The sequence below is a fragment of the Pseudomonas sp. ANT_J28 genome (genome assembly GCF_008370005.1).
Lineage (GTDB): Bacteria > Pseudomonadota > Gammaproteobacteria > Pseudomonadales > Pseudomonadaceae > Aquipseudomonas > Aquipseudomonas frigoris.
Genome location: NZ_VOBM01000046.1, coordinates 1 through 52,736 on the forward strand (window position 1 = coordinate 1; position 52,736 = coordinate 52,736).

Sequence of the window (52,736 nt, forward strand, 5' to 3'; positions counted from 1 at the left end):
GGCAACATTGATGTCGACTGACACGCCGCCTTCGCGAGCAAGCCCGCTCCCACATTGGTTTAGAGGGATTTGCTGCCAATGCTTACGCCGAGGGTATGACTGGCACCCGGCGCCAGCGTCACCACATCATCCATCACATTCGCCGTTTCAATGCACAGCATGCGCTGCCAGCCATCATCGGCCATGTCACTGAACGCCGCAGCGCGATCAATCCACGGATTCCAGATCACCGCGGAGCGTGAACCGCTGCTGGTCAGCTCGATGCGCCGTTCCCAGGCCGGATCGACAATGCTCAGCTTCGCCGGGGTATTGAGATAGATACGATCGGTCTCGCCGACAAAACGCAGATCGCCGGTCTGAGTGACGGTTTTCCAGTCGTCCAGGGTTTCGATGTAACTCAAGCCATCCAGCCCTTCGACATACACTTCGCGTACATCGCTGACCGCGAAATAGCTGTGCAACGCCTGGCTGATGGTGACTTTGTCAGCGCCTTGGTTATGGCTGGTCAGGTTGATGTGCAGTTGCTCATCCAGACGAATGCTCAGCTTCAAATCCACTTGATGCGGCCAGGCTGGCAAGCCGCCTTCAGGGTAAGGCAGAACAAACTCCACCTTCAGGCTTTCGCCCTCGGTTTCAATGCCACCCAATTCCCAGTCCATTGCCCTTACCAGCCCGTGGGCGGTCGGCGCTTCGTTACTGACGCGCATGGCCTGAACGCTCTGCGGGTTGCGCGGCAGGTTGCCGAACCAGGGCCAGCACACCGGAACCCCGGCGCGGATGCTCTTGCCAGTCTTGAACACTGCCTCGTCGTTGAGCCAGATCAGCGGCGGTTGACCGGCCACTTGATAACTGAGGATGTGCGCGCCTTGCTGGGCAACCAGCAGTTCGGCCTGACCGTGGCGGATGCGCCAGCAGTTCAGTTCATCCAGTTTCACGGCTTCAACGTTGGGCGTGCTCATGGGGCAACTCTCGATCAGGAACAATGACTGCAATGGACCGCAGAAAGGTCGCAGTGTTTAACGAGCTCTAGGCGGAACCGAACGGGTGCGACCGCTGCCGTCGATGGCGACGAACACAAACACGGCTTCAGTCACTTTACGCCACTCGCTGGACAACGGATCGTCACTCCAGACTTCGACCATCATCTGAATCGAGCTGCGTCCGATTTCCAGTGCCTGGGTATAGAAGGAGAGCTGAGCGCCCACCGCTACCGGAACCAGAAATGCCATGCGGTCGATCGCCACCGTCGCCACGCGGCCACCCGCGACCTTGCTGGCCATTGCGGTGCCGGCCAAATCCATCTGCGACACCAGCCAACCGCCGAAAATATCGCCAAAGCCGTTAGTTTCGCGGGGAAGCGCGGTAATTTGCAGGGCCAGGTCGCCTTGCGGGATTGGATCTTCTTGTTCGAGCTCTATCATGCCGGGGGTGCCTCTGACCCGTGACTCTCATTGGTACTTCAGGTGAATAGCCGTCTCAAAGAAAAACGATTCAGCCCCGAACATACTACGTTCGTCACGTTTTTCGTAAGGCGCCTAAAGGGAAACTCTGCGAAATCGGCTGACGGCTGCCAACGACGTTTTCGCACAGCAACCCCTTACAAGCAGATGCAGAATTGCGAGTATATCGATCGGTAGACTCCGAGACGACCGTCCGGTTCTCATTTCGACCGTCAAATACGCACCTCTATGTGCTTTTTCGAACAATTTGCTATCGTGCCGGACCTGCCCAAGCCTCCGCCAGCGTTGTTGGGGTTGCAGATCCGACTATAAGAGAAGCCTTGCCATGACCACAGCGCCCTCGAGCATCGCGCAGTCCACTCAATCCGCACGTCCGCTGACCCGCAGCGATTACAAGACTTTGTCGTTGTCTGCCCTGGGCGGTGCGCTGGAGTTTTACGACTTCATCATCTTCGTGTTCTTCGCCACGGTGGTCGGCAAGCTGTTCTTCCCGGCTGACATGCCCGAGTGGCTGCGCTTGATGCAGACCTTCGGGATCTTTGCCGCCGGCTACCTGGCGCGGCCACTGGGTGGCATCGTCATGGCGCACTTCGGCGACCTGCTGGGACGCAAGAAGATGTTCACCCTGAGCATTTTCATGATGGCGGTGCCGACCCTGATCATGGGCCTGCTACCGACTTACGCGCAGATCGGCATGTGGGCGCCGATCCTGTTGCTGGTGATGCGGGTGATTCAAGGCGCTGCGATTGGCGGTGAAGTGCCGGGCGCGTGGGTATTCGTTTCCGAACACGTGCCGCAGCGGCACATCGGCTACGCCTGCGGCACCCTGACCAGCGGTCTGACGGCTGGCATCCTGCTGGGCTCGCTGGTCGCCACCGCGATCAACAGCATTTACACCCCGGTCGAAGTCTCGGATTACGCCTGGCGGATTCCGTTTCTGCTGGGTGGCGTGTTCGGCCTGTTCTCGGTTTACCTGCGCCGCTGGTTGCACGAGACGCCGGTATTCGCCGAGCTGCAACTGCGCAAGGCCCTGGCAGAAGAAGTGCCGCTGCGCGCCGTGTTGCGCGACCATCGCGGGGCGATCCTGATTTCCATGCTGCTGACCTGGCTGCTGTCCGCCGGCATCATCGTGGTCATCCTGATGACCCCGACCGTGCTGCAGACCGTCTACCACTTCTCGCCAACCACCGCATTGCAGGCCAACAGCCTGGCGATCGTGTTTCTGAGCCTGGGCTGCGTCGCCTCAGGTGCGCTGGCTGACCGCTTCGGCGCGGGTCGTGTCTTCGTGTTCGGCAGTGCTCTGCTGCTGATCAGTTCGTGGACCTTCTACCACAGCCTGTTCAACCACCCGGACTGGCTGTTCCCGATGTACGCCTTGACCGGCTTGCTGGTCGGCACCATCGGCGCAGTGCCGTATGTGATGGTCAAAGCTTTCCCGGCGGTGGTGCGCTTCAGCGGGCTGTCGTTCTCCTACAACCTGGCCTACGCCATCTTCGGCGGCCTGACCCCGATGGTCGTTACGCTGCTGCTGAAGGAAAGCCCGCTGGGGCCTGCCTATTACGTGGCGATCATTTGTGGTGTCGGGATTCTGGTGGGTGCGTACCTCTGGAAGAAAGGTCGCTAATCTCCCTTTGCATTGACTGCACTGACGCCTTCGCGAGCAAGCCCGCTCCCACAGTTGACCGCGTTCTCACTGAGGAACTCGGTTAAATGTGGGAGCGGGCTTGCTCGCGAAGAATGATGACGCGATTTCCCTGCAAAAGATCGAATGCTGGCCTTTCATCTAATTGTCATATTTCAGCCATAGAGTGTTCACACGGCCTGCTGATACTTGGCCCCGACTTAACACACCCTATCTGCTAGGAGTAAGGCATGAAACTGAAGCGTTTGATGGCGGCAATGACTTTTGTCGCTGCTGGCGTTGCGACTGCCAACGCGGTTGCCGCTGTTGACCCTGCTATCCCGAGCTACACCAAGACCACTGGTGTGTCGGGCAACCTGTCCAGCGTCGGCTCCGATACTCTGGCCAACCTCATGACCCTGTGGGCCGAGAACTACAAAAAAGAATACCCGAACGTCAACATCCAGATTCAGGCCGCTGGCTCCGCCACTGCGCCACCTGCTCTGACTGAAGGCACCTCTAACCTGGGCCCGATGAGCCGCAAGATGAAGGACACCGAACTGGCTGCCTTCGAGCAGAAGTACGGCTACAAGCCAACCGCAATCCCGGTTGCCGTGGATGCCCTGGCTGTCTTCGTCCACAAAGACAACCCGATCCAGCACCTGACCATGGAACAAGTCGACGCGATCTTCTCCTCGACTCGCCTGTGCGGCGCTAAAACCGAAGTCAAAACCTGGGGCGACCTGGGTGTGACCGGCGACCTGGCCAACAAGCCAGTTCAACTGTTCGGTCGTAACTCGGTATCCGGCACCTACGGCTACTTCAAAGAAGAAGCCCTGTGCAAAGGCGACTACAAGCCAAACGTCAACGAACAACCAGGCTCGGCTTCGGTCGTGCAGTCGATCAGCTCCTCGCTGAACGGCATCGGTTATTCGGGCATCGGCTACAAAACCGCTAGCGTGAAAACCGTTGCTCTGTCGAAGAAGGGCAGCACCGAGTTCATCGAAGACACCGAAGAAAACGCTCTGAACGGTAAGTACCCGCTGTCGCGTTTCCTCTACGTTTACGTCAACAAAGCCCCGAACAAGCCTCTGGCCCCGCTGGAAGCTGAGTTCGTGAAACTGGTTCTGTCCAAACAGGGCCAGGAAGTTGTGGTGAAAGACGGCTACATCCCACTGCCGGCCAAGGTTGCTGCAAAAGCACTGGCTGACCTGGGTCTGGCGGAAGGCGGCGCTGAAGTCGCAAAAAAGTAAAACCCTGAACCCGGGGTAATCCCCGGGTTCAATGTGGGAGCGGGCTTGCTCGCGAAAGCGGTGGATCATTCGACATTGACGTTGAAAGTGACGGCCCTTCGCGAGCAAGCCCGCTCCCACATACCCCCAAATTTTCGGTCCGCTGCCAGTTCTCACGGGCGGCGGATTTGTTGCGTCACTGCATTGTCATCTTTCTGTCATACAGGATCGCTAGGGTGTGCGAATGAATGATCTGGCCAATTCCACCATGACTACTAATCCCCCCAAGCGAATTGACTTCAATACGCCTGAGCTGCAACGCAAGCGCCGCATCCGTGCGCTCAAAGATCGCCTGACCCGTTGGTACGTCCTCGTGGGCGGCCTCGCCGTTCTCGGCGCGATCACGCTGATCTTTTTCTTCCTCGCTTACGTTGTCGCGCCCCTGTTTCAGGGCGCCGACCTGACCGCCAAGGACGCCATCACGCCCGCCTGGATGCAAGACGCCGGCAAGCCGTTGATGATCTCCCTGGAAGAACAGAACCAGGTCGCCATGCGGGTTTCCGACAAGGGCCAGGCGTTGTTCTTCGATATCGACAGTGGCGCTGAACTCAAGCGTGTCGATCTGTTGATTCCGGCCGGCACCACAGTGACCTCCATCGGCGAAGACCAACCAGGCCATCCATTGGTGGCGGTGGGCTTGTCCAACGGTCAGGCACTGGTGTTCCGTCACACTTACAAAGTCAGCTACCCGGACGGCAAGAAAACCATCTCGCCAGCCATCGAATACCCGTACGGCGAAACCCCGATCGTGCTGAACGAGGCGGGCGGTGCGCTGGAGCACGTCAGCCTCAACGCCACCGATACAACGCTGATGTTGGTCGGTTCTACCGGTTCGCAACTCAATGTTTTGTCGCTGACCAGCGAAGAAAACATGATGACCGGCGAAGTCACCAGTGAGCAGAAGCGAATCGATCTGCCGCAGATGACTGAGCCGGTGAAAAACATCTTCGTCGACCCGCGCCAGCAATGGCTGTACGTGATTAACGGTCGCGCCCAGGCCGACGTGTTCAGCTTGCGCGACAAGAGCCTCAACGGTCGCTACAAACTGCTGGATGACGGCGAAGCGCAAATCACCGCCAGTACCCAACTGGTGGGCGGTATCTCGCTGATCCTCGGCGATTCCAAGGGCGGTCTGGCCCAGTGGTTCATGGCCCGCGACCACGATGGCGAACTGCGTCTGAAGCAGATTCGTAACTTCCAGATGGGCACTGCGCCGATCGTTGAAATCTCCGCCGAGGAACGTCGCAAAGGCTTCATCGCCCTCGATGCGTCCGGCAAGCTCGGGGTGTTCCACAGCACTGCCCACCGCACCTTGCTGGTGGATCAGGTGGTCGATGGCCAAGGCATTTTCGGCCTGTCACCACGGGCCAACCGCGTGATCGTGGAAGCCGGCGGCAAAATTCAGCCGCTGCTGCTCGACAACCCGCACCCGGAAGTTTCCTGGAGCGCGTTGTGGAGCAAGGTCTGGTACGAGAACTACGACGAGCCTAAATACGTCTGGCAATCGACCGCCGCCAACACCGACTTCGAACCCAAGCTGAGCTTGTCCCCGCTGACCTTCGGTACCCTGAAAGCCGCGTTCTACGCGATGCTGCTGGCTGCACCTCTGGCCGTCGCTGCGGCGATCTACACCGCGTACTTCATGGCTCCAAGCCTGCGCCGCAAGGTCAAACCGGTAATCGAGCTGATGGAAGCGATGCCGACGGTGATCCTCGGTTTCTTCGCCGGCCTGTTCCTCGCACCGTATGTGGAAGGACATTTGCCGGGCATCTTCAGCCTGCTGATGCTCTTGCCGATCGGCATTCTGGTGGCCGGTTTCGTCTTCAGCCGCCTGCCTGAGTCCATCCGCCTGAAAGTGCCGGACGGTTGGGAAAGCGCGATTCTGATTCCGGTGATCCTGTTCGTGGGCTGGCTGTCGCTGTACATGAGCCCGTACATGGAAACCTGGTTCTTCGGCGGCGACATGCGCATGTGGATCTCCCACGACTTGGGCATCACCTACGATCAGCGCAACGCACTGGTGGTCGGTCTGGCCATGGGCTTTGCGGTGATCCCGAACATCTACTCCATCGCCGAAGACGCCGTGTTCAGCGTGCCTCGCGGTTTGACCCTCGGTTCTCTGGCCCTCGGTGCCACGCCGTGGCAGACCATGACCCGCGTGGTGATCCTCACCGCCAGCCCGGGCATCTTCTCGGCGCTGATGATCGGCATGGGCCGTGCGGTCGGTGAAACCATGATCGTGCTGATGGCAACCGGCAACACCCCGGTCATGGAAATGAACCTGTTCGAAGGCCTTCGCACCCTGGCGGCCAACGTTGCGGTGGAAATGCCCGAATCGGAAGTCGGCGGCAGCCACTACCGCGTGCTGTTCCTCTCGGCGCTGGTGCTGCTGTTGTTCACCTTCGTCATGAACACCCTCGCGGAACTGATTCGTCAGCGTCTGCGCAAGAAATACTCGTCGCTTTAAGAAAGGTAGAAGTCTGTGAAACAGAACTCCCTGAAAGGATGGTTCAAGAGCGGCGCCCCTGGCGTCTGGATCAGCGGTGGCGCGGTGTCCATCGCGGTCATCATGACCATTGGCTTGCTGGCAGTGATTGCCGTGCGCGGTCTGGGCCACTTCTGGCCGGCGGATTTGGTGCACGCCAGTTACGACGTGCCGGGCCAGGCCAACCACCTCGTCATCGGCGAAGTGGTGCAGAAAGAAGAAGTGCCGCGCGAGCGCCTGAAAAGCGCTGGCCTGCCGGTGCCCGATCAGGGCCCGGAATTCATGACCCGTGAGCTGATCAAGGTCGGCAACCGTGACCTGAATGGCAACGACTTCACCTGGATCGTCGGCGAGTGGCTGTCTAACCAGAAGACCCCGCCCGAGCTGATGACAATCGAGCGTCGTGAGTGGGGCAACTTTTACGGCTACCTGGTCAACGTTAAACAGGACGGCAAGGTCATCGCCGAAGGCGAAGCCGCATGGCCTGAGCTGCAGGCGCGTGTCGATCGCGTCAACAAACTCGCGGCGCAGCTCAAGAGCCTGGAAAAAATCGACATTGGCGCGATCAACGCGGGGCTGGAGCGCGTGCGTCTGCACGGTCGCAAGCTGGAACTGGCCGGCACGATGGACGCTACCGCGCAAGCGGACATGGAGTCCGAGCGCGCCGAACTGAACGCTCGTTATCAGGACATCGAAGCACGCCTGAACGACCTGCACGCCCAGTTCAACCGCGACAGCCTGACGGCCCGCGATGCCAACGGCAAAGAGATCGAAATCGGCATTGGCAAAGTAGTTCACGCCTACCAGCCGAACGGCATGAACACCTTCACCAAGATTGGCTTCTACTTCAGCAAGGTCTGGGAGTTCCTGAGTGACGACCCGCGTGAAGCAAACACCGAAGGCGGGATCTTCCCGGCGATTTTCGGCACCGTGATGATGACGTTGATCATGGCGATGATCGTGACGCCATTCGGCGTGCTGGCGGCGGTCTATCTGCGTGAATACGCGAAACAGAACACCATGACTCGCTTGATCCGCATCGCGGTGAACAACCTCGCGGGTGTTCCGGCGATCGTTTACGGCGTGTTCGGTCTGGGCTTCTTCGTCTATGTGCTGGGCGGTTCGGTCGACCGGTTGTTCTTCCCGGAAGCGCTGCCGGCACCGACCTTCGGTACACCGGGCCTGCTCTGGGCGTCCCTGACCCTGGCGCTGCTGGCGGTACCGGTGGTGATCGTGGCCACCGAAGAAGGCCTGGCGCGGATTCCTCGCACCGTGCGCGAAGGCTCGTTGGCCCTCGGCGCAACCAAGGCTGAAACCTTGTGGAAGATCGTACTGCCGATGGCCAGCCCGGCGATGATGACCGGCATGATCCTCGCCGTGGCTCGCGCCGCCGGTGAAGTGGCGCCGCTGATGCTGGTAGGTGTGGTGAAGCTGGCGCCGTCGCTGCCGGTGGATGGCAACTACCCGTACTTGCACCTGGACCAGAAGATCATGCACTTGGGCTTTCACATCTATGACGTCGGCTTCCAGAGCCCGAACGTCGAGGCCGCGCGGCCGCTGGTGTACGCCACGGCGCTGCTACTGGTGCTGGTGATCGCCACGCTCAACCTGTCGGCCGTCTATATCCGTAACCACCTGCGCGAAAAATACAAAGCGCTGGATAGTTGATTTCCATGTGGGAGCGGGCTTGCTCGCGAAAGCGGTGGGTCAGGCAACATTGATGCTGAATGTGCTGACCTCTTCGCGAGCAAGCCCGCTCCCACACTAGACCGCGTCCAACCGAACATTTATTGGGCATGCCGCGAAGCGGTGTTCCGAACCGAATTTGTTAGCACAGGGAGCCTCCCATGCAGCACGAAGCACATACCCACGGCATCAACATGTCTGCCCTGGGCCGCGACAAACAGAGCCTGAGCCTTGAGCAGGAAACCGTGGCCATTGAAGTGCCGGGCCTGAGCCTGTTCTACGGCGACAAACAAGCGCTGTACGACGTCAGCATGAACATCCCGAAACAGCGCGTGACCGCCTTCATCGGCCCGTCCGGCTGCGGCAAGTCCACACTGCTGCGTACGTTCAACCGCATGAACGACCTGGTGGACGGCTGCCGTGTTGAAGGCGAGATCAACCTCTACGGCAACAACATTTACCGTAAGGGCGAGGACGTGGCCGAGCTGCGTCGCCGGGTCGGCATGGTGTTCCAGAAGCCCAACCCGTTCCCGAAAACCATCTACGAGAACGTGGTCTACGGCCTGCGCATCCAGGGCATCAACAAGAAGCGCATCCTCGACGAAGCCGTCGAGTGGGCGTTGAAAGGCGCGGCACTGTGGGACGAAGTCAAAGACCGTCTGCACGAGTCGGCACTCGGCCTGTCCGGTGGTCAGCAACAACGTCTGGTGATCGCCCGCACCATCGCCGTGGAACCTGAAGTGCTGCTGCTCGACGAACCGTGCTCGGCACTCGACCCGATCTCCACGCTGAAAGTCGAAGAGCTGATCTACGAACTGAAATCCAAGTTCACCATCGTCATCGTGACCCACAACATGCAACAGGCCGCGCGGGTTTCCGACTACACGGCGTTCATGTACATGGGCAAACTGGTGGAATTCGGCGACACCGACACCCTGTTCACCAATCCGGCGAAGAAGCAGACCGAAGACTACATCACGGGTCGCTACGGCTAGGAAGCTGTTGTTGCTCACTGAACTGACGCTGCGGTCCACCGCACCTTACCGGACGCTCCAAGGACGCCAACATGATTAGTAAAGAAGGCCTTACCCATCACATCTCTGCGCAGTTCAACGCTGAGCTCGAGGAAGTGCGCAGCCACCTCTTGGCCATGGGCGGGCTGGTGGAAAAGCAGGTCAACGACGCGGTGACCGCGCTGATCGAGGCCGACACCGGTCTGGCCCAGCAGGTTCGCGAGATCGACGACCAGATCAACCAGATGGAACGCAACATCGACGAAGAATGCCTGCGCATTCTGGCCCGTCGACAGCCTGCGGCGTCTGACCTGCGTCTGATCATCAGCATCTCCAAGTCGGTGATCGACCTTGAGCGCATCGGTGATGAAGCGACCAAGATCGCCCGTCGTGCCATCCAGTTGTGCGAAGAAGGCGAAGCCCCGCGGGGTTACGTCGAGGTTCGCCACATCGGCGACCAGGTCCGCAACATGGTTCGCGATGCACTGGACGCCTTTGCCCGCTTCGACGCCGACCTGGCGTTGTCGGTGGCCCAGTACGACAAGATCATCGACCGTGAATACAAGACCGCCCTGCGTGAACTTGCCACCTACATGATGGAAGACCCGCGCTCTATCTCGCGGGTCTTGAGCATTATCTGGGTGCTGCGTTCGCTGGAACGGATCGGCGATCACGCACGCAATATCTCGGAGCTGGTGATTTACCTGGTGCGCGGCACCGACGTGCGGCACCTGGGCCTCAAGCGCATGAAAGAAGAAGTTGAAGGCACAAGTGGCGAAACCGCTAATGTTCCGGGCAAAGCTGACGATAAGTAAGATTGCCTGAGAAAAGCGCCCGGCCTTTTGGCCGGGCGTTTTTGTTTGTGGTCGATGAATTCGAAAGCAGCACCCGCGAACGAAAAGTCCCGGCGTGACTGAAGGTTTTTGGCAATGTGCCATCAGCAAAGCGGTATGCTTGCCGGGATTTTTTAAAGGGGTGATGGATGAGTAAGGTCAGTGTGTTGGTCGTGGACGACGCGTCGTTCATTCGTGACCTGGTGAAGAAGTGCTTGCGCAACTACTTCCCGGGGATCCGGATCGAAGACGCGGTCAACGGCAAGAAGGCTCAGGCCTTGCTGGCACGGGAAGCGTTCGACCTGGTCCTGTGCGACTGGGAAATGCCGGAAATGTCCGGCCTGGAGCTGCTGACCTGGTGCCGCGAGCAGGACAACCTCAAGACCATGCCGTTCGTGATGGTGACCAGCCGTGGCGATAAAGAGAACGTCGTCCAGGCGATCCAGGCCGGGGTTTCGGGCTACGTCAGCAAGCCGTTCACCAACGAGCAACTGCTGACCAAGGTCAAGCAGGCCCTGAACAAGGTCGGCAAGCTCGACACCTTGATGAACAGCGCTCCGACCAAAATGAACTCGGCGTTCGGCAACGATTCCCTGAGCGCATTGACCGGCGGCAAGGCTGCTTTGGTCGCGCCCGCAGCGGCGCCGGTCAACCCGTTCGCCAAACCTGTTGCCGCCGCGCCGGCCCCGGCGGCTGCTCCGTCTCGCGGTCTGCTCAACAGCCCGCCGATCAAGCCTCCAGCGTCCTCCACAGCGCCAACGGGCGGTCGTGGCCAGGGCCAATTGCGTTTGCCGAACGGTATTCAGCAATGTGTGATCAAGGCCTTGAGTCTCAAGGAAGCACTGCTGGTGGTGAAACGCACCGACACCCTGCCGCAAGTGCTCGACAGCGCCGTGCTCGACCTGGAGCAGGGCGATAACGCCGAAACCGCCCGTCTGAACGGCTACCTGCACGCCATCGTCGCCCACGAGCCGAAGCCCGACAGCGACTGGCTGCAACTGACCTTCCGCTTCGTCGACCAGGATGCGCAGAAGCTCGACTACATCTCGCGATTGATAGCACGTGGTACGGCGCAGAAGCATTTCGTACCCGGCGCTTAAGATCGGCATCGTCTGTTAGGCCGCCATCGCGAGCAAGCTCGCTCCCACATTGGAATGCGTTCCCTTGTGGGAGCGAGCTTGCTCGCGAAGGGGCCGTCAGACTCACCGCACATCCGCTGAACGGCCCATTTTGAAACATCTGCCGACTACCCGGGTCCATTGCAGCTGCTAGGCTCCTACCCAGGCCTTACTCGACAGAATCTTGCCCATGCTCGCGCGCCTGCTGTTTTTCTGCGGTCTTTTCATGGCCTCCACCTCAGCGATGGCCATGACGATCTACAAGTCCACCGACGCCAATGGCGTGGTCTCCTACAGCGACCGCCCCACGACAGGCTCCAAGGTGTTCGTTTTTCGTGATCGCATGGTCGAGAATCTTGAGCGCCAGGTGTACCTCGTCATCACGAAGAAGAAGGGCGTGGACAGCGTTTACGTGCGCAATGACTTATATGCGCCGGTAGAAATCGAGTTGAGCTTCGGCGGGCTGAAGAACGTCAGTGGTGCGCCGAGCCGACCGATTCGCCGGGTGATGCCGGCACGCAGCAGTATTCGTCTGGCGCTGCTCACGGCCACGCAGTCCGAAAGGCCGCTCGCGTATACCCCCAAATTTGAATACTCCCTGGGCGACCCCTCAGGGGCCGCCCAGGCCTATCGGTACCCGCTGCCGTGGCGCGGCGGACCGTTTCGGCTGAGTCAGGGCGCCAACGGTCAATACAGCCACTTCGGTCCCAAGAACCGTTACGCCATGGACATCGCCATGCCCGAAGGCACGCCGATCATCGCGGCGCGAGGCGGTGTAGTGGTGAAAACCGAGAATGCCCAGACCGGGCGCGGCACCGATCCGTCGGGTAATTTCGTGCGGGTGCTGCATGATGACGGGACGATGGGCGTGTACCTGCACCTCAAGCAAGGTTCGGTAAGCGTTCGCGAGGGGCAACGGGTGTCGGTGGGGAGTCCGCTGGCCTTGTCGGGCAATACCGGCAACAGCAGCGGGCCGCACCTGCATTTCGTGGTGCAGCGCAATACCGGGTTGGGGCTGGTGTCGATCCCGTACCAGTTCAATCAACCGGTAGGCAGCCTGCCGAACTTTGCGCTCGGCAAGCAGTGATGCGTTGCCTGTTCTGACGCCTTCGCGAGCAAGCCCGCTCCCACATTGGATCTGCGTCGAGCCATTTATATGTGATCGACACAAAACTAATGTGGGAGCGGGCTTGCTCGCGAAGGGATCGACGCGGTTTAGGCCAGGGGCGACTTAATCGAGCATCAACACCTTGGCCAGAATGATCTTCGGCCCTTTCATCTTCTTGATGATGATCCGCAAGCCTTCGACTTCCAGCACTTCTTCCTCTTCTGGCACCCGTTTCAGGGTTTCGTAGACCAGCCCGGCGAGGGTTTCGGCTTCGATGTGGTCCAGATCGATGCCCAGCAGGCGCTCGACCTTGAACAGCGGCGTGTCGCCGCGCACCAACAGCTTGCCCGGCTGGTACGCGAGGATCCCGCGCTCAGCCTTGCGGTGTTCGTCCTGAATGTCGCCGACCAGTACTTCCAACACGTCTTCCATGGTCAGGTAGCCGATGATGTTGCCATCGGCTTCTTCGACCAGGGCGAAGTGCGAGCCGCCTTTACGGAACTGCTCCAGCAACTGCGACAGCGGCATATGGCGCGAAACCCGCTCCAGCGGCCGGGTCAGTTCGGCGAGGTTGAACGACTCGGGAATGTGGTCCAGGGCCGCCAGTTCCAGCAGCAAATCCTTGATGTGCAGCAGGCCGACGAACTCCTGACTATCGCTGTCGTACACCGGATAACGGCTGAACTTGTGGCGACGGAACATCGCCAGGATTTCCTTCAGCGGCGCGTTGAACTCCAGGGTCACCAGGTCTTCCCGGGAATTGGCCCAGTCGACCACTTCCAGTTCGCCCATTTCCACCGCCGAGGCCAAAACGCGCATGCCTTGGTCACTCGGGTCCTGGCCACGGCTGGAGTGCAGGATCAGTTTCAGTTCTTCACGGCTGTAATGGTGCTCGTGATGAGGGCCGGGCTCACCTTGGCCGGCGATCCGCAGGATTGTGTTGGCGCTGGCGTTGAGCAGGTAAATGGCCGGGTACATCGCCCAGTAGAACAGGTACAGCGGCACGGCGGTCCAGAGCGACAGCAGCTCGGGTTTGCGGATGGCCCAGGATTTCGGGGCCAGTTCACCGACCACGATGTGCAAGTACGAGATGACGAAGAACGCGGCGAAGAACGACACGCCTTTGACCACTTCGGCCGACTGCACGCCAACAGCTTCAAGCAGCGGCTCGAGGATGTGCGCGAACGCCGGCTCACCGACCCAGCCGAGGCCGAGGGAGGCGAGGGTGATACCCAATTGGCAGGCCGACAGGTAAGCATCGAGCTGACTGTGAACGGTGCGCAGGATATGTCCGCGCCAGCCGTTTTTTTCAGCGATGGCTTCGACCCGAGTCGAGCGCAATTTGACCATGGCAAATTCGGCCGCAACGAAAAAGCCGTTGAGCAAAACCAGGATCAGAGCAAAAAGAATCATGCCGAAATCGGCGAAGAGTGTCGCGAGGGTCAAGCCAGGGGAAGGGTCCATGATGGAGTTTTGCGGGTTCCGTGTATTCAAAAAAGGGGGAAATGCGGTGCCTGAAGGGCAGGCACAAGTCAGCCAATGTAGCGGCTGACCATGTGATTGACTAGTGGCGAGTGCTGGCCGGTATCAGTCGGTGGCGCTAATGACCTGGGATTTGGTGACCTGAGCCGGCGCAAAATGGCAGGTAAACGTGCTGCCGTGGCCCGGCACGCTGCTGATTTCCATCCGCGCGCGGTGGCGCAGCAGCACGTGCTTGACGATCGCCAGCCCGAGCCCCGTGCCGCCGGTGTTGGAGCTGCGGCTGGAATCGACGCGGTAGAAGCGTTCGGTCAAGCGCGGCAGGTGTTTGCTGTCGATGCCGATGCCAGAGTCCTGCACGCTCAGGTGTGCGCCTTGTTCATCGCCCCACCAGCGAATGCGGATATTGCCCTCGGCCGGGGTGTATTTCACCGCGTTGAACACCAGATTGGAAAACGCGCTGCGCAACTCGGCTTCGCTGCCCTTGAGCAGAATCGTCGGGTCGGCTTCCAGGGTGATCTTCTGATTGCGCTGGGCGGACAGTTGCTGAGCGTCGCTCTTGATCGATTGCAGCAAACCGTCGATGGCCACCGGCTGATTGTCCGACGGGTAATCGGTGGCTTCCAGTTTGGCCAGCAGCAGTAAGTCGTTGAGCAACGTCTGCATGCGCCCACCTTGTTGCTGCATTTGCTGCAAGGCACGGGTCCAGCGTGGGTTCACGTCCTCGACGTTGTCGAGCAGGGTTTCCAGATAACCGCAGATCACCGTCAAGGGCGTGCGCAGTTCATGGGAGACGTTGGCGATGAAGTCTTTGCGCATCTGTTCCAGTTGATGGATACGTGTCACGTCGCGTACCAGCATCAAGTGTTCGTTGTTGCCGTAGCGGGTGATGTACAGCTGAATGCGCAGGCGATCGTTGATCGGTGAAGGGATTTCCAGCGGCTCGGCGTAGCTGTCCTGCTCGAAGTATTCCTTGAAGCGCGGATGGCGGACGAGGTTGGTGACCGGTTGGCCGCTGTCTTGCGGGGTCTTGAGGCCGAGCAGGGTTTCGGCGGCGCGGTTCCACCATTCGAGGTTGCCGTCGCTGTCGAGCATGATCACTGCGTCTTTCAGCGCGGCAGTCGACTCCTGGACCCGGTCGATCACCGCTTGCAGTCGCCCGCGTACGCGTTGATCGCGGCGTTGCAGGTGGTAGATGCTGTCGAACACTTCGCCCCACAGGCCATAGCCATCGGGCGGTGCCTCATCGGATTTGTGCAGGCGCAGCCATTCGTGCAGTCGCAGCAGTTGCTTGAGGGTCCAGGCCAGGTAAAGGCCCAGGCCCGCGGCGAGGCTCCAGCCGTAGTAGCCGGTAATCAGGCCGATCACCAGGCAACCGGTCACCAGCAAAAGCATGTGGCGGATCAGGGTGCCATGCCAGTTTTGGTTCACTTGAACGCGCGTCCTTGTCAGCTTGTCGGGCGGGAAAGGTCCGGATCAGGCCTTGGTGGAAAACCGGTAGCCGGTGCCGCGCACGGTTTGTACCAGATTTTCGTAGGCATCACCGAGGGCTTTGCGCAGGCGGCGGATGTGCACGTCGACGGTGCGCTCTTCGACATAGACGTTGCCGCCCCAGACCTGATCCAGCAACTGGCCGCGTGTGTAGGCGCGTTCCTGGTGGGTCATGAAGAATTGCAGCAGGCGGTATTCGGTCGGGCCCATCTCGGCGGGTTTGCCGTCGATGGTCACGCGGTGGCTGATCGGGTCCAGCAGCAGGCCGCCGACTTCGATCGGCGTTTCGCCATCGGTAGGGCCGGCACGGCGCAGCACGGCCTTCAGGCGCGCGACCAACTCACGTGGTGAAAAGGGTTTGGTGATGTAGTCGTCAGCGCCGACTTCCAGGCCCTGGATCTTGTTGTCCTCTTCACCCTTGGCGGTGAGCATGATGATCGGGATGTCCCCGGTCAGCTCATCGCGCTTGAGGCGTCGGGCCAGCTCGATGCCGGACGTGCCGGGCAGCATCCAGTCGAGCAGGATCAGGTCCGGCTTGCGGTCGACGATGATGGCGTGGGCCTGTTGCGAGTTCTCAGCCTCCATGCAGTCATAGCCGGCCATTTCCAACGCAACGGCGATCATTTCGCGAATGGGCGCTTCGTCGTCGACGATCAGAATGCTCCTGCCAACCATGCCTTTAATCCTCTTGTCATTTAACTGTCTTGCGCCGCATTAGATAACGGAATTATTGCAGTCGTGTGACAGTATTTTAGTCGCCCGGCGATTGTTGTGATCCTGAACTAAGCTCTAATTTCGAATCCTGACAACCATAAAAGGAAGGTTTCCATGAAGCAATACTCGCAATCCTTCAAAGCTTTGATGCTGACTGCGGTCATGGCGTTGCCATCGATGGCCTTCGCGGCTGAGCCAGCAATGATGAAAGACGGGATGATGGTCGATCATAAGGGTATGACGGTGTACACGTTCGACAAGGATGCTGGCGGCAAGTCAATGTGTAACGATGATTGTGCCAAGAACTGGCCGCCGATGATGGCTCCGGCGGGTGCCAAGGCCGAAGGCAAATGGAGCGTCATCAAGCGTGATGACGGCATGATGCAATACGCTTACGACGGCAAGCCGCTGTACACCTTTATGAAGGACGAAAAGCCTGGAGAAATGAAGGGTGACGGCATGAAAGACATGTGGCACGTGATGCGCGAGCATAAGTAAGTGATTCGCTGAAGCCGTAAAAAGATCGCAGCCTGCGGCAGCTCCTTGTAAACATTAGGAGCTGTTGCGGGCTGCGATCTTTGCGCTTCATAACCTCAGCGCAGCGCGTAATCCAGCACAATCCCCACAAAGATTGCCAACCCGGCCCAGTGGTTGTGCAAAAACGCCTTGAAGCAGCGCATCCGGTCCTTGCCGCGGGTGTACCAGAACTCCCATGCAAAACAGCCTGCCGCCGCCAGCAATCCGAGGTGGAACCAGCCACCGAGCTCGAATTTCGACCCTGCCAGCAGCAGGCAACCCAGCGCCAACCCTTGCAGGGTCAGGATGATCACCCGATCCGCCTCGCCAAACAGAATCGCCGTGGATTTCACGCCGATCTTCAAGTCGTCGTCGCGGTCGGTCATGGCGTAATAGGTGTCGTAGCCCACCGTCCACAGCAGGTTGGCGATCCACAGCAACCACGCTGCCGCCGGCAGTTCACCGGTTTCGGCGGTGAACGCCATCGGCATGCCCCAAGAGAACGCCGCGCCCAGCACCACTTGCGGGTAATAGGTGTAGCGCTTCATGAACGGGTAAGTGAAGGCCAGTGCCAAACCGCCGAACGACAACCAGACCGTGGCCGCATTGGTGCACAGCACCAACAGAAAACTCACGGCCATCAGCAGTGCGAAGAACACCAGTGCTTCTTTGGAACTGATTTTGCCGCTCACCAATGGCCGCTGTTCGGTGCGTTTCACGTGGCCGTCGACCTTGCGGTCTGCCCAATCGTTGATCACGCAGCCGCCGGCGCGGGTCAGTACCACACCGAGGACGAAAATTACGACGTTGGCCAATGACGGTGAACCTTTACCGGCGATCCAAAGCGCCCACAGCGTCGGCCACAGCAGCAGGTAAATGCCGATCGGTTTGTCCATGCGGGTCAGCTGAATGAAATCCCAGGCCCGTGGGTTCAAGCGATTCAGGGACTTGAGCAGGCTCTGATACATCAGCAATTCTCCGGATGGGCGCGGGTGGCGTTCCACAAGGTCGGCAAGAAAATTTCCGCCACCAGCACGCTCAAGGCGCCGCGGTCGAAACGCGAACGGCGGCCCCACAGTTCAGGTGCCCGGGACTCCATCGGCAGCCACTCCTGAGGATAGTGACAAACCTCAATAGCGCGGCGCTGGAACGCTTGATCGCAAAACAGCAATTCGCCCAGGGAGCGGCTGCCCAACTCGTCCATGTGCAGACCGTCGCCCTGCAACGCACTACGCGCCGCCACGCTGCGCGCAAATACCCACGCTTCGCCGTGACCGCGCAGATACACCTCGCGCACCCAGCCCTCGCTGCCTTCCTCCAGCTCCAGCGCGGCACATTCGTCGGCACGCAGCGGTTGCCAGCCTTCAAACAGCGGCGTGACGCTGAAGCCGTCATTCGACAAACGGATCAGCCGTTGGGTCAAAGAGCCTTCGTCGAACAGCCAGTCGAGGGTAGACGTGTCGGGGAGGGGCGTCAGTTGGCTTCGAGGGAGCCAAAGCGGGGTCGCGGCGGGGAATTTTGAGTGCGGCACAGTGAGTCATTATTGGCAGCAAATGAGGCGGCGAGCTTACCATGTCAGCCGGCGATTTTGATTGATCCGGCCGGCCATTGCGTCGAACAGGCTTGCATCTGCCGGGCCCGATCAGTACAAAACGCGCTGAGCCGGACGGCAGCGCTCCAACCATCGACCGTTCGCGCCGGCAAAAGCCTGAATCTTGAGGATGTACGTGAATGAAAAAGTGGCAATGTGTGGTCTGCGGCCTGATCTATAACGAAGCCGACGGCTGGCCGGATGACGGCATTGCGCCCGGCACCCTGTGGCAGGACGTGCCGGAAGACTGGCTGTGCCCGGACTGCGGCGTGGGCAAGATGGATTTCGAAATGATCGAAATCAACTAAGACTTTTTAGAGGAGTAAGGAATGAACGCACCTGTCGTGATCGTCGGCACCGGGCTGGCTGGCTACAACCTGGCCCGGGAGTTTCGCAAAATCGATGGCGAAACCCCGTTGCTGCTGATTACTGCAGATGACGGACGCTCCTACTCCAAGCCGATGCTCTCCACCGGCTTCGGCAAAAACAAAGACGCTGACGGCCTGAGCATGGCCGAACCCGGCACCATGGCCGAGCAGTTGAAGGCCGAAGTGCGTACCCACACGCGCATCAGCGGCATCGACCCTGGCCACAAGCGCTTGTGGATCGGTGAGGAAGCGGTGTTTTACCGTGACCTGATCCTCGCCTGGGGCGCAGAAACTGTGCGAGTGCCGATCGAAGGCGATGCGGCTGACGCAGTCTTCCCGATCAACGATCTGGAAGACTACGCACGCTTTCGCGCAGCGGCGGCCGGCAAACGTCGGGTGTTGCTGCTCGGCGCCGGTCTGATTGGTTGCGAGTTCGCCAACGACCTGATCCTTGGCGGCTACGAGGTGCAACTGGTTGCACCGTGCGAGCAGGTGATGCCGACCCTGTTGCATCCCGCGGCAGCCGCTGCGGTCCAGGCCGGGCTGGAAAGCCTGGGCGCACGTTTCCACCTCGGGCCGGTGCTCAACCGCTTGCAGCGCGTTACTGACGGACTGGAAGCGCATCTGTCCGATGGCCAGGTGATCCCTTGCGATGTGGTGGTGTCGGCCATTGGTCTGCGTCCGCGCATCGACCTGGCGGCGGCGGCCGGTGTGCAGGTCAATCGCGGTGTGGTGGTCGATCGCCACCTGAAAACCTCCCACGCCAATATCTATGCCTTGGGCGACTGCGCCGAAGTCGATGGGCTGAATCTGTTGTACGTCATGCCCCTCATGAGCTGTGCGAGAGCGCTGGCCCAGACCCTCGCCGGAAACCCGACGCCGGTAAGTTATGGCCCGATGCCCATCACCGTAAAAACGCCAGTCTGCCCATTGGTGGTTTCACCGCCGCCACGGGGTTTGGAGGGCGTCTGGACGGTCGAAGGGCAGGGCGCGGACATCAAGGTATTGTGCCGCGATGCCAGCGGCAAACTGTTGGGTTATGCCCTGACAGGCGCGGCGGTGATGGAAAAACTGGCCCTGAACAAAGAGCTTCCGGCATTGCTGGCGTAAATACCGGTCGTTCTGTCGGAATCACCCCTCTTTTGCCCCTACAAAGGTCGCGCCGAGACTGGCGCGGCTCTTCGCTGCGTGCCATCCTCACTCCCGTCTGCCGCAGAGTAGAGCACCTGCGGCGCTTTGGGCGCTGTTCCAACGAGAACAGCACGGACATAACAACAAAAAACCGTCAAAGGGGCTTCACTAATGCGTAAACCAGAACTCGCCGCTGCAATTGCTGAAAAAGCAGACCTCACCAAAGAGCAGGCCAACCGCGTTCTCAACGCCGTTCTCGAAGAAATCACCGGCGCTCTGCACCGCAAGGACAGCGTGACGCTGGTGGGCTTCGGTACCTTCCTGCAACGCCACCGCGGTGCCCGCACCGGCAAAAACCCGCAAACCGGTGAGCCCGTCAAAATCAAGGCCAGCAACACTGTTGCGTTCAAGCCAGGCAAATCGTTGAAAGACAGCGTTAATCCGTAATTGCGGCGAACTCCCTGAATAACGGGGAGAACCGTACTGAAAAATGGGCATGCCGATTAAGTCGGATGCCCATTTTTTATGAGCGTAATTCAACACTGTATAAGTGCTGGAGTGGACTGATTAATACACTCTGGAAATTGATTGTTCTCTCACCCAATGTTCGTGGCCATCTTCTTAAATTGCCTCGATATATAAAGTGCCATCATTTTAATGGCACTTTCTTGGGTCTCTGTTGTCGCGCATCGCTCTGTTCATAAGTGACCGCAACCTTTCGGAATATTCCTACATTCATTCTTTTTTATTGTTGGCATGCTTCACGCCTGCCACTGAAGGGCTTGTCCATGATTTGTCGAAATTTTGACAAAGCCGCTCTGACCCAATGGTTTCGGCGCGGTCCGTGGAGGGATTGAATATTAAATCGACATCAGGGAAACCCCTGTCACATATAGGGAGATCTCCTACAGGAAACAAAGAACACTTCGTCTTGTTGTTTAATCAGATGCTTGCTAGTGGCCATCATCGTGAGTACGATGCGCGCACTTGAAAGAGCACGAACTCAATTGGATGAGACTCATCGCAGCTCTTTGATTCTGTCCCTCGCCTTGGAAACTCCATAAGGCGTATGACCGTAATCCTAAATAAAGGCCATGGATGTCCTACTCAAGCAAACTTTCCGCTCATTACCTCGAACTCGCAAAAGCCTCTGTTTCCAAAGAGAATTTCGCGGGCGAGGACGTTCGCTTTTCGAGCGAATATGAGGCGCTGGAAAGCGAGCTGGGCAAAGCCCAATCCATGCACGAAAGCGGTCAGATCGACTGGCTGAAAATCCGCGAAAACAGTGAAAACCTGCTGCGCACCCAGTCCAAGGACTTGCGGGTTGGCGCCTGGCTGACCTGGGCCCTGTACCAGCGCGAATCATTTCAAGGGCTGCTGGCCGGCCTCGGATTTCTGCACCACCTGTGCGAGAACCACTGGGCCGAAGTCCACCCGAACAAGGCCCGCACCCGCTCCGCTGCCATCAGTTGGTTGGTACCGCGTCTTGAGCAGGTGCTGACCGAAAACGTCGCGATCAAAGAGCAGTTGCCGATGTTCCGGCGGCTGGTCGAACACCTTGAAGGTCTCGATGCCGCTTGCACCGAGCACTTGGGCGACGATGCGCCGTTGCTGCTGCCGATCTCCCGCCGCTTGAAAAACATGGTCCAGCGTGCCGCTGACAACCAGCCGGAACCCGGCGTGGTCGGCGCCGCCGTGGCCCAGGTCAAGCAGGCTGCCACGCAGTTGTTCACCCCCGGCGCACCGATCGATAACGAAAAAGAAGCCCATAAAGCCCTGCGCGCCCAGCAGGAAAGCGCGCGGCCGTTGTGCGCCTGGTGGCTCAAGCAGAAAGCTACCGACCTGCGCGCCCTGCGCCTCAATCGCACACTGTTGTGGCTGCCCATCGACGCGGTGCCCGAGCGCAATGCCGAGCAGATCACCGTTCTGCGCGGCTTGCCGGCCGACAAGCTCAAGGCCTACCAGGACCGTTACGACCAGGCCAAATACGCCGATCTGCTGGTGGAACTGGAGGCGAGCCTGGCGAAGGCGCCGTTCTGGCTCGATGGCCAGCGAATGGTTTGGGAGTGCCTCCAGGGGCTCAACGCCGAGATGGCTATGCGCGAAGTGGAAATCCACTTCGCGCTTTTGATTCAGCGCCTGCCCGGCATCATCGAATTGCGTTTCCATGACGGCGCCCCGTTTGCCGATCCGGCCACCCGCGCCTGGGTCAGCGCCCACGTCATGCCGCACCTGCAAAGCGCCAGTGCGCCGCGCAAGGTCGAAGTCGCCGACAGTCAGCCGGCCTGGGAAGTGGCTCTGGAAGAAGTCTTGCCGATCCTGCGCAAGGACGGCCTCAAGGCCGCCGTGCAGATCCTCAAGCAAGGTTTGCAAGCCGCCCAAGGCGGGCGGGCGCGATTTTTCTGGCAGTTCGCCCTCGCGCGGCTGTGCTTCATGGCCAAGAAATACGAACTGGCCAGAACTCAACTCGAAACCCTAGACCAAACATTACAGGACTCAGGCCTGAACGCCTGGGAGCCCGATCTTGCGCTGGAAGTGCTGCATTTACTGCATAGCTGCTGCGAGTTGTTACCGCAGAACCATGCCGTACGTGAACGCAAGGAAGAGATTTATCGCAGGCTGTGCCACCTCGATCTCGAAGTGGTACTCGAATAGGCCCCAGGGCCACAACCGCAAGGAGAATAGCCATGGCCAAAGAAGGCTCGGTAGCCCCCAAGGAACGCATCAACGTCACTTTCAAACCTGCCACCGGTGGTGCTCAGGAAGAGATTGAACTGCCGTTGAAACTACTGGCAATCGGTGACTACACCCACCGCAAGGACGAACGTAAAGTCGAAGATCGCAAGCCGATCAGCATCGACAAGATGACCTTCGACGAAGTGCTGGCCAAGCAAGAGCTGACCCTGACGTTGAACGTGCCGAACCGCCTTCAGGAAGAGGGCAGCACTGAAGAGCTGGGCGTGCAACTGCGCGTCAACTCGATGAAGGACTTCAACCCGGCCAGCCTGGTCGAGCAAGTGCCTGAGCTGAAAAAACTGATGGAACTGCGCGACGCGCTGGTGGCCCTCAAAGGTCCGCTGGGTAACGCGCCTGCGTTCCGCAAAGCAATCGAAGGCGTTCTCGCCGACGACGAATCCCGCGGTCGCGTACTGGGTGAGCTGGGCTTGAACGCCGCAGCCCAGGACGCCCCCCAGAACGTCTGAGCCCCCATCAGTCAAGGAAGCCAACAATGAGCACTAGCGCAGCACAGCAAAAGAGCAAAGAGAACGGCGAATACAGCATTCTCGACAGCATCATCGCCGAAACCCGCCTCACGCCGGACGACGAAGCCTACGACATCGCCAAGCGCGGTGTGTCGGCCTTCATCGAAGAGCTGCTCAAGCCGCAGAACAACGGTGAGCCGGTCAAGAAGGCCATGGTTGACCGCATGATCGCCGAGATCGATGCCAAGCTCAGCCGCCAGATGGACGAAATCCTGCACCACCCGTCTTTCCAGTCCCTGGAATCGTCGTGGCGCGGTCTGCAGTTGCTGGTCGATCGCACCAACTTCCGCGAAAACATCAAGATCGAAATCCTCAACGTCTCCAAAGAAGACCTGCTGGACGATTTCGAAGATTCGCCGGAAGTGATGCAGGCTGGCCTGTACAAGCACATCTACACCGCTGAATACGGTCAGTTCGGTGGTCAGCCAGTTGGCGCGATCATCGCTAACTACTACATGTCCCCAAGCTCGCCGGACGTGAAGTTGATGCAGTACGTGTCCAGCGTTGCCTGCATGTCCCACGCGCCGTTCATTGCCGCGGCAGGCCCGAAATTCTTCGGCCTGGAAAGCTTCACCGGTCTGCCGGACCTGAAGGATCTGAAAGATCACTTCGAAGGCCCGCAATTCGCCAAATGGCAGAGCTTCCGTGAGTCCGAAGACTCCCGTTACGTTGGCCTGACCGTGCCACGTTTCCTGCTGCGTAACCCGTACGACCCGGAAGAAAACCCGGTCAAATCGTTCGTGTACAAAGAAACCGTCGCCAACAGCCACGAGCACTACCTGTGGGGCAACACCGCCTACGCGTTCGGCACCAAGCTGACCGACAGCTTCGCCAAGTTCCGCTGGTGCCCGAACATCATCGGCCCGCAGAGCGGTGGCGCGGTTGAAGACCTGCCGTTGCACCACTTCGAAAGCATGGGCGAAATCGAAACCAAGATTCCTACCGAGGTTCTGGTTAGCGACCGTCGTGAATACGAACTGGCCGAGGAAGGCTTCATCTCCCTGACCATGCGCAAAGGCTCCGACAACGCGGCGTTCTTCTCCGCAAGCTCGGTGCAGAAGCCGAAGTTCTTCGGCATCAGCGCTGAAGGCAAGGCAGCAGAGCTGAACTACAAGCTCGGCACCCAACTGCCGTACATGATGATCGTCAACCGCCTGGCTCACTACTTGAAAGTGCTGCAGCGCGAGCAACTCGGTTCGTGGAAAGAACGCACCGACCTCGAGCTGGAACTGAACAAGTGGATCCGCCAGTACGTGGCCGACCAGGAAAACCCAAGCGCCGAAGTACGTGGCCGTCGTCCACTGCGCGCTGCCCAGATCATCGTCAGCGATGTTGAAGGCGAGCCTGGCTGGTACCGTGTCAGCCTGAACGTGCGCCCGCACTTCAAGTACATGGGTGCCGATTTCACCCTGTCGCTGGTTGGCAAGCTGGACAAAGAGTAAACGGAGCTAACTCATGACTGGATACGGCAGCCTTTTCGAACGCCTGGGTGGCGACGCGGACAAACGCGTCGGCTGGAGCCGCGAGGTCTCCGCCATGGCGTCCGTGGCTGCCCATCTGGCCAAGATGCTCAGCACCCGTGCGGGCAGCGTGCAAACGCTGTCCGATTACGGGCTACCCGATCTCAATGACATGCGTCTGAGCCTGCACGACTCCCTGAGTCAGGCCCGTTTGGCCATCGAAAATTTCATCGAAGCCTACGAGCCACGCCTGAGCAATGTGCGTGTCATTTCCCTGCCGCGTGACCACGATCAGCTTCGCCTGTCCTTCAGCATCGAAGGCTTGCTGGAAGTTGATGGTTTCAAGCGTCAGGTCAGTTTCGCCGCGCGCCTGGATGGCAGCGGTCAGGTCAAGGTCAACTAAGGATATGCGATTGAGGGTTCTAAGTACGTTGGCAATGATCGTGCGCCGCGCTTTGCTGCTGATCACCCTCACTGCCGCTGCCCTGATGTTGGCTGCCTGCTACATGAAAGTGACGGCTTCAAGGCTCGCTCACGTGTACTCCACAGTCTGGAACGAGCCTGGGACTTGTTACATCAATTCCTACATTCCGCAGTATTCGGCTCTGGGCATCCCCGGAAAGATCTTCCGTCTTTTCACCAGTGAAGCCTTTTTCAGGGTGTACGCAAAGGACGGCACGTTGTTGAAGTCGTCTGAATGGTTGATTTGGCAGAACGAATTCACGACGGATGAACGGGCGCAATGGGTAAACGCTCATGCGATCTATCCGACAGCGACGGGTTATGAGGGCTGGAAAATTCCAGTGTGTGGTTGAGCAATGAACAGTCATCAAGCCAAGGTCAATTAAGGAGAGCCCAATGTCAGGAAAACCCGCAGCACGCGTCACCGACCCCACCGCTTGCCCGCTCCCCGGCCACGGCACCAACCCGATCGCCACCGGTTCCGGCGACGTGTTCTTCGACGGCCTCGCGGCCGCCAGCCAAGGTGATGCCTCGGCGTGTGGTGGTGCGATGGTTGGCGATCTTGCGACTACCGTTTTGATCAACGGTAAACCGGCGGCGACCGTGGGCTCCGTCGGTACTCATGGCAACAAGGTGACGGCTGGGTCCGGGACGGTGATTATCGGGAATTCGCATTCGCCGGTGCCGTTTGTTCCGCCGCTGCCGGTGGAGATTCAGTGGCCGTTTAACGAGCACTTTGTGATCAATGATCAGGACACCGGGAAACCGTTGGCTGGGGTTGAGTACACCCTTAAGACAGCCTCGGGAAAGATCATCAACGGTGTGACTGGCGCAGATGGCAAGACTCAAACCGTTTTCTCTGCAACGCCAGAGGCGGTGGAACTGGTCATTGAACCCCAAACCAAGGTCGTGCTTGCTTAAACCCTTGAGTTACAAGGGCAGTTGCTAACGGTCTGAACGGTTATCAAGAAGGATTTTGAAATGGCAGCAACAACAGTGACATCATCGATGACTCCGGCGAGTAATAAAACCGGACAATCTACGGCTGTGCGTCAGTTCAAGATCACTGATATCCCAGACACCATGATCAAAATAAAGTGGCCGGTTGCTGCTGCTTTGATAAAGCATTGGTTCAATGGTAAGCCCTGGCCGACAAAAGACGGCGGTATGGATGATGCAGTGAAGAGGCATGATGTTTTTGCTCCTCAGGAATACATCGAAGAATCCATTGTCAAGATGAGTTGGATCAGCGGGTTTGATCGGGCGAATGCAGCTATTAAGCATTTGAGAGGAACTTGGAACAGTAAACTGGGGCTGGCGCAAATAAAGAAGAATGTGGGGCGAGCGTTTTCCGCTAAAGCACCTGGGTGTTATCCATTGGCGTTCAATGGTGTGGCCAGTGCTGCTGAAAAATTTGGCTATTTTAACAATAAAACAGTTGAGTTCGAACAAGCTGGATCTGATGACGTCAATGAGTTGCGTGGAGCGCTTGCGAATTTCAATCTTCGTGTTATTGCTGAAGGTTTGGTGGTTGTAACGGATAAAAATATTGTCTTTACACCTTCTCGTTTGGGCTTTTATATCGAAGATGCCTATGATTTCAATGACGGTGTTGTTCTTTTTAGTCAGATTCTAGGATATTGGAATTTTGACAAGTTGATCACTGATCCCGTTGAAGGTGCTTCGGCAAATATGAAGCTGAACTATGAGATGAATACCATTGATTTTAATTCAAAAGCTGAGGCGACTAAAGAAAAAGTTGAGAAGCATAGAGCGGACTCGTTGCGTCGCTATCGAGAACTGGATAGTAAGCATTATATGCTAGTGCAGAAAAGCGATTTTCGAGAATATCGAGAGATTAACAAAAAGGGCGGAGATTTTCGCGTCTATTCGGATATTCTGTACGAGAGTGTGACAGCAGCTCCCATTGAGATACTTGTGAAATGAAGATTGCAAATAAATACTTCATGTGTGCTGTTGCATTAGTTGTTGGTTTGGTAGTTGCAATTGCGGTCATCGTAAATGGTATTTTGACCCGTGCCCCGGACGTGTCAAAACAAAGCCCGTCTGGGCAGTATTTGATCGAGTCGGTACCCGCCAGTTCGCTTCTAACTCCTCGAGACTCCGTATATTTGCGCTTCACTGATCGTGATCACCCCGATCAGACATACCGTACTCCGTTGTTCTCCGAATTATCGCTGGATATGCGTGCAGATGAAGACGCAAAAACAGTAGGCATTATATTTATAGAACTTGATAAGGAGAGTAAAAAAATCACACTTGGACTTTCCAATCCCAGAAGGCACTGGCTGGATTTTTTTATTAGCAATACCCCTTACGAGATAATAGACAATTAATGTTGATTTCAAGTCGAATGCCGTCAATGTGGAGTAAGCGATCTCTCGTCGGTCGTACCTACGCATTATTTTTTTTCTGTGCGTTTTTCGTGCTTGTTTGTTTTTTTTCCGTTTCCTTGAATGATATTTTTAAAAATAGAGCCAGCAGCTTTGTGATGAGCGAATCGGGGCATTACTTAATCGAGAATGTACCGGTGAGAAGTGCGCTTGTACCATTCGATGATTTGGCGTACTTGCGAATCACCGACAAAAGAGATTCGAACACAGTGTTTCGATCTCCTTTGTATTCGCGCAGCACTGTAGACATGAGTTCTCACGAGGATGATGTGATTGTCGGAGTCGTCTGGATCGATTTTTACAAGCGCGATCAGCATTTTGGTATCAGGGTTCCGGACTGGAAAGCACATTGGCTCAACAGTTTTATCAGCAATACCTCATATGAAGTTGTTGGGGGTAATTGAGGTGAGTGTCAGAGCGCTGGGAACGAAAAAGGGGACTGTCCCTAATATTCTACAAAGGGAAGTTTTTGCATGAGCGAAATTGAGGGGGTTTCGATGGGGCTGGTTGAGAGCGATTGGTTTTTTATTTTAGCCAGTTTCTCTTTGCTCTTGGCATTGGTCGGTCTGCGAAGCACAAGCCTCAACTCAAAGTTGTACCGAGTTCTGACGTTTCTCATGTTGATGATCTTTCCAGCTGTCGAAATATTAGGAATATATCTCCATATTTTGAGTGTGCCAGCTGCATGATAATTGCCGTACTCACATCGGCCACAAGCTCACCCGAATTCAATACCAGGCAGCTAACCCATGTCCTTTAACCACTACTACCAAAGCGAACTCACCGCACTTCGCCAGTTAGGTCGTCGATTCGCCGAGCGTAGCCCGGCGTTGGCGCCTTTCCTCGGGCAAGCCGGGCGGGATCCGGACGTGGAGCGATTGCTGGAAGGTTTTGCATTCCTGACCGGTCGCCTGCGTCAGAAGCTCGACGACGAGTTGCCGGAGCTCAGCCACTCGCTGATGCATCTGCTGTGGCCCAACTACATGCGGCCGCTGCCGGCGTTCAGCATTCTGCAGTTCGATCCGCTGAAGCGATCGGGACCTGCGTTGATGGTCGAGCGCGACACGCCGGTTGAGAGCGTGCCGATTGATGACGTGCGTTGCCGTTTCCGCACCTGCTACCCGACGGAAGTCTTGCCGCTGGATCTGGCCGCGCTGAATTACTCGGTGAAGGGCGACGGTTCGCTGTTGAGCCTGCGTCTGGAGATGAGCGCCGACGGTCACCTCGGTGAGCTGGAGCTGAGTCGTCTGCGCCTGCACTTCGCCGGTGAGCGCTACATCAGCCAGATGCTCTATCTGAGCCTGTTGCGCAATCTGGAAGGCATTGAGCTGATCCCGCTGGACGGTGCCGGCAAGCCCATCAATGGTGTGAACGGCACGGCGATGGCGTTCAAGATGCCCGGCGACCGAGTGCAGCCGGTGGGTTTTGCCGAAGAAGAGGCGTTGATCCCGTATCCGCTGAATACCTTCCGCGGCTATCGCTACCTGCAGGAATACTTCGCCTTCCAGGACAAATTCCTGTTTGTCGACATCAACGGTCTGGACCTGCTCAAAGCGCTGCCGGAAGACACGTTGAAGCAAATGCGCGGCCTCGAACTGCGCTTTGACATTCGCAAGAGCGGCATCCAGCGCCTGCGTCCGACGCTGGACAACGTGAAGCTCTACTGCACGCCCATCGTCAACCTGTTCAAGCACGATGCACTGCCGATCCGCCTCGACGGCAAGCAGGACGAATACCTGCTGCTGCCAGCCGAATACGACCTGCAAAACTGCGGTGTGTTTTCGGTAGAAACCGTGACCGGGTGGAAGCCCGGCGGCCTTGGTTATCAGGAGTACGTGCCGTTCGAATCGTTTGAGCACGACCCGAGTTTCGACGTGCCTAACAGCCGTCCGCACTACAGCATTCGCCAGCGTTCGTCCTCGTTGCACGACGGCCTCGACACTTACCTGAGCTTCGGCATCCGTCACACCGAAGCTCACGAAACCCTGTCGATCGAGCTGATATGCACCAACCAGAACCTGCCGCGCAAGCTCAAGCTCGGCGACATCTGCATGGCCTGCGAAGAGACGCCGGAGTTCCTGAGTTTTCGCAATATCACCCCGGCCACGCCCAGTTATGCGCCGCCGCTGAACCGTGACTTCCTGTGGAAGCTGATCAGCAACATGTCGCTTAACTATCTGTCGCTGGCCGACGTCAACGCGTTGAAGGTGATTCTCGAAACCTACGACCTGCCGCGCTACTACGACCAACACGCAGAAAAAGTCAGCAAGCGTCTGCTGGGCGGGCTCAAGTCGATCAAACACCAACACGTCGACCGCTTGCACCGAGGGTTGCCGGTACGCGGGTTGCGCACCGAGCTGACCATCGACCCGGAAGGGTATATCGGTGAGGGCGACCTGTTCGTTTTCGCTTCGGTTCTTAACGAGTTTTTCGCGCTTTACGCCAGTCTCAATTCGTACCACGAGCTGCGGGTAAAAAGCACACAGGGAGAGGTGTACCAATGGACACCACGTATGGGCCTTCAGCCGCTGCTTTAAGCGGACTGACCCGAGGAATACGCGAGTACTCGCTGTTTCAGGCTGTGCTGCTGGTAGTTGACCGGCTGCGCGAGGCCCACCCGCACCTGAGCCAGGATGATCTGTACGACCAGCTGGAATTCCAGGCCAACCCGAGCCTGGGGTTTCCCGGCAGTGACGTTGATCGCGTGGAGTTTTTCACCGAGCACGGCCACCTGCGCGCACGTCTGCGTTTCAACCTGATCGGCCTGGTCGGTTCCGGTTCGCCACTGCCGGCGTTCTACGGCGAACAGGCCCTGGGCGATAGCGAAGACGGCAACCCGACCCGCAATTTCCTCGACCTGTTTCACCATCGCCTGCAACGGCTGATGCTGCCGATCTGGAAAAAGTACCGCTACCGCGCAAGCTTCCAGAGCGGCGCCCTCGACCCGTTTTCGTCGCAGCTGTTTGCGTTGATCGGCCTCGGCGGCGAAGAGATCCGCAGGGCTCAGGAACTGAACTGGAAACGCCTGCTGCCGTACCTCGGCCTGCTCAGCTTGCGGGCGCACTCGGCGGCGCTGATCGAAGCGGTGCTGCGTTACTACTTCAAGCATGCCGAACTGACCATCGAGCAGTGCATCGAGCGTCGCGTTGAAATCCTTGACGAGCAGCGCAATCGCTTGGGTCGCGCCAACAGCCTGCTCGGCGAAGACCTGGTTCTGGGCGAACACGTGCGCGACCGCAGCGGCAAATTCCGCATTCACATCCGCGAGCTCGACTGGCAACGCTTCCACGAATTCCTGCCGATCGGCTTCGGCTACCAGCCACTCTGCGCGCTGGTGCGGTTCACCCTGCGTGACCCGCTCGATTACGACATTCGCCTGGTGCTGCGCCAGGAAGAAATCCGCGAACTGCGCATCGGTGAGCAGAACGCCTGTCGCCTGGGATGGACCAGTTGGCTCGGCCGCGAAAAAGCGGACGGCGTGGTGACCCTGGGCAGCAAAATTCATTAAGGACAGATGACCAATGATCAACGTAGACCTGCAACAACTTATCCAGGCGCTGGACGCCGAAACCCGTCGTGACCTGGAAAGTTCGGCCGAACGCTGCGTCGCCCGTGGCGGCAGCAAGATCCTCGTCGAAGACTTGCTGCTGGGCTTGCTGGAGCGCCCGCAAGGCTTGCTCGCACGCGCGCTGCAAGACGCCGAAGTGGATGCCGGTGAGCTGAGCGCCGCGTTGCAATCGCGGGTCGAGCACAGCGCTTCGCGCAACCCGGTGTTCGCCCCGGAACTGGTGCAGTGGCTGCAAGACGCGTTGCTGGTGGCCAACCTTGAACTGGGCCAAAGCCAGGTCGAACAAGCCGCGTTGATCCTCGCGCTGTTGCGCAACCCGATGCGCTACGCCGGCAGCCGCTACCAGTCATTGCTGGCCAAGCTGAACATCGAGCGCCTGAAAGAATTCGCCCTGTCGCAGAAAGAGCAACCGGCCACCGGCAAACCCGCTGTACCCGGAGAATCGTTGCTGCAGCGCTTCACCCACAACCTGACCCAACAGGCCCGCGACGGCAAACTCGATCCGGTGTTGTGCCGCGATGGCGCGATCCGGCAGATGGTCGACATTCTCGCCCGTCGCCGCAAAAACAACCCGATTGTGGTCGGTGAAGCCGGCGTCGGTAAAACCGCCATTGTCGAAGGCCTGGCCTCGCGCATCGCGGCTGGTGAAGTGCCGCAAGTCTTGAAAGGCGTCGAGCTGCTGTCGCTGGACATGGGCCTGTTGCAGGCGGGCGCCAGCGTCAAAGGTGAATTCGAACGTCGCCTCAAAGGTGTGATCGACGAAGTCAAAGCCTCGCCAAAACCGATCATCCTGTTCATCGACGAAGCTCACACGCTGATCGGCGCGGGCGGCAATGCTGGCGGTTCCGACGCGGCCAACCTGCTCAAGCCAGCCCTGGCCCGTGGCGAGTTGCGCACCATCGCTGCGACCACCTGGGCGGAGTACAAGAAGTACTTCGAAAAAGACCCGGCCCTGGCCCGTCGTTTCCAGCCGGTGCAACTGCACGAACCGACCGTCAGCGAAGCGGTGACTATCCTGCGTGGCCTGGCTCAGGTGTACGAGAAGAGCCACGGCATTTACCTGCGCGATGACGCGGTGGTTGCGGCGGCCGAATTGTCTGCTCGCTACCTCGCGGGCCGTCAGCTGCCGGACAAAGCCGTCGACGTCCTCGACACCGCGTGCGCCCGCGTGCGCATCAGCCTCGCCGCTGCCCCGGAAAGCCTCGAACGCCTGCGTGGCGAACTGGCTGAAGGTGGTCGTCAGCGTCAGGCCCTGCGCCGTGATGCCGAGGCCGGTCTGCTGATCGATCACGAAGCGCTGGACGCTTTGGAAGATCGCCTGGCCGAAGCCGAAGATGAAAGGGTCGCCCTCGAAACCCTTTGGACCGAGCAGAAAGAACTGGCAGAGCGCCTGCTGGACCTGCGTCAGCAATTGGCCAAGGCTCGTGAGGTCGCTGCTGTCGAGCCAACCGTAACGGTTGAAGAGGACGCCGAAGGCACCGTTATCGAAACCCTTGAAGTGGCAGTCGACGAAACCCAAACCGTCGAAGCGCTGGAAGCCGCGCTCAACGAAACGCACAAAACCCTGACTGAACTGCAAGTCAAAGAACGTCTGGTGAGCTTCGAAGTCTGTCCGCGTCTGGTCGCCGAAGTGATCAGCGCCTGGACCGGCGTGCCGCTGGCGCAACTGGCCCGTGAGCACAACGCCAAGGTCGCGAGCTTCGCCACTGACTTGCGCACCCGCATCCGTGGTCAGGAACAAGCCGTTCACGCGCTGGACCGCTCGATGCGCGCCACCGCTGCCGGCCTGAACAAACCCGATGCACCGGTCGGCGTGTTCCTGCTGGTCGGCCCGAGCGGCGTCGGCAAGACCGAAACCGCGCTGGCCCTGGCGGACTTGCTGTACGGCGGTGACCGTTTCATCACCACCATCAACATGTCCGAGTTCCAGGAGAAGCACACCGTCTCGCGCCTGATCGGCGCGCCGCCGGGCTACGTCGGTTATGGCGAGGGCGGCATGCTCACCGAAGCCGTGCGCCAGAAACCGTACTCGGTGGTGCTGCTCGATGAAGTCGAGAAAGCCGACCCGGACGTGCTCAACCTGTTCTACCAAATCTTCGACAAAGGCGTGGCCAACGACGGCGAAGGGCGTGAGATCGATTTCCGCAACACGCTGATCCTGATGACCTCGAACCTGGGCAGCGACCGCATCGCCGAGCTCTGTGAAAACGGCGCGCGGCCGTCGGCCGAAGTCCTTGAAGAAACCATCCGCCCGGTGCTGAGCAAACACTTCAAACCGGCGCTGCTGGCGCGCATGCGCGTGGTGCCTTACTACCCGGTGGGCGGCCCGGTGTTGCGCGAACTGATCGAAATCAAACTCGGCCGTTTGGGCGAGCGCCTGAACCGTCGTCAGCTGGATTTCACTTACTCCCAGGACCTCGTCGATCACCTGGCCGAACGCTGCACCCAAAGCGACAGCGGCGCGCGCCTGATCGACCATTTGCTGGACCTGCACGTGCTGCCGCTGGTGGCTGACCGCTTGCTCGATGCGATGGCTACGGGCGAAAGCCTCAAGCGTGTCCACGCGACGCTCGACGGCAACGCCAGCGTGACGTGCGAGTTCGCCTGAGGTGGGTGTGATGTTCACTCAAGTGCCGCAACCGCTGGTCTATGCCGAAGCCTTGCTGGCGCAGTTCGCCAGCTTGTCGCGCGCGGCGGACGGTGCTGCGCTGCTGGGTGACTTCGTGCGCGGCTTGGCCGAGCTCAGCGGTTGCGAGTTGACGCAGCTGTACCTGCTGGACGCGACTCACACGTGCCTGGGGATGAACGCCGAGTGCCTCAACGGCATCCTGCAACCCCGGGAAGCGGCGAGCCTGCCGGCGGATTACAACGGTGAACAACTGCTGCAATTCGCTATGTGCCAGAACCGCGTAGTGTGCCTGAGCGAGTTGAGCGGCAGCCTGCACGAAACCAGTTTCCTGCCGCCTCAGGCCATGCCTTGGCAGTCGCTGTTATGCGTGCCACTGGTCAATCAGCAGAAGGCCGTCGAAGGCTTGCTGCTGTGCGCCAGTCGCCGGCACATCGACCTGCAAGGCTTTGCCGACTCCCTCGGTCAACTCGGTTCGTTCGTGCTTGGCCAACTGCATTTGCTGCAACGTTTGCGTCAGCCGACCGGTGATACACGGCTGCCGGCGAAAATCAGCGTCCCGAGCGCCAGCGGTTACGGTTTGATCGGCAAGAGTTCGGCCATGCGCCAGACCTATTCGCTGATCAGCAAAGTCCTGCACAGCCCGTATACCGTGCTGCTGCGCGGCGAAACCGGCACCGGCAAGGAAGTGGTGGCGCGGGCGATTCACGATTGCGGCCCGCGCCGTTCCCAGGCGTTCATCGTGCAGAACTGCGCGGCGTTCCCCGAGAACCTGCTGGAAAGTGAACTGTTCGGCTACCGCAAAGGTGCCTTCACCGGTGCAGATCGCGACCGTGCCGGGCTGTTCGACGCGGCCAACGGCGGCACCTTGCTGCTCGATGAAATCGGCGACATGCCGTTGTCCCTGCAAGCCAAGTTGTTGCGGGTTCTGCAGGAAGGCGAGATTCGTCCGCTGGGTTCCAACGACACCCACAAGATCGACGTGCGCATCATCGCCGCGACTCACCGGGATTTGTCGGTGTTGGTCAGCGAAGGAAAATTCCGCGAGGACTTGTACTACCGCCTCGCGCAATTTCCGATCGAGTTGCCGGCCCTGCGTCAGCGCGAAGGCGACATCCTCGACCTGGCCCGGCACTTCGCCGACAAGGCGTGCTCGTTCTTGCAGCGCGATGCGGTGTGCTGGTCCGATGCGGCGCTGGATCACCTGTCCGGTTACGCCTTCCCCGGCAACGTGCGTGAACTCAAAGGCCTGGTCGAACGCGCGGTGCTGCTGTGCGAGGGCGGCGAGTTACTGGCCGAGCATTTCTCTCTGCGCATGGAAGCCATGCCGGAAGACAGCAGCGGTCTGAACCTGCGCGAACGCCTGGAGCAAGTCGAACGCAGTCTGCTGCTCGATTGTCTGCGCAAAAACGACGGCAACCAAACCCTTGCGGCCCGCGAACTCGGGCTGCCACGCCGCACGCTGCTGTACCGCCTTGGGCGCCTGAATATCAACCTCGGTGATTTCGATGGCTAGGCAAACGACCGTCGACTTCACCTCATCCGCTTCTAACAGCGCCGCCCAAACGGGTCGGCGCTTTGTACTTTGTCTACCCCTGGAGACCCTCTGATGCCTGTTCGTCACTGGCAAGCCGTCCTGCTGACCCTCGTCATTCTATGCGGCCTCGGCGGCTGTAGCGGCAATTACAAATACAACGACAACACCTATCGCCCATTGGGTGATCCGCAGGCGGTCAATCGCGGCAAGTGACCGCAAGGAGTATCACCATGGAACTGGTTTTCGAAATGCTCAACACCAAGCAGTTCGTGCCCACGGATTTGTGCCAGAAGACCTTCAAACAGGCCGGTGGCGTGATCGGTCGGGGCGAGGATTGCGACTGGATTATCCCGGACCGCAAGCGTCACCTGTCCAACCATCACGCGTTGATCAGCTACCGCGAAGGCACGTTTTTCCTGACCGATACCAGCAGCAACGGTATCCAGGACAGCGAAAGCGGCGCACGCCTGCGCAAGGGCGAAGCGATGCGCATCGAGCACGGCAGTGTCTACGTGCTGGGTGACTTCGAGATCCGTGCGCGGCTGGTGCGCGACCCGGCGACCTTCGACGTCGAAGTCGGCCGTCCGCAAGCGGCGGGCAGCATCATTCCGGACGATGCGTTTCTCGATCTCGACCCGCTCAATGCCCTCGATCAGCAAGAGCGCGTGTATTCGGAAATCGACGAACTGATCTCGCCGAGCACGACCATCGAGGACACTCGTCAGCGCGCCGACTATGCGCGCATCGACATGGAAAGCCTGATGGTGCCGGAGCTGATCAACGCCCCGGCAGAGCCAGCGCCGGCGCCACCGCCCAAAGCGGTCGAGCGTCAGAGCGAAGGTTTCTGGGAGCACTTCGGTGCTGCGTTGGGCGTGGACCTCAAAGGCCTCGACCACGATGCCCGCGAAGCCCTGGCGCTGAACGCTGCACGCCTGCTCAAGCAAAGCGTCGGCGGATTGCAGCAGAGCCTGCGCACCCGCAGCGAACTGAAAAACGAACTGCGTCTGGCCCAGACCACCGTGCAAGGCACAAACAAAAACCCGCTGAAATTTGCCGTCGATGCCGGTGAAGCGCTAGGCATTTTGTTGCAGCCGAACAAGCCGGGTCAGTTGCCGGCCGAGCAGGCGATCTCCCGCGCTTTCCGCGATTTGCAGGCGCATCAGGTGGCTTTGCTGACTGCTAGCCGCGCCGCCGTTCGCGGCACGCTGGAGCACTTCTCGCCACAGCAATTGACCCTGCGTTTCGAGCGCGACAACAAGCCGTTGCTCGCCACGTCCGGCAGTCGCTGGAGAGCTTACGGTCGTTATCACCAGGCCCTGCGTCAGGACGATGACTGGAGCGAGCGCCTGCTGGCCCGCGACTTCGCTCAGGCCTACGAAGAACAGATCCGCCTGATTTCCACCCTTCACACCGACCACCAAGGATGATGCGCATGTCTCGCTGTTCGACCGCTTTTTTCAAGACGCTGACGGCGTTCGCGGCCCTGGTGCTGCTGGCCGGCTGCTCGTCGCTGTCGCCGTATTCCCATGTCACCAAACTCAACCTGAAGTTGACCGCCAGCGATCAGCTGAACCCGGACCTCAACGGGCGTCCGTCGCCGATCGTGGTGCGTCTGTTCGAGCTCAAGCATCCGGTGACGTTCGAGAACGCTGACTTCTTCAGCCTGTACGAGCGCGCCAAGGAATCCCTGGCCCCGGACCTGGTGGCCAGCGAAGAAATTGAACTGCGCCCCGGTGAAACCGTGGAGATGAAACTCAGCGTGGAGGAGGGCAGTCGTTACGTCGGCATCCTCGCCGCCTATCGCGATCTGCCGGAAACCAAATGGCGCTACACGGTGCAAGTCACCCCGGTGGAAGTCACCAACGCTGATCTGACCCTCGACCAGGCCGGTATTCGCAATAGCAACGAAACGCTCGCCAAGGCGGATGACTGATCATGAATTCCCATAAAGTGATTTGGCAGGAAGGCATGTTGCTGCGCCCGCAGCACTTCCAGCACAACGATCGCTACTACGACCACCAGATGAAGACCCGCACGCAGTTGCTGGGCAGCTACACCTGGGGCTTCCTGAACCTGGACATCGACTTGCAGTTCCTCAACATGGGCAAACTGGTGATCAGCCAGGCCTCGGGGATTCTGCCGGACGGCAGCCTGTTCGAACTCGGCGGCAACACCGAACCGCTGGCGCTCGACGTGCCGCCGAACACCGGTCATACGCCGATCTACCTGGCGCTGCCACTGGTCACCGGTAACCACATCGAGTCGCGTCGTCCGGAACAATCCGACGTGCTGGCGCGCTACACCGCGTACGAAGCGGAAGTCGCCGATTCCAACGCCGGCGACGATTCTGCCAGCCAGGTCAGCTGTGGCCGCCCGGACTTCAAACTGTTGCTCGGCGAGCAGCAGAGCGACCAGGCCTACGTGAAACTGAAGGTCTGCGAAGTGCTCGACACCACGCCCGACGGCGTGATCAGCCTCGACCCGGACTTCGTGCCGACCTACATTCAGGCGCATTCGTCCAGCTACCTGCTGTCGTGCTTGAAAGAAGTGATCAGCATGCTCGGCCACCGGGGCGACACCATCGCCGAGCGCATCCGCTCGAACGGCAAAGTCGGTGGCGCGGAAGTCGGCGACTTCATGATGCTGCAACTGATCAACCGCACCGAACTGCTGCTGCGCCACTACCTCGGCCTGGAGCAGGTTCACCCGGAAGAGTTGTACCGCACGCTGCTGACCATGCTCGGCGACTTGGCGACGTTTTCCAGCGACAGCAAACGCCCGCGTCTGGACAGCCGTTATCAGCACAGCGACCAGGGCGCGAGCTTCCGCAAGCTGATGGAAGCGATTCGTCAGGTGCTGTCGATGGTGCTCGAACAGCACGCCATCGAACTGGTCCTGCAAGCACGTCAGTACGGGATCATTGTCTCGCCGTTGCACGACCACAAACTGCTGGGCTCGGCCTCGTTCGTGCTCGCCGCCAGTGCCAACTGCGACTCCGAAGAACTGCGCCATCGCTTGCCGGCGCACCTCAAGGTCGGCCCGGTGGAGCGCATCCGCCAACTGGTCAACCTGCATCTGCCGGGCATCAAGGTCAAACCGTTGCCGGTGGCCCCGCGGCAGATCGCGTTCCACTCCAACAAAACCTATTTCATTCTCGAACTCAGTTCCGAAGACCTGGCACAACTTGAGCGCTCCGGCGGCTTCGCGTTCCACGTGTCCGGCGAATTTGCCGAGCTTGAACTGAAATTCTGGGCCATCAGGAACTGACTGACATGATCAAGGACATGGAACACAACCAGGACGATAAAACCGTCCTGCTCGACCGTCAGGGCCACGGCCCGGCGCAGAGTCCGCTGACCGATTTCGCCGCACCGCCGCGTTTTGAACAGCTCGAAGAACGGATGATCTACGCCGCGCGTTTGCGCCCGGCCGAAGCGTTCAACATCAGCCTCAATTCGCTGGTGGCCGCGGCCTCCGATCTGTTGTCGGAAGTGGTGCGACTCAAGCACAGCGACACCCGCGAAGACATGTACGCGCTCAATGAGCGACTGACCGCCGGGCTGAAACTGTTTGAAGTGCGTGCCCTGCACAACGGCGCCGAAAGCAGCCAGGTGATGGCTGCGCGTTACGTGCTCTGCACCGTGGTCGACGAAGCCGTCGTGACCACGCCGTGGGGCAACGAAAGCGAGTGGTCGCAGATGAGCCTGCTCAGCAGCTTCCACAACGAAACCTTCGGCGGCGAGAAGTTTTTCCAGCTGCTGGATCGCCTGTCGAAAAACCCGGTCAAGCACCTGCCGATGCTGGAGCTGATGTACCTGTGCCTGTCGCTGGGCTTCGAAGGCAAGTACCGCGTGCAAGCCCGCGGCATGCTCGAGCTCGAAGGCATCCGCGACGCCTTGTATCGCCAGATTCGCCAACTTCGCGGCGACGTGCCTCGCGAACTGTCGCCTCATTGGGAAGGCTTGAACGATCAGCGCCGCAGCCTGGTGCGCATCGTGCCGGCGTGGATGGTGGTGCTGTTCACCGTGGTTTGCCTGGTGGTGATGTATTCGGGCTTTGCCTGGGTATTGGGCGAGCAACGCGAAACCGTTCTGCAACCTTATCAGCAGCTAGATCCGGCCGCGGTTCAGCCGCAGTCGCAGCCGTAAACAGGGACGTGTGATGAAAAAGTTTTTCAAGAAAGTCGGCGCATTCTTGCGTCAGACCTGGGTCTGGACCTTGCTGCTGGTGCTGTTCGTCGCGCTGCTGGTGTGGTTTGTCGGGCCGCTGTTGGCGGTCAATGACTACAAGTTCTGGGAAGGTTCGACCTCCCGCCTGCTGACCATCAGTGTGCTGTTCCTGATCTGGGGCCTGACCATGGTCTTCGTCAGCTGGCGCGCTGGCGTACGCAAAAAGGCTATCGAAGACACCGAAGACGGCCAGGATCGTATCCGCCGTGAAGAGCTGATCGACGAAGAGCAGAAAGAGCTTCGCGTGCGCTTCAAGGATGCGTTGAAAACCCTGAAGACTTCGAGCCTCTATCGCGGTCGCAGCGAACGCTGGCGCAGCGATTTGCCGTGGTACTTGCTGATCGGCCCGCAGGGCAGCGGCAAGACCAGCCTGCTGGACTTCTCGGGCCTTGAGTTTCCGATCAACAAGATCGACCGCAAACTGACCCGCGACACCCTCGGCACCCGTCATTGCGACTGGTACTTCGCCGACCACGGTGTGCTGATCGACACCGCTGGCCGTTACTTGGCCCAGGGTGAAGACGGTGTCGATGGCAGCGCCTGGAACACCTTGCTCGACCTGCTGCGCAAGCGTCGCCGCAACCGTCCGTTGAACGGCGTGCTGGTGACCATCCCGGTGGAAACACTGCTGGGCGGCAGCGAGCAAGAGCTCGACACCCTGGCCCGCCAGGTGCGTGCGCGTCTGCAAGACGTGCATCAAAAGCTGCACGTCGATGTGCCGGTTTATCTGGTGCTGAGCAAGGCTGACAAGCTGCTCGGTTTCGACGAGTTCTTCGATCAACTGACCCGTGAAGAAAGCGATCAGGTGCTCGGCACCAGCTTCCGTAAAGAGCAGAGCGGCACCGACGTCGCCGTGCTGCGCGCGGAGTTCGAAGAACTGCTGCGTCGTCTGAACAGCCAAGTGATCATGCGCATGCACCAGGAGCGCGACACCCAGCGCCGTGGCCGCATCCTCGACTTTCCGCATCAACTGGGGCTGATCGGTGAGCGCCTGTGCCTGTTCGTCGACATGGCGTTCACCGGCAACCGCTACCAGCGTGTCAGCCAGTTGCGCGGTTTCTACCTGACCAGCGCACCGCACCTGACTCAAGAAATGGACCAGACCACCGCCGGCATCGGCGCCAATCTGGGGATGAACGCTGGCGTGCTGCCGACTTTGCGCAGCGGCCGTTCGCGGTTCATTCACCACTTGCTCAGCCGGGTGATTTTTCCCGAGGCCGATCTGGCCGGTCTGGACAAACGCGAACGCAGCCGCATTCATTGGGGCCAACGTGCCCTGTACGTGGGCGCTTTGGCGTCACTGGCGCTGTTCGGCATGCTGTGGGCGGGCGGATTTTCGGCCAACTACGAGCGTCTGGAAAACCTGCGTAACCTGGCCCAAAACTGGACTCAACAGCGCTCGGCCCTGACCGCGCGTGATGATTCCATGGCGGTGCTCAAGACCCTCGACACCAGCTACGCGGCGACTCAGGTCTTCCCGAAAAAAGGTGACGTGTCGTACCAAGAACGTGGCGGCCTGTACCAAGGCGAAGAGGTCAATCCGGTGGTCAAGGAGACCTACGAGCGTGAGCTCGAAGCGCAACTGCTGCCACGGGTCGCGACGCTGCTAGAAGGGCAGATCCGCGCCAACATGAAGGACCGTGAACGCCTGCTCAATAGCCTGCGTGCGTACCTGATGTTGAACATGAAAGACCGTCGCGACGGCCCGTGGCTCAAGGATTGGGTCGCCACCGAATGGTCCCAGCGTTACGCCGGCAACACGTCGGTGCAGAACGGTTTGAACACGCACTTCGAGCGTTTGCTCAAGCAGCCGTTTATCTACCCGTTGAACGATCAACTGGTGGCCCAGGCGCGTCAGGTGTTGCGCAGCGAGTCGCTGGCCAACGTGGTTTACCGGATGCTGCGCGAGCAGGCTCGCAACCTGCCGGAATACCGTTTGAGCCAACACATCGGCCCGCAAGCTTCGCTGTTTGTCGGCACCGAATACGTGATCCCGGGTTTCTACACCCAACAGGGTTATCAGCAGTACTTCTCGGTTCAGGGCTCTGCGCTGGTCACCGATATCCTGCGTGACAACTGGGTGCTGGGCGAAGGCTCGGGCATCAGCGGCATGGACTTGCGTCGCCTGATGGTCGAACTGGAGCAACTGTACTTCCGCGACTACGCCAACTTCTGGAGCGAAGCGGTCGGCCAGGTTGCCTTGCCACCGATCAACGACGCCGGTGAAGGCGCCGAGCAACTGGCTGGCCTGACGTCCGCCGACTCGCCAGTGCTGCAACTGCTGGTGGAAGTACGCGAAAACACCCGTTTCCCGGTGATCGCCGACAGCGCGGATGAAGCTGCCGAGGCGGCTGACAAACTGGGCGAGAAGGGCGGCAAGCTCGGCAAACTCGCGGCGGCCGCGGCTGACAAAGCCGCAGACATGACCAAGAACCTGCCGGACACCGCGAAGAAATCCCTGCAACGTCGCTTCGAACCGCTGCACCGTTTGTTGGATGACAACAACGGCCCGGCCGCTGATTTGACCCCGGCCCTGACGGCGCTCAACGACCTGCAACTGCAACTGGCGAGCCTGGCGCGTGCCAGTGCGCCGGAACAGGCTGCGTTCGAAATGGCCAAGACCCGCATGAGCGGCCAGCGTGATGCGCTGAGCAACTTGCGCAATGCCTCGAACCGTCTGCCGCGTCCGGTCAGCGTGTGGTTCAACGTACTGGCCGAAGACACCTGGCGTCTGGTGCTGAACGATTCCTACCAGTACCTGAACCAGCGTTATCAGAGCGAGCTGTACAGCTTCTATGGCAAGGCGATCAACAAGCGTTATCCGTTCAGCGCCCACAGCACCAGCGACGTTGCGATCAGCGACTTCCGCGAGTTCTTCAAGGCCCAGGGCATCAACGATCGCTTCTTCGAGACCTACATGCGTCCGTTCGTGAGTGGCGATCCAGGCAACTACCGTCTGCGCAGCATCGACGGTCACAGCATGCCGATCTCCAAGGTCTACCTCGACCAGATGGCCGCCGCCCAAGTGATTCGCCAGAGCTTCTTCTCGATCAATCCGGCCGAACCACAACTGCAATTCAAACTGGAGCCGTACACCCTCGACCCGGCCGTCAGCCGTTCCGAGTTCAAGTTTGGCGACAAGACCATCGAATACCGCCACGGCCCGATCGTGCCGGTGTCGTTCAAATGGCCGACCGACGCTGAAGACGGTCGCACCAGCCTGGTCCTCGACAAAATGGCCGGCCGCCCGATCGGCATCGAGAAGAACACCGGCCCATGGTCGCTGTTCCGTCTGTTCGACCTGATGCAGACCGAGTACCTGAGCGGTCGCGATGTGCTGGTGCTCAAAGCTGACGTAGGCGGCCTGCGCGCCAACTACTTGCTGTCGAGCCAGCGCACACCGAACCCGTTCGACATGGGCGTGCTGCGTACCTTCCGTATGCCGGTGCAGCTCTGATGCTGGTTGCCAGCCCCTGGCGCAGTGCTGCGCGTACCGATCCGGGCAAGGTTCGGGCGCGCAACGAAGATGCTTTCCTCGACTGCCCACAGCAGGGGCTGTGGGTGGTCGCGGACGGCATGGGCGGTCATCAGGGTGGCGACATCGCCAGCCAGTTGATCGTCGCCAGCCTGGCGGAGTTGCCGGTGCAGGATGATTTTGACGAACGACTCAAAGGCATACGCCAGTGCCTGCACTGGCTCAACCGCCGCTTGGGTCAGGAGTTGACCGTCACGGCCGGGCGCCACGACAGCATCATGGGCAGCACCGTGGTGGCGCTGCTGGTGGAAGGTAATCGCGCGGCCTGCATCTGGGCCGGCGACAGCCGTTGCTACCTGTGGCGCGGCCAGCGTTTGTATCAGCTGTCCAAGGATCATTCGCTGCAACAGCAACTCATCGACGAGCAACAGATGAGCATCGAGGACGCCCGTGCGCATCCTTCGGCCCATGCCCTGACCCGTGCGGTTGGGGCAGCCGATGTGCTGACGCTGGACGTGCTCGAACTCGAGGTCTACCCCGGCGATGCGTTTCTGTTGTGCAGCGACGGTTTGTACCAAGGGCTCAGCAGCGATGCCTTGGGCAACGCCCTGAGCCTGACCGCGCCGCACGTTGCGCTGGAGCGTCTGTTCGACGGCGCTCTGCGTGGCTCGGCCCGGGACAACCTGACTGCTGTGGTGATCCGAAAATGACTCAACTCATGCCGCCGCTCGACGACCTGCCGGTGACCGACGAGGAAGCCAATAACCTGACTTACTTTGCGTTCGCCAAAGCGCATAAAGCAGAGCCCGCCCTGGCGCCGACAAGGGCCAGCATCGGTGAAATGCCGGACGTACTCGCGGGCCGTTACCGCATCGAGCGCCTGCTCGGTGCCGGCGGCATGGGCGCGGTTTACCGCGCACGGGATCTGCTGAGTGAGCAGTTCGGCGATCCCGACCCCTACATCGCGCTGAAAATCCTCAGCGAAGAATTTACCGAATCGCCGGACGCCAGCGCCCTGCTCTACAGCGAGTTCGCCCTGACCCGACGACTGCGCCACGACAACGTGCTGCGTTTGCACAGCTTTGAAGTGGACACCGATTGCCAGCGCGCCTTCATCACCATGGAACTCATGCGTGGGCTGACCCTGGACAAATTACTCTGCGAGCGTCCGCTGGGCCTGCCGTGGAAAGAACTGCGCGACATCGCGCTGCCGCTGCTCGACGCGCTGGCCTTCGCCCACGCTCGCGGCGTGCTGCACGGTGACATGAAGCCGAGCAACGTGATGCTCAGCGAAGAAGGCGTGCGCCTGTTCGACTTCGGTCTGGGCCAGGCCGAGGAGGGCATCTTGCCCGGCCTGCCACACCTGAGCCGCAACCGCTTCAACGCCTGGACCCCCGGCTACGCCGCCCCCGAACTGCTCGAAGGCCAACCGCTGACTGCCAGTGCGGATGTCTATGGCGTGGCCTGCGTGTTGTACGAATTGGCGGGCGGCAAACACCCGTTCCGCCGTTTGCCTTCGACCGAGGCCCGCGACGGGCAACTGGATCGCGAGCTGCACGCACCCAGGAATCTACCGAAACACTGCTGGCCAGCCCTGCGCACGGCGCTGGCATTCAATGCGGCAGATCGAACGATCACTGCCGCCCAACTGCGTGACGCTATGGGCGCCACATCGTCTTGGCTGCAACGTCTGCGACTTCGGGCGTAACGGATGACTACCGAACAGGGAGCAAGCAATGTTCAACTCAGCTAACGAAACCCATTTCAGCCTGACCGTCGAAGACTACGTCGGCGACCTGCAAGTGCTGTCGTTCACCGGCACCGAAGGCATCAGCCAGCCTTATCGCTTTGACCTTGAACTGGTCAGCGAAAACCCCGATCTGGACCTGGAAAAGCTCCTGCACAAGCAGGCCTTTTTGGCGTTCGATCCGCAGGGAAGCGGTATACACGGCCAGATCTACCGCGTCGCCCAAGGCGATGCCGGCAAACGCCTGACCCGCTACAAAATCTCCCTGGTGCCGCAATTGCAGTACCTGCACCACCGCACCAACCAGCGCATCTATCAGCAGATGTCCGCGCCGAAAATCATTGCGCTGATCCTCGATGAACACGGCATCAAGGGCAACGCCTACAACTTCCAGCTCAGCCAGCCCTGCCCGGATCGCGACTACTGCGTGCAGTACGACGAAACCGACCTGCATTTCGTCCAACGCCTGTGCGAAGAGGAAGGCATTCACTACCACTTCCAGCACAGTTCCAAAGGCCATCTTTTGGTATTCGGCGATGATCAGACCGTATTCCCGAAACTCGGGCAGCCAACCGCGTACGTGCAAGGCAGCGGCATGGTCGCCGACGAGCCGGTAATCAAAGGCTTCAAGTTGCGCCTGGAAACCCGCACCGGTCGCGTCACCCGTCGCGACTACGACTTCGAAAAACCACGCCTGCAACTTGAAGCCGCCTACAAACCCGAGGCGCAAAGCGACGCGCCGGACCTCGAAGACTACGACTACCCCGGCCGCTTCATCGACCGCGCACGCGGCAAATTCCTCAGCCAACGCGCCCTCGAACGCCACCGCGCCGACTACCGCCAAGCCGAAGGCAAAAGCGATCAGACCACCCTGGTCAGCGGCCACTTCCTGGAAATGTCCGACCACCCGCGCACCGAGTGGAACGACCTCTGGCTGCTCACCGAAATCGTCCACGAAGGCAAGCAGCCGCAAGTCCTCGAAGAGTCGGTGACCAGCGACACCACCGACAACAAAGACGACTTCCACCAGGGCTACCGCAACCGCTTCCTCGCCACCCCGTGGGACGTGTTCTACCGCCCGGCGCTGCAACACCCGAAACCGCGTGTGCTCGGCAGCCAGACTGCGATGGTCACCGGGCCTAAAGGTGAAGAGATTCACTGCGACCAGTACGGCCGGATCAAGGTGCAATTCCACTGGGATCGCGAAGGGTTGGCCGATGATAAAACCAGCTGCTGGATGCGCGTCTCTTCGAGTTGGGCCGGCGATCGCTACGGCGCCATCGCCATCCCGCGTATCGGCATGGAAGTGTTGGTGACCTTCCTCGAAGGCGACCCCGACCAGCCGCTGGTGACCGGGTGCCTGTACCACAAGGAAAACCAGGTTCCGTACGAATTGCCGGCGAACAAGACTCGCACCGTGTTCAAAACCCTCAGCTCACCGGGTGGCGGCGGGTTTAATGAACTGCGGATTGAAGACAAGAAAGGGGCGGAACAGATCTTTATTCATGCCCAGCGGGATTGGGATGAAAACGTTGAGCATGACCAGAAGATAAGAGTCGGCAATGAGCGGCATGACACGGTGGAGAAGAACACCTACACCGAGCTGAAGGCGGAAGAGCACCGCACCACGATTGCGGATCGCAAGACTGAAGCGCGGATGGATGATCACCTGACGATTGGGCAGAACCAGCATGTGAAGCTGGGGACTGCGCAGCTGACCAGTGTTGGGAAAGAGATTCATCTGAAGGCTGGGGACAAGATTGTGATTGAGGCTGGGATGGAGCTCACGGTTAAGGCCGGGGGGAGTTTCATCAAGCTGGATGCGGGTGGGATTACGGTGGTTGGGCCGGTGGTGAAGATTAATGCCGGTGGGTCGGCGGGGAGTGGGACGGGGATTGGGATTAAGCCACCGGTGCTGCCAGGGGCGGCGGATAAGGATAAGGCGGGGAGTTTGATGGATCAGGCGTTGTTGAATGCGCCGCCTGAGAAGGTTAAACCAAAGGCTTTTTTTGTGTTTTCTGAGTGATTAATAATTCAACTCAAGGATCTGTTTATGAAATGTCAATTGCGCTTCACTCTCGCACTGGTTATATCAGCGTTCGGGCTTTTTTCAAGCAATGTGATTGCAGGCGGAGCTGATGTAAGTTCATGCCCGTCGAAGGATTTTTCAGCTTTTTTAGGTTCTTATTTGGAGAGCTCTTCTGTGCAGCAGGAGTTTACTCATACCCCCTTGAAAAAATTAATAACGGTAGACGCCGAACCTGAACCAGAGCAAAAAATAGTTTTTTTGGAAAAACAAAAGCTGAAGTTCCCTATAGTTCCTGGAAAAGAGAAACGAACTGCGGACGGTCTTGAAGTTGAAGTTCTAGAGGTGTCCAACGGTATTGCAAAAGTAAAAATTGAAAAGCCAGATACCGACTACCAGGTTTTCTATATATTTAAGTTGGAAGCGTGTTGGTTTTTGGATGAAGTTCAAGATTACTCGCTTTGATAGAAATTTAAAAAGGAAGTTATATGTCTTTCAATGAAGTGATGCTCCGTGTTCTGCCCCCGGTTGATGGCCACCAGCCTCATATAACAGGAGTCTATGGCGAGCAACGTGCGAGTGGCCCTCATGGAGGGACAGATTTTAATTATATTGGTGGCCAAAATGGCATCAATCTGCAGAATCCAAAAGTTTATGCGCCAATTGCAGGCACAGTCACATTTACTGGTGGGAACTATGGCACGATAAAAATAAAAGATGCGGACGGCAACAGTCATGAGATTTTGCATACAAGCAGTCACATGGTAAGTCAGGGAGCAACCGTTGCTGCAGGTGACGAGATCGGAACAATGGGGGGGAAGGGGCCGAATGGTGTGACCCAATATCCACGTCATGTTCACTATCAAATGAAGGGTCCCAATGGGAACCTCATTAGCCCTGAAGTGTGGTGGAGCCAACAGGAAGCAGCCGCAAGTCCTGCGGCCGCTCCGGCTTCTTCACCTAATGAGGGGCCTACACCACTGATGAACTTTCAATACCCATTCCGAAAGGCAGATGGTAAGCAGTTCACTGATGCAGAAGATGTTTACAAAGCGCTTGAGAGCGAAAAATCAGGGCATTACCTATTGGGTAGCAATAGATTCTGGCATGGCGGCATTCACATCAGCGATGCAAGTGCTCCGCAATGTGTATTGAATGAGCCGATACGCTGCATGGCGGATGGAGAAGTCGTTGCCTATCGCCTTAATGACGATTATTTGGAGTCGACCTTCGGTGATAACGAGAAAAAACTGAAGTACTCCAACTCGTTTTGCTTGGTGCGCCATGAATACAAATCGGCGCCAAATCCGGAAGAAGGTTCGAATAAAGGTAAGCAAAATACCCTGAACTTCTACAGTCTCTACATGCACTTGCTGCCTTATCAACGGTATCCGCTAACGCCTCAGGAAAAGCCGAAGCCAAAAATTACTATGAAAGTAGGTGACTTCAAGGCGTACGACGAAGCACCTTTATCAAGCCAGATCGCTTCGCCCGGAAAGCTTGCTAACGGTACGAAACTGGAGATCGTCGACCAGAAAGACGTTGGCAACCTTACTTACGCCAAAGGGAAAATCCTGTCCGGTAGCGTTAAAAATGGATCTCATAAAGTACGCAACGTAGGTCGTGAGGTCTGGTTCGCCTATATGAAAGACGGCGATCCTTACAGAAACTCGAAAGGTGATCGCATCTGGGTAGCAGATGCCATACCGGAGCGCACAAGACCAAATTACTGGCAAGGTAAAGTCAAAGCCCAAGCCACAAAGCGACTGCCTATTTTCCAGGCCCCGACAGATCCAACTAACGGAAAACCCGTTGGAGGGCCCGTGGCCGGAAATCTTGAGTTGGTTGCTAATAGCGTCATCGAGTTCGACAGTAAGACGGTCGTCAACCTAGTAGTCGGTAACGAGTTGCGGCGCATGGCTTCATGCACATTGGTATCCGGAGGCGTCTGGCAGCCCATCGGGAATGCGCCGGCGACATTCTGGACAATCGTGGAAAATGATCCGTCCAACCAGTTCGTGCGATGGGAGGTCACACCCATTGATTTCGACAGTGTCGTTTCAAACAGTACCGGTATCAAGGCTGGCGACCCGATAGGTTATTTGGGACTCACCGAGAACCTCACTGGCGAAGACGGTGGTGTGGCCAGTAAATATCAAGTGCATGTCGAAATTTTCACGGCCGAAGCTGACGTCAAAGAGTTCTTGAAGAACACAGCCGGATTGAAGGTCGGCAAGCAGTATCTGTATCTGCCAACAGGGACCGAGTTGAAGAAAAAGGCACCGGCGACTGGTAATACGCTGCTCAAGAAGGATCACTCGGTGGATTTGGGCAAGGCGCCGGTTATCAAGCAAGGCACCGACGACTACTACGAAGTCACTCTCACCGAAGACGATCAGGCGGTCAGCGGGGTGGTCAAAAAGGCAGATGCACAGATCATTACGCAACATGACTGGGAGAAACTGGGCTTTCAGATCGTTGAGGAGGCGAACGCCACTGCGGATGGCTTTCTCGATCCGGAGGATATGCCGCAGTTCTTCAAGGAACTCTTTGCAAAAATCGATAAGAACCATGACGGTGAAGTCGACCCAAGTGAGCTTGCTGATGCGTTGAAAAACACCGATACCCGGACGCATTGGTCAAAACTCATTGCCCATCACCCGACAGAGTGGAAAGAAAAAGCTGATTCTCCAAAATGGAGCAAGCTTGATAAATTGCTGGAAAACTCACCGAAAACGCTCAAGCATGAGAAAGAAAGAATCAGCAACTATGTGTTTTGGGGAGAGCTAATTGGAAAGGCCGCTATAAGCACCGACATTGTTTGGCATTTTCACTCCATTGCTTTCGTGGAAAACGTGTTGTCGGCTCTCTGTATTCCTCTCAGTAGGGCAAAGGAAATCGCACTATTGGTTTCTTCTGGGTACGAGGGGAAAAGCAAGCTTGACTATGAGGCTCTGGCAGGTAATTTCGACGGGCAAGGCATGTCTTTTGGCGTTATTCAATGGAACTTCGGCCAAGGCACACTGGGGCCGGTCTTGTTGGAAATGCGTGCAGCCGATCAAGCGAAATTCGATGGCTGCTTCGGCACGAACATGAATTTTCAGGCGTTGATCAATTCGTTGAACGCTGCAAATATTTCGGCACAAATGAGCTGGGCCTCGGGAGTTATTGCCAACAATAATTCGGGGTGGAAATCCGCGTTTAAAAAAATAGGAGAAGTCGAGGCTTTCCAGAAAATTCAGCTGAATCATGCAGCGAAATACAACGACAACGTTACCTCTTGCATCAAATTAATGCGAGAGCTGGCGCCGCAGCTAATGGTCAAGATTCAGTTGCGTACTTACTGTGCGCTGTACGATTTGTGCGTTCAACAAAACAATTTATCGAAGGCAGAGGAATTGATTCGGACAGAATTTCCGACAGCCAATATTACGACGCAAAAAGAGCTGTTGATTTTTGTATGCAAGAAACGCGCGGAAAAGGCCACTACGGCCTATCGGGCTGATGCTTTCAGCCGGCGTATGGGGATCATCCAAGGGAAGAAATACACTGCGACAATGAGTGGCAATACTTCCACGCGGGAAAATACTAACTACGGAATAATTGTTGAGGGCGACATTTGTGAACTTTAAAGGGCGTTGGTTGTTTGTATTTCTCCTGCTTGCCTCCTCCGCATGGGGTGAAAGTAAAAAGCTGACGTGTGACCCTGATACAAACATTTGTTCAGTCGCCGTCCCCGAGAATTTTTGCGGTTCTGAAGGTGTGCCAAAGTCAAAGTGGGACATCAGAAGCCAAAGCTATATCCTGAGCTGCGAGTGTGATTGTACCGCTCAGGAAAACAGTTTTTGGTTTATTGACAAAAATGGCAGCGTACAAACACTTGAAGCGAGTAAGGTTGTAAGCGGTCTGGACATTGCAAGAAACAAATCCGGAATTCCGGACGCCTTCGGGGTAGTACCTTACTGTCAACCAGTAAAAGTTGATGCTAATCAACTTATTTATCTGCAGAAAGTCCCAAGCGTTTCTGGGCAGCCACAACCGTACTGTTATTCAACTCTCAAATATGATGAGGCGCAAGTTTGCACTACTTCAGACTGCGTGCAGAAGCAGAAACTGGTTGCGAGTATCGCTGAGAGGTTAAAAGAAGAATCCCTCGCTGAGTTTAAAAATGCTACGTCCAGACTTTATAAAAGCAAGAGAGCTTTTGTTGATTTTCCGAAGCGGGAGTTTATTGAACGGTATGTTGGTGACTACGGCTATTCAAGCGCCAATCAGCAAACATTTAATGATATAGGTTATTTTTGGCAGCAAGCCGGATTCAATGGCGATGCCATTTGGCTGTTGACCAAGGTCCTTACTGAAAACCCCAAGCGTATTGTGGCGTATCTGAATATTGCAGACGCTTACTGGTCTGAGGGTGACAAGGCAGCAGCGGCAAAAAATTATAAGCGGTATGAAGAACTCATGACTGCGGACGGTAAGCAGCAAAAAATTCCTGAGCGAGTTAAGCAAAGAGTGGCTTTTTAGTAAAAAATTGGACCTAGTGTTGAGCGATTTATTTTTAGTGAAAGTAAATCGCTCAATTCACATGGAATAAGAAGTTGACCTGAAAATGACGGGTTTAATTATGATATAGACTTGGCTGTTGATAAGTAAGGTTGTTTCATTTTTCGCTGTTTTGTTATTATGTTTTTCTAAGGCTGCCAGTAAATGAAGGTTTTAAAGTTCAGCTTCGTTATTTTATTTTCGTTGCTGTCATCCATTGTCAAAGCAGAAGGCACGATGATTGCGACCGTGCTTCAGGCCGATTTTTCAAAAGATCCAGAAATACGGCTGCTTGTCAGGATTATAGATGTAAGTGGCGGGTCAGATTCGCCCTCTATGGCCGTTCGTAACCAATGCCTGGAGAGGGTGAAGTCGTCTGATCGTCCCGGACCGGACCCATGTTTCTCAATAGAGATAACTGAGAGTAAGAAACAGCGGGCCATTGTCCGACAAGCACTAATCAATGAACCTCAGCGCGCAATCGATCCTATGTATCTGGAGATTGTTTATCGCTCGGAAGTTAGTGCGAGCGATCCGACAAATCACCATGGGCGATCTGCGTTGCTGAGAATCGAAGAAAACGGCTTATACAATTGGAATAATGAGACAAAGCAGGCATTGGCGGACGTGGTATGGCCATCCTCGCCCGATGGAGTGCTTAATGTGGTACTTGCCGATGCAGATGCGCTGCTTAACTCCGTATATCGGGATCGTATAGCTCGCTTAAACGAAAGCGCACAGAAAGGGCTGAGAGATACCCAGAGAGCCTGGATGATATTTCGAGATGCGGAATGCCTAATGGACACGAAGTCGTATACAACAATATTCGGTGAGTTTCCTGATACATGTTTAATACGCGCGACGATAGAGCGAGCCCGCCAACTGGCTGTGGCGCCGGATAAGAATAAGCGTTGAGACATAAGTCTGAAAGCTAGCTCGTAGATTTATGGGGTTTTGATAAGTATCAAATGGTCGCTGTTTACCTTTTTGGCGTTATTTCCTTTCACCGCCCACAGCGAAGTCACCACCCAAATCATCTGCTTCGAACTCTCACAATCCAACCCAGTAAAGTTCGAATTCCGTACCTTCTACGACCACTCCAGCAAGTGGTCGGGTGGCTTCGTCAAGTACGCCAAGTCGAACGTCCCCATTACCCTTGTGTTGACAGATTCCCAGAGTGAAATACTCGACCCAGAGGCGCCTTGGCAGCACACCATGACCTGGTCAGAAGTCGGTATCCGATCCATGAACACCACATTCAAAGCCAACTGTTGATCCGCAATGCTGTGCTCCCGATTCTTTTCAGGAGCCAGCCGCTCATGATGCGACCCGACGCCAAAGTCGAAAAGGTGTATCCGCTCCATGAACCACACCTACCGCCAGACTACCGCCTCGTTTACCGTGGCATCTCTGGCGAGCAATTCCACGGCAACAACGCTTCGTAGTCGGCCACCGACTGCGCATGCGGCAGTCGTTCC

Annotated in this window: 46 protein-coding genes; 39 read left to right on the forward strand and 7 right to left on the reverse strand. The window is 58.1% G+C overall.

What is annotated here, in order from left to right:
- Positions 1-59: 59 nt before the first annotated feature.
- On the reverse strand, positions 60-959 hold the full coding sequence (locus FQ187_RS24995; protein ID WP_149631526.1) for a D-hexose-6-phosphate mutarotase: 900 nt from the start codon (positions 957-959) through the stop codon (positions 60-62).
- Positions 960-1,016: 57 nt separating this feature from the next.
- Positions 1,017-1,421 (reverse strand): acyl-CoA thioesterase, encoded by a 405-nt coding sequence (locus FQ187_RS25000; RefSeq protein WP_003177184.1) that lies wholly within the window; start codon positions 1,419-1,421, stop codon positions 1,017-1,019.
- Between the two features lie 364 nt (positions 1,422-1,785).
- Here FQ187_RS25000 and FQ187_RS25005 point away from each other — a divergent pair, with 364 nt between their 5' ends.
- The 8 genes from FQ187_RS25005 to FQ187_RS25045 all read left to right on the forward strand — a co-directional run bounded on the left by FQ187_RS25005 (position 1,786) and on the right by FQ187_RS25045 (position 12,595).
- Positions 1,786-3,084 carry an MFS transporter gene (locus tag FQ187_RS25005; RefSeq protein WP_149631527.1) on the forward strand — a complete coding sequence of 433 codons (1,299 nt, stop codon included), beginning with the start codon at positions 1,786-1,788 and terminating at the stop codon, positions 3,082-3,084.
- Between the two features lie 248 nt (positions 3,085-3,332).
- Positions 3,333-4,334 (forward strand): phosphate ABC transporter substrate-binding protein PstS, encoded by a 1,002-nt coding sequence (locus FQ187_RS25010; RefSeq protein ID WP_007992839.1) that lies wholly within the window; start codon positions 3,333-3,335, stop codon positions 4,332-4,334.
- 472 nt (positions 4,335-4,806) lie between these two features.
- A complete protein-coding gene (locus tag FQ187_RS25015; protein ID WP_178122764.1) occupies positions 4,807-6,840 on the forward strand; it encodes an ABC transporter permease subunit in 2,034 nt (677 codons plus the stop codon).
- 15 nt (positions 6,841-6,855) lie between these two features.
- Positions 6,856-8,526: a phosphate ABC transporter permease PstA gene (gene pstA / locus FQ187_RS25020; RefSeq protein WP_149631529.1), complete on the forward strand. Its 1,671-nt coding sequence runs from the start codon at positions 6,856-6,858 to the stop codon at positions 8,524-8,526.
- A gap of 179 nt (positions 8,527-8,705) precedes the next feature.
- A complete protein-coding gene (gene pstB, locus FQ187_RS25030; protein WP_033059285.1) occupies positions 8,706-9,539 on the forward strand; it encodes a phosphate ABC transporter ATP-binding protein PstB in 834 nt (277 codons plus the stop codon).
- Between the two features lie 71 nt (positions 9,540-9,610).
- Positions 9,611-10,372 carry a phosphate signaling complex protein PhoU gene (gene phoU, locus FQ187_RS25035; RefSeq protein WP_129439904.1) on the forward strand — a complete coding sequence of 254 codons (762 nt, stop codon included), beginning with the start codon at positions 9,611-9,613 and terminating at the stop codon, positions 10,370-10,372.
- A gap of 167 nt (positions 10,373-10,539) precedes the next feature.
- Complete coding sequence (locus tag FQ187_RS25040) at positions 10,540-11,490, forward strand: response regulator (protein ID WP_149631530.1); 951 nt, start codon at positions 10,540-10,542, stop codon at positions 11,488-11,490.
- A 208-nt stretch (positions 11,491-11,698) separates the two neighbouring features.
- Positions 11,699-12,595, forward strand: coding sequence for a peptidoglycan DD-metalloendopeptidase family protein (locus FQ187_RS25045; RefSeq protein WP_134420980.1), 897 nt, complete (start codon positions 11,699-11,701; stop codon positions 12,593-12,595).
- A gap of 144 nt (positions 12,596-12,739) precedes the next feature.
- On the opposite strand, the gene FQ187_RS25050 is transcribed toward FQ187_RS25045, so the two are convergent.
- The 3 genes from FQ187_RS25050 to phoB all read right to left on the reverse strand — a co-directional run bounded on the left by FQ187_RS25050 (position 12,740) and on the right by phoB (position 16,261).
- On the reverse strand, positions 12,740-14,080 hold the full coding sequence (locus FQ187_RS25050) for a hemolysin family protein (RefSeq protein ID WP_149631531.1): 1,341 nt from the start codon (positions 14,078-14,080) through the stop codon (positions 12,740-12,742).
- Positions 14,081-14,203: 123 nt separating this feature from the next.
- Positions 14,204-15,490, reverse strand: coding sequence for a phosphate regulon sensor histidine kinase PhoR (gene phoR / locus FQ187_RS25055; RefSeq protein WP_256667430.1), 1,287 nt, complete (start codon positions 15,488-15,490; stop codon positions 14,204-14,206).
- Between the two features lie 81 nt (positions 15,491-15,571).
- Positions 15,572-16,261 carry a phosphate regulon transcriptional regulator PhoB gene (gene phoB / locus FQ187_RS25060; protein WP_046045002.1) on the reverse strand — a complete coding sequence of 230 codons (690 nt, stop codon included), beginning with the start codon at positions 16,259-16,261 and terminating at the stop codon, positions 15,572-15,574.
- A 153-nt stretch (positions 16,262-16,414) separates the two neighbouring features.
- Between phoB and FQ187_RS25065 the strand changes: the two genes are divergently transcribed.
- Positions 16,415-16,798 (forward strand): hypothetical protein, encoded by a 384-nt coding sequence (locus FQ187_RS25065; protein WP_149631533.1) that lies wholly within the window; start codon positions 16,415-16,417, stop codon positions 16,796-16,798.
- A 95-nt stretch (positions 16,799-16,893) separates the two neighbouring features.
- Here the strand turns inward: FQ187_RS25065 and ubiA are convergent, their stop codons facing one another.
- Positions 16,894-17,784: a 4-hydroxybenzoate octaprenyltransferase gene (gene ubiA / locus FQ187_RS25070; protein ID WP_149631534.1), complete on the reverse strand. Its 891-nt coding sequence runs from the start codon at positions 17,782-17,784 to the stop codon at positions 16,894-16,896.
- Positions 17,784-18,347 (reverse strand): chorismate lyase, encoded by a 564-nt coding sequence (locus tag FQ187_RS25075; protein ID WP_149631535.1) that lies wholly within the window; start codon positions 18,345-18,347, stop codon positions 17,784-17,786. Before FQ187_RS25075 ends, ubiA begins: the two co-directional genes overlap by 1 nt.
- 200 nt (positions 18,348-18,547) lie before the next feature.
- On the opposite strand from FQ187_RS25075, the gene FQ187_RS25080 reads away from it, so the two are divergent.
- The 30 genes from FQ187_RS25080 to FQ187_RS25225 all read left to right on the forward strand — a co-directional run bounded on the left by FQ187_RS25080 (position 18,548) and on the right by FQ187_RS25225 (position 52,173).
- Positions 18,548-18,715 (forward strand): rubredoxin, encoded by a 168-nt coding sequence (locus tag FQ187_RS25080; protein ID WP_007954349.1) that lies wholly within the window; start codon positions 18,548-18,550, stop codon positions 18,713-18,715.
- Positions 18,716-18,736: 21 nt separating this feature from the next.
- Positions 18,737-19,885 (forward strand): NAD(P)/FAD-dependent oxidoreductase, encoded by a 1,149-nt coding sequence (locus FQ187_RS25085; RefSeq protein WP_149631536.1) that lies wholly within the window; start codon positions 18,737-18,739, stop codon positions 19,883-19,885.
- A 192-nt stretch (positions 19,886-20,077) separates the two neighbouring features.
- Complete coding sequence (locus tag FQ187_RS25090) at positions 20,078-20,353, forward strand: HU family DNA-binding protein (RefSeq protein WP_003213368.1); 276 nt, start codon at positions 20,078-20,080, stop codon at positions 20,351-20,353.
- A gap of 651 nt (positions 20,354-21,004) precedes the next feature.
- Positions 21,005-22,561 (forward strand): type VI secretion system protein TssA, encoded by a 1,557-nt coding sequence (gene tssA / locus FQ187_RS25095; protein ID WP_149631537.1) that lies wholly within the window; start codon positions 21,005-21,007, stop codon positions 22,559-22,561.
- Positions 22,562-22,593: 32 nt separating this feature from the next.
- Complete coding sequence (gene tssB / locus FQ187_RS25100; RefSeq protein ID WP_129439931.1) at positions 22,594-23,109, forward strand: type VI secretion system contractile sheath small subunit; 516 nt, start codon at positions 22,594-22,596, stop codon at positions 23,107-23,109.
- 26 nt (positions 23,110-23,135) lie between these two features.
- Entirely contained in the window at positions 23,136-24,611 is a 1,476-nt protein-coding gene (tssC, locus tag FQ187_RS25105; protein WP_149631538.1) for a type VI secretion system contractile sheath large subunit, read from the forward strand.
- Between the two features lie 13 nt (positions 24,612-24,624).
- Complete coding sequence (gene tssE, locus FQ187_RS25110) at positions 24,625-25,032, forward strand: type VI secretion system baseplate subunit TssE (protein WP_008150080.1); 408 nt, start codon at positions 24,625-24,627, stop codon at positions 25,030-25,032.
- Between the two features lie 34 nt (positions 25,033-25,066).
- The gene (locus tag FQ187_RS25115; protein WP_256667427.1) at positions 25,067-25,444 is read left to right on the forward strand and encodes a hypothetical protein; all 378 of its coding nucleotides are present in this window, start codon (positions 25,067-25,069) and stop codon (positions 25,442-25,444) included.
- A gap of 43 nt (positions 25,445-25,487) precedes the next feature.
- Positions 25,488-26,012, forward strand: coding sequence for a PAAR domain-containing protein (locus FQ187_RS25120; protein ID WP_149631540.1), 525 nt, complete (start codon positions 25,488-25,490; stop codon positions 26,010-26,012).
- Positions 26,013-26,072: 60 nt separating this feature from the next.
- Entirely contained in the window at positions 26,073-27,038 is a 966-nt protein-coding gene (locus FQ187_RS25125; protein ID WP_149631541.1) for a DUF6402 family protein, read from the forward strand.
- On the forward strand, positions 27,035-27,448 hold the full coding sequence (locus FQ187_RS25130; RefSeq protein ID WP_149631542.1) for a hypothetical protein: 414 nt from the start codon (positions 27,035-27,037) through the stop codon (positions 27,446-27,448). The genes FQ187_RS25125 and FQ187_RS25130 overlap by 4 nt, the downstream gene beginning before the upstream one ends.
- Entirely contained in the window at positions 27,448-27,909 is a 462-nt protein-coding gene (locus FQ187_RS25135) for a hypothetical protein (RefSeq protein WP_178122761.1), read from the forward strand. Before FQ187_RS25130 ends, FQ187_RS25135 begins: the two co-directional genes overlap by 1 nt.
- 69 nt (positions 27,910-27,978) lie before the next feature.
- Positions 27,979-28,194 carry a hypothetical protein gene (locus FQ187_RS25140; RefSeq protein WP_256667428.1) on the forward strand — a complete coding sequence of 72 codons (216 nt, stop codon included), beginning with the start codon at positions 27,979-27,981 and terminating at the stop codon, positions 28,192-28,194.
- A gap of 60 nt (positions 28,195-28,254) precedes the next feature.
- Positions 28,255-30,042 carry a type VI secretion system baseplate subunit TssF gene (tssF, locus tag FQ187_RS25145; protein ID WP_149631543.1) on the forward strand — a complete coding sequence of 596 codons (1,788 nt, stop codon included), beginning with the start codon at positions 28,255-28,257 and terminating at the stop codon, positions 30,040-30,042.
- Positions 30,006-31,013 carry a type VI secretion system baseplate subunit TssG gene (tssG, locus tag FQ187_RS25150; protein ID WP_149631544.1) on the forward strand — a complete coding sequence of 336 codons (1,008 nt, stop codon included), beginning with the start codon at positions 30,006-30,008 and terminating at the stop codon, positions 31,011-31,013. Before tssF ends, tssG begins: the two co-directional genes overlap by 37 nt.
- Before the next feature lie 13 nt (positions 31,014-31,026).
- The gene (gene tssH / locus FQ187_RS25155; RefSeq protein WP_149631545.1) at positions 31,027-33,681 is read left to right on the forward strand and encodes a type VI secretion system ATPase TssH; all 2,655 of its coding nucleotides are present in this window, start codon (positions 31,027-31,029) and stop codon (positions 33,679-33,681) included.
- 10 nt (positions 33,682-33,691) lie between these two features.
- Positions 33,692-35,215 (forward strand): sigma-54-dependent Fis family transcriptional regulator, encoded by a 1,524-nt coding sequence (locus FQ187_RS25160; protein ID WP_149631546.1) that lies wholly within the window; start codon positions 33,692-33,694, stop codon positions 35,213-35,215.
- A gap of 93 nt (positions 35,216-35,308) precedes the next feature.
- Positions 35,309-35,449, forward strand: coding sequence for a type VI secretion protein (locus FQ187_RS25165; RefSeq protein ID WP_149631547.1), 141 nt, complete (start codon positions 35,309-35,311; stop codon positions 35,447-35,449).
- Between the two features lie 17 nt (positions 35,450-35,466).
- A complete protein-coding gene (gene tagH / locus FQ187_RS25170) occupies positions 35,467-36,663 on the forward strand; it encodes a type VI secretion system-associated FHA domain protein TagH (RefSeq protein WP_149631548.1) in 1,197 nt (398 codons plus the stop codon).
- Positions 36,664-36,668: 5 nt separating this feature from the next.
- Complete coding sequence (gene tssJ / locus FQ187_RS25175) at positions 36,669-37,169, forward strand: type VI secretion system lipoprotein TssJ (protein ID WP_129439950.1); 501 nt, start codon at positions 36,669-36,671, stop codon at positions 37,167-37,169.
- A gap of 2 nt (positions 37,170-37,171) precedes the next feature.
- Positions 37,172-38,503 carry a type VI secretion system baseplate subunit TssK gene (gene tssK, locus FQ187_RS25180; RefSeq protein ID WP_149631549.1) on the forward strand — a complete coding sequence of 444 codons (1,332 nt, stop codon included), beginning with the start codon at positions 37,172-37,174 and terminating at the stop codon, positions 38,501-38,503.
- Positions 38,504-38,508: 5 nt separating this feature from the next.
- Positions 38,509-39,384, forward strand: coding sequence for a type IVB secretion system protein IcmH/DotU (icmH, locus tag FQ187_RS25185; RefSeq protein ID WP_149631550.1), 876 nt, complete (start codon positions 38,509-38,511; stop codon positions 39,382-39,384).
- Between the two features lie 13 nt (positions 39,385-39,397).
- Positions 39,398-42,922, forward strand: a complete 3,525-nt coding sequence (gene tssM / locus FQ187_RS25190) for a type VI secretion system membrane subunit TssM (protein ID WP_149631551.1) — start codon at positions 39,398-39,400, stop codon at positions 42,920-42,922.
- On the forward strand, positions 42,922-43,650 hold the full coding sequence (locus tag FQ187_RS25195) for a PP2C family serine/threonine-protein phosphatase (protein WP_129439956.1): 729 nt from the start codon (positions 42,922-42,924) through the stop codon (positions 43,648-43,650). Before tssM ends, FQ187_RS25195 begins: the two co-directional genes overlap by 1 nt.
- Positions 43,647-44,648 (forward strand): serine/threonine-protein kinase, encoded by a 1,002-nt coding sequence (locus FQ187_RS25200; protein WP_178122762.1) that lies wholly within the window; start codon positions 43,647-43,649, stop codon positions 44,646-44,648. The genes FQ187_RS25195 and FQ187_RS25200 overlap by 4 nt, the downstream gene beginning before the upstream one ends.
- A 28-nt stretch (positions 44,649-44,676) precedes the next feature.
- Positions 44,677-46,713, forward strand: a complete 2,037-nt coding sequence (gene tssI / locus FQ187_RS25205; protein ID WP_149631552.1) for a type VI secretion system tip protein TssI/VgrG — start codon at positions 44,677-44,679, stop codon at positions 46,711-46,713.
- A 27-nt stretch (positions 46,714-46,740) separates the two neighbouring features.
- Positions 46,741-47,178, forward strand: coding sequence for a hypothetical protein (locus FQ187_RS25210; protein ID WP_149631553.1), 438 nt, complete (start codon positions 46,741-46,743; stop codon positions 47,176-47,178).
- A 23-nt stretch (positions 47,179-47,201) separates the two neighbouring features.
- Positions 47,202-50,345, forward strand: a complete 3,144-nt coding sequence (locus FQ187_RS30040; RefSeq protein WP_178122763.1) for a peptidoglycan DD-metalloendopeptidase family protein — start codon at positions 47,202-47,204, stop codon at positions 50,343-50,345.
- Positions 50,335-51,240 (forward strand): type IV pilus biogenesis/stability protein PilW, encoded by a 906-nt coding sequence (locus tag FQ187_RS25220; RefSeq protein WP_149631554.1) that lies wholly within the window; start codon positions 50,335-50,337, stop codon positions 51,238-51,240. Before FQ187_RS30040 ends, FQ187_RS25220 begins: the two co-directional genes overlap by 11 nt.
- A gap of 183 nt (positions 51,241-51,423) precedes the next feature.
- Entirely contained in the window at positions 51,424-52,173 is a 750-nt protein-coding gene (locus tag FQ187_RS25225; protein WP_256667429.1) for a lysozyme inhibitor LprI family protein, read from the forward strand.
- Positions 52,174-52,736: the final 563 nt, after the last annotated feature.

What these genes read in the sequence shown, in the direction of transcription:
- FQ187_RS25120 (WP_149631540.1), top strand. Translation starts at nt 25,488, where the DNA reads ATGTCAGGAAAACCCGCAGCACGCGTCACCGACCCCACCGCTTGCCCG.
- tssH (WP_149631545.1), top strand. Translation starts at nt 31,027, where the DNA reads ATGATCAACGTAGACCTGCAACAACTTATCCAGGCGCTGGACGCCGAA.
- FQ187_RS25140 (WP_256667428.1), top strand. Translation starts at nt 27,979, where the DNA reads ATGAGCGAAATTGAGGGGGTTTCGATGGGGCTGGTTGAGAGCGATTGG.
- FQ187_RS25005 (WP_149631527.1), top strand. Translation starts at nt 1,786, where the DNA reads ATGACCACAGCGCCCTCGAGCATCGCGCAGTCCACTCAATCCGCACGT.
- FQ187_RS25125 (WP_149631541.1), top strand. Translation starts at nt 26,073, where the DNA reads ATGGCAGCAACAACAGTGACATCATCGATGACTCCGGCGAGTAATAAA.
- FQ187_RS30040 (WP_178122763.1), top strand. Translation starts at nt 47,202, where the DNA reads ATGTCTTTCAATGAAGTGATGCTCCGTGTTCTGCCCCCGGTTGATGGC.
- ubiA (WP_149631534.1), bottom strand. Translation starts at nt 17,784, where the DNA reads ATGTATCAGAGCCTGCTCAAGTCCCTGAATCGCTTGAACCCACGGGCC.
- icmH (WP_149631550.1), top strand. Translation starts at nt 38,509, where the DNA reads ATGATCAAGGACATGGAACACAACCAGGACGATAAAACCGTCCTGCTC.
- FQ187_RS25195 (WP_129439956.1), top strand. Translation starts at nt 42,922, where the DNA reads ATGCTGGTTGCCAGCCCCTGGCGCAGTGCTGCGCGTACCGATCCGGGC.
- FQ187_RS25065 (WP_149631533.1), top strand. Translation starts at nt 16,415, where the DNA reads ATGAAGCAATACTCGCAATCCTTCAAAGCTTTGATGCTGACTGCGGTC.
- FQ187_RS25165 (WP_149631547.1), top strand. Translation starts at nt 35,309, where the DNA reads ATGCCTGTTCGTCACTGGCAAGCCGTCCTGCTGACCCTCGTCATTCTA.
- tssC (WP_149631538.1), top strand. Translation starts at nt 23,136, where the DNA reads ATGAGCACTAGCGCAGCACAGCAAAAGAGCAAAGAGAACGGCGAATAC.
- FQ187_RS25135 (WP_178122761.1), top strand. Translation starts at nt 27,448, where the DNA reads ATGTTGATTTCAAGTCGAATGCCGTCAATGTGGAGTAAGCGATCTCTC.
- FQ187_RS25010 (WP_007992839.1), top strand. Translation starts at nt 3,333, where the DNA reads ATGAAACTGAAGCGTTTGATGGCGGCAATGACTTTTGTCGCTGCTGGC.
- phoR (WP_256667430.1), bottom strand. Translation starts at nt 15,490, where the DNA reads ATGCTTTTGCTGGTGACCGGTTGCCTGGTGATCGGCCTGATTACCGGC.
- tssM (WP_149631551.1), top strand. Translation starts at nt 39,398, where the DNA reads ATGAAAAAGTTTTTCAAGAAAGTCGGCGCATTCTTGCGTCAGACCTGG.
- FQ187_RS25090 (WP_003213368.1), top strand. Translation starts at nt 20,078, where the DNA reads ATGCGTAAACCAGAACTCGCCGCTGCAATTGCTGAAAAAGCAGACCTC.
- FQ187_RS25210 (WP_149631553.1), top strand. Translation starts at nt 46,741, where the DNA reads ATGAAATGTCAATTGCGCTTCACTCTCGCACTGGTTATATCAGCGTTC.
- FQ187_RS25200 (WP_178122762.1), top strand. Translation starts at nt 43,647, where the DNA reads ATGACTCAACTCATGCCGCCGCTCGACGACCTGCCGGTGACCGACGAG.
- FQ187_RS25160 (WP_149631546.1), top strand. Translation starts at nt 33,692, where the DNA reads ATGTTCACTCAAGTGCCGCAACCGCTGGTCTATGCCGAAGCCTTGCTG.
- tssK (WP_149631549.1), top strand. Translation starts at nt 37,172, where the DNA reads ATGAATTCCCATAAAGTGATTTGGCAGGAAGGCATGTTGCTGCGCCCG.
- FQ187_RS25225 (WP_256667429.1), top strand. Translation starts at nt 51,424, where the DNA reads ATGAAGGTTTTAAAGTTCAGCTTCGTTATTTTATTTTCGTTGCTGTCA.
- FQ187_RS25130 (WP_149631542.1), top strand. Translation starts at nt 27,035, where the DNA reads ATGAAGATTGCAAATAAATACTTCATGTGTGCTGTTGCATTAGTTGTT.
- tagH (WP_149631548.1), top strand. Translation starts at nt 35,467, where the DNA reads ATGGAACTGGTTTTCGAAATGCTCAACACCAAGCAGTTCGTGCCCACG.
- FQ187_RS25045 (WP_134420980.1), top strand. Translation starts at nt 11,699, where the DNA reads ATGCTCGCGCGCCTGCTGTTTTTCTGCGGTCTTTTCATGGCCTCCACC.
- tssA (WP_149631537.1), top strand. Translation starts at nt 21,005, where the DNA reads ATGTCCTACTCAAGCAAACTTTCCGCTCATTACCTCGAACTCGCAAAA.
- tssF (WP_149631543.1), top strand. Translation starts at nt 28,255, where the DNA reads ATGTCCTTTAACCACTACTACCAAAGCGAACTCACCGCACTTCGCCAG.
- FQ187_RS25085 (WP_149631536.1), top strand. Translation starts at nt 18,737, where the DNA reads ATGAACGCACCTGTCGTGATCGTCGGCACCGGGCTGGCTGGCTACAAC.
- FQ187_RS25040 (WP_149631530.1), top strand. Translation starts at nt 10,540, where the DNA reads ATGAGTAAGGTCAGTGTGTTGGTCGTGGACGACGCGTCGTTCATTCGT.
- FQ187_RS25115 (WP_256667427.1), top strand. Translation starts at nt 25,067, where the DNA reads ATGATCGTGCGCCGCGCTTTGCTGCTGATCACCCTCACTGCCGCTGCC.
- tssG (WP_149631544.1), top strand. Translation starts at nt 30,006, where the DNA reads ATGGACACCACGTATGGGCCTTCAGCCGCTGCTTTAAGCGGACTGACC.
- FQ187_RS25080 (WP_007954349.1), top strand. Translation starts at nt 18,548, where the DNA reads ATGAAAAAGTGGCAATGTGTGGTCTGCGGCCTGATCTATAACGAAGCC.
- tssJ (WP_129439950.1), top strand. Translation starts at nt 36,669, where the DNA reads ATGTCTCGCTGTTCGACCGCTTTTTTCAAGACGCTGACGGCGTTCGCG.
- tssB (WP_129439931.1), top strand. Translation starts at nt 22,594, where the DNA reads ATGGCCAAAGAAGGCTCGGTAGCCCCCAAGGAACGCATCAACGTCACT.
- FQ187_RS25000 (WP_003177184.1), bottom strand. Translation starts at nt 1,421, where the DNA reads ATGATAGAGCTCGAACAAGAAGATCCAATCCCGCAAGGCGACCTGGCC.
- pstB (WP_033059285.1), top strand. Translation starts at nt 8,706, where the DNA reads ATGCAGCACGAAGCACATACCCACGGCATCAACATGTCTGCCCTGGGC.
- FQ187_RS25015 (WP_178122764.1), top strand. Translation starts at nt 4,807, where the DNA reads ATGCAAGACGCCGGCAAGCCGTTGATGATCTCCCTGGAAGAACAGAAC.
- phoB (WP_046045002.1), bottom strand. Translation starts at nt 16,261, where the DNA reads ATGGTTGGCAGGAGCATTCTGATCGTCGACGACGAAGCGCCCATTCGC.
- FQ187_RS24995 (WP_149631526.1), bottom strand. Translation starts at nt 959, where the DNA reads ATGAGCACGCCCAACGTTGAAGCCGTGAAACTGGATGAACTGAACTGC.
- tssI (WP_149631552.1), top strand. Translation starts at nt 44,677, where the DNA reads ATGTTCAACTCAGCTAACGAAACCCATTTCAGCCTGACCGTCGAAGAC.
- phoU (WP_129439904.1), top strand. Translation starts at nt 9,611, where the DNA reads ATGATTAGTAAAGAAGGCCTTACCCATCACATCTCTGCGCAGTTCAAC.
- tssE (WP_008150080.1), top strand. Translation starts at nt 24,625, where the DNA reads ATGACTGGATACGGCAGCCTTTTCGAACGCCTGGGTGGCGACGCGGAC.
- FQ187_RS25050 (WP_149631531.1), bottom strand. Translation starts at nt 14,080, where the DNA reads ATGGACCCTTCCCCTGGCTTGACCCTCGCGACACTCTTCGCCGATTTC.